The 57,671-nt window shown below is 65.6% G+C and carries 50 protein-coding genes, 1 tRNA gene and 1 other RNA gene (2 of these 52 cut by a window edge); 11 read left to right on the top strand and 41 right to left on the bottom strand.

All coding sequences use genetic code 11. The annotated features are described in order from the left end of the window. From nuoE to hrcA, 19 genes are all read right to left on the bottom strand, one after another. Positions 1-63, bottom strand: partial view of an NADH-quinone oxidoreductase subunit NuoE gene (nuoE, locus tag AAF184_01540; GenBank protein ID MEO0420987.1) — the 5' end (the start) only. Its footprint begins 444 nt before the window's first position; the window shows 63 of its 507 coding nt (coding positions 1-63); it begins with the start codon at positions 61-63; its stop codon lies beyond the left edge, outside the window. Further along, positions 60-1,310: an NADH-quinone oxidoreductase subunit D gene (locus AAF184_01535; protein MEO0420986.1), complete on the bottom strand. Its 1,251-nt coding sequence runs from the start codon at positions 1,308-1,310 to the stop codon at positions 60-62. Before AAF184_01535 ends, nuoE begins: the two co-directional genes overlap by 4 nt. A 3-nt stretch (positions 1,311-1,313) precedes the next feature. Then, a complete protein-coding gene (locus AAF184_01530; protein MEO0420985.1) occupies positions 1,314-2,039 on the bottom strand; it encodes an NADH-quinone oxidoreductase subunit C in 726 nt (241 codons plus the stop codon). Positions 2,040-2,045: 6 nt separating this feature from the next. Then, positions 2,046-2,543 carry an NADH-quinone oxidoreductase subunit B family protein gene (locus AAF184_01525; GenBank protein ID MEO0420984.1) on the bottom strand — a complete coding sequence of 166 codons (498 nt, stop codon included), beginning with the start codon at positions 2,541-2,543 and terminating at the stop codon, positions 2,046-2,048. A gap of 14 nt (positions 2,544-2,557) precedes the next feature. Then, the gene (locus tag AAF184_01520) at positions 2,558-2,914 is read right to left on the bottom strand and encodes an NADH-quinone oxidoreductase subunit A (protein MEO0420983.1); all 357 of its coding nucleotides are present in this window, start codon (positions 2,912-2,914) and stop codon (positions 2,558-2,560) included. A 124-nt stretch (positions 2,915-3,038) separates the two neighbouring features. Next, a tRNA-Leu gene (locus tag AAF184_01515) sits at positions 3,039-3,123 on the bottom strand. Positions 3,124-3,165: 42 nt separating this feature from the next. Then, complete coding sequence (gene secG, locus AAF184_01510) at positions 3,166-3,543, bottom strand: preprotein translocase subunit SecG (GenBank protein MEO0420982.1); 378 nt, start codon at positions 3,541-3,543, stop codon at positions 3,166-3,168. A gap of 30 nt (positions 3,544-3,573) precedes the next feature. Next, complete coding sequence (gene tpiA / locus AAF184_01505) at positions 3,574-4,338, bottom strand: triose-phosphate isomerase (GenBank protein ID MEO0420981.1); 765 nt, start codon at positions 4,336-4,338, stop codon at positions 3,574-3,576. 58 nt (positions 4,339-4,396) lie between these two features. Continuing rightward, positions 4,397-5,746 carry a phosphoglucosamine mutase gene (gene glmM / locus AAF184_01500; GenBank protein MEO0420980.1) on the bottom strand — a complete coding sequence of 450 codons (1,350 nt, stop codon included), beginning with the start codon at positions 5,744-5,746 and terminating at the stop codon, positions 4,397-4,399. Positions 5,747-5,904: 158 nt separating this feature from the next. Further along, entirely contained in the window at positions 5,905-7,842 is a 1,938-nt protein-coding gene (gene ftsH / locus AAF184_01495) for an ATP-dependent zinc metalloprotease FtsH (GenBank protein ID MEO0420979.1), read from the bottom strand. Positions 7,843-7,945: 103 nt separating this feature from the next. After that, on the bottom strand, positions 7,946-8,539 hold the full coding sequence (rlmE, locus tag AAF184_01490) for a 23S rRNA (uridine(2552)-2'-O)-methyltransferase RlmE (GenBank protein ID MEO0420978.1): 594 nt from the start codon (positions 8,537-8,539) through the stop codon (positions 7,946-7,948). Positions 8,540-8,660: 121 nt separating this feature from the next. Next, positions 8,661-9,140: a transcription elongation factor GreA gene (greA, locus tag AAF184_01485; protein MEO0420977.1), complete on the bottom strand. Its 480-nt coding sequence runs from the start codon at positions 9,138-9,140 to the stop codon at positions 8,661-8,663. After that, positions 9,137-12,364, bottom strand: coding sequence for a carbamoyl-phosphate synthase large subunit (gene carB / locus AAF184_01480; GenBank protein ID MEO0420976.1), 3,228 nt, complete (start codon positions 12,362-12,364; stop codon positions 9,137-9,139). Before carB ends, greA begins: the two co-directional genes overlap by 4 nt. Continuing rightward, positions 12,348-13,496 carry a glutamine-hydrolyzing carbamoyl-phosphate synthase small subunit gene (carA, locus tag AAF184_01475; protein MEO0420975.1) on the bottom strand — a complete coding sequence of 383 codons (1,149 nt, stop codon included), beginning with the start codon at positions 13,494-13,496 and terminating at the stop codon, positions 12,348-12,350. Before carA ends, carB begins: the two co-directional genes overlap by 17 nt. Before the next feature lie 223 nt (positions 13,497-13,719). After that, positions 13,720-14,562: a 4-hydroxy-tetrahydrodipicolinate reductase gene (gene dapB / locus AAF184_01470; GenBank protein ID MEO0420974.1), complete on the bottom strand. Its 843-nt coding sequence runs from the start codon at positions 14,560-14,562 to the stop codon at positions 13,720-13,722. Next, positions 14,546-15,688, bottom strand: a complete 1,143-nt coding sequence (dnaJ, locus tag AAF184_01465) for a molecular chaperone DnaJ (protein MEO0420973.1) — start codon at positions 15,686-15,688, stop codon at positions 14,546-14,548. The genes dapB and dnaJ overlap by 17 nt, the downstream gene beginning before the upstream one ends. Positions 15,689-15,713: 25 nt before the next feature. Then, entirely contained in the window at positions 15,714-17,645 is a 1,932-nt protein-coding gene (gene dnaK / locus AAF184_01460; protein MEO0420972.1) for a molecular chaperone DnaK, read from the bottom strand. A gap of 81 nt (positions 17,646-17,726) precedes the next feature. Then, positions 17,727-18,344 (bottom strand): nucleotide exchange factor GrpE, encoded by a 618-nt coding sequence (locus AAF184_01455; protein ID MEO0420971.1) that lies wholly within the window; start codon positions 18,342-18,344, stop codon positions 17,727-17,729. A gap of 87 nt (positions 18,345-18,431) precedes the next feature. Continuing rightward, the gene (gene hrcA, locus AAF184_01450; protein ID MEO0420970.1) at positions 18,432-19,496 is read right to left on the bottom strand and encodes a heat-inducible transcriptional repressor HrcA; all 1,065 of its coding nucleotides are present in this window, start codon (positions 19,494-19,496) and stop codon (positions 18,432-18,434) included. Between the two features lie 217 nt (positions 19,497-19,713). Between hrcA and AAF184_01445 the strand changes: the two genes are divergently transcribed. The 3 genes from AAF184_01445 (at position 19,714) to bamE (ending at position 22,972) form a co-directional block, all read left to right on the top strand. After that, positions 19,714-20,601, top strand: coding sequence for an NAD(+)/NADH kinase (locus AAF184_01445; protein MEO0420969.1), 888 nt, complete (start codon positions 19,714-19,716; stop codon positions 20,599-20,601). A gap of 15 nt (positions 20,602-20,616) precedes the next feature. Continuing rightward, positions 20,617-22,299 carry a DNA repair protein RecN gene (gene recN / locus AAF184_01440; GenBank protein ID MEO0420968.1) on the top strand — a complete coding sequence of 561 codons (1,683 nt, stop codon included), beginning with the start codon at positions 20,617-20,619 and terminating at the stop codon, positions 22,297-22,299. A gap of 298 nt (positions 22,300-22,597) precedes the next feature. Continuing rightward, the gene (gene bamE / locus AAF184_01435) at positions 22,598-22,972 is read left to right on the top strand and encodes an outer membrane protein assembly factor BamE (GenBank protein ID MEO0420967.1); all 375 of its coding nucleotides are present in this window, start codon (positions 22,598-22,600) and stop codon (positions 22,970-22,972) included. 6 nt (positions 22,973-22,978) lie between these two features. Here bamE and AAF184_01430 read toward each other — a convergent pair whose 3' ends face one another. Both AAF184_01430 and AAF184_01425 read right to left on the bottom strand, forming a co-directional pair. Further along, positions 22,979-23,308 (bottom strand): RnfH family protein, encoded by a 330-nt coding sequence (locus AAF184_01430; protein MEO0420966.1) that lies wholly within the window; start codon positions 23,306-23,308, stop codon positions 22,979-22,981. A gap of 9 nt (positions 23,309-23,317) precedes the next feature. After that, positions 23,318-24,694, bottom strand: a complete 1,377-nt coding sequence (locus AAF184_01425; protein MEO0420965.1) for a sodium-dependent transporter — start codon at positions 24,692-24,694, stop codon at positions 23,318-23,320. A gap of 106 nt (positions 24,695-24,800) precedes the next feature. On the opposite strand from AAF184_01425, the gene smpB reads away from it, so the two are divergent. Continuing rightward, on the top strand, positions 24,801-25,286 hold the full coding sequence (gene smpB, locus AAF184_01420) for an SsrA-binding protein SmpB (GenBank protein MEO0420964.1): 486 nt from the start codon (positions 24,801-24,803) through the stop codon (positions 25,284-25,286). Between the two features lie 183 nt (positions 25,287-25,469). Continuing rightward, positions 25,470-25,832, top strand: a transfer-messenger RNA (tmRNA) gene (gene ssrA / locus AAF184_01415). A 62-nt stretch (positions 25,833-25,894) separates the two neighbouring features. Here ssrA and AAF184_01410 read toward each other — a convergent pair. From AAF184_01410 to AAF184_01365, 10 genes are all read right to left on the bottom strand, one after another. Beyond that, positions 25,895-27,724 (bottom strand): ABC transporter ATP-binding protein, encoded by a 1,830-nt coding sequence (locus tag AAF184_01410; GenBank protein ID MEO0420963.1) that lies wholly within the window; start codon positions 27,722-27,724, stop codon positions 25,895-25,897. Further along, on the bottom strand, positions 27,724-28,287 hold the full coding sequence (locus AAF184_01405; protein ID MEO0420962.1) for a redoxin domain-containing protein: 564 nt from the start codon (positions 28,285-28,287) through the stop codon (positions 27,724-27,726). The genes AAF184_01410 and AAF184_01405 overlap by 1 nt, the downstream gene beginning before the upstream one ends. Next, positions 28,280-28,825, bottom strand: a complete 546-nt coding sequence (locus AAF184_01400) for a MauE/DoxX family redox-associated membrane protein (GenBank protein ID MEO0420961.1) — start codon at positions 28,823-28,825, stop codon at positions 28,280-28,282. The genes AAF184_01405 and AAF184_01400 overlap by 8 nt, the downstream gene beginning before the upstream one ends. Beyond that, positions 28,822-29,682 carry a hypothetical protein gene (locus AAF184_01395; GenBank protein ID MEO0420960.1) on the bottom strand — a complete coding sequence of 287 codons (861 nt, stop codon included), beginning with the start codon at positions 29,680-29,682 and terminating at the stop codon, positions 28,822-28,824. The genes AAF184_01400 and AAF184_01395 overlap by 4 nt, the downstream gene beginning before the upstream one ends. A gap of 6 nt (positions 29,683-29,688) precedes the next feature. Next, positions 29,689-30,681 (bottom strand): MvdC/MvdD family ATP grasp protein, encoded by a 993-nt coding sequence (locus AAF184_01390; GenBank protein MEO0420959.1) that lies wholly within the window; start codon positions 30,679-30,681, stop codon positions 29,689-29,691. A gap of 122 nt (positions 30,682-30,803) precedes the next feature. Beyond that, on the bottom strand, positions 30,804-30,995 hold the full coding sequence (locus tag AAF184_01385; protein ID MEO0420958.1) for a hypothetical protein: 192 nt from the start codon (positions 30,993-30,995) through the stop codon (positions 30,804-30,806). Positions 30,996-31,405: 410 nt separating this feature from the next. Continuing rightward, positions 31,406-31,954 (bottom strand): pyridoxamine 5'-phosphate oxidase family protein, encoded by a 549-nt coding sequence (locus tag AAF184_01380; GenBank protein MEO0420957.1) that lies wholly within the window; start codon positions 31,952-31,954, stop codon positions 31,406-31,408. Between the two features lie 95 nt (positions 31,955-32,049). After that, positions 32,050-32,982: a sugar kinase gene (locus AAF184_01375; protein ID MEO0420956.1), complete on the bottom strand. Its 933-nt coding sequence runs from the start codon at positions 32,980-32,982 to the stop codon at positions 32,050-32,052. A gap of 20 nt (positions 32,983-33,002) precedes the next feature. Further along, complete coding sequence (locus tag AAF184_01370) at positions 33,003-33,758, bottom strand: glucose 1-dehydrogenase (GenBank protein MEO0420955.1); 756 nt, start codon at positions 33,756-33,758, stop codon at positions 33,003-33,005. Positions 33,759-33,763: 5 nt separating this feature from the next. After that, a complete protein-coding gene (locus tag AAF184_01365) occupies positions 33,764-36,055 on the bottom strand; it encodes an alginate lyase family protein (protein MEO0420954.1) in 2,292 nt (763 codons plus the stop codon). A 215-nt stretch (positions 36,056-36,270) separates the two neighbouring features. On the opposite strand from AAF184_01365, the gene AAF184_01360 reads away from it, so the two are divergent. Together AAF184_01360 and AAF184_01355 are read left to right on the top strand one after the other, a co-directional pair. Next, entirely contained in the window at positions 36,271-37,035 is a 765-nt protein-coding gene (locus AAF184_01360) for a FadR/GntR family transcriptional regulator (GenBank protein MEO0420953.1), read from the top strand. Between the two features lie 5 nt (positions 37,036-37,040). After that, positions 37,041-39,293, top strand: coding sequence for a polysaccharide lyase 6 family protein (locus AAF184_01355; protein MEO0420952.1), 2,253 nt, complete (start codon positions 37,041-37,043; stop codon positions 39,291-39,293). An 18-nt stretch (positions 39,294-39,311) separates the two neighbouring features. On the opposite strand, the gene AAF184_01350 is transcribed toward AAF184_01355, so the two are convergent. From AAF184_01350 to AAF184_01320, 7 genes are all read right to left on the bottom strand, one after another. Next, entirely contained in the window at positions 39,312-40,592 is a 1,281-nt protein-coding gene (locus AAF184_01350; GenBank protein ID MEO0420951.1) for a TRAP transporter large permease, read from the bottom strand. Next, positions 40,583-41,080 carry a TRAP transporter small permease gene (locus AAF184_01345; GenBank protein ID MEO0420950.1) on the bottom strand — a complete coding sequence of 166 codons (498 nt, stop codon included), beginning with the start codon at positions 41,078-41,080 and terminating at the stop codon, positions 40,583-40,585. Before AAF184_01345 ends, AAF184_01350 begins: the two co-directional genes overlap by 10 nt. Beyond that, entirely contained in the window at positions 41,073-42,071 is a 999-nt protein-coding gene (locus tag AAF184_01340) for a TRAP transporter substrate-binding protein (protein ID MEO0420949.1), read from the bottom strand. Before AAF184_01340 ends, AAF184_01345 begins: the two co-directional genes overlap by 8 nt. Then, positions 42,068-42,829 carry a 2-dehydro-3-deoxy-D-gluconate 5-dehydrogenase KduD gene (gene kduD, locus AAF184_01335; protein ID MEO0420948.1) on the bottom strand — a complete coding sequence of 254 codons (762 nt, stop codon included), beginning with the start codon at positions 42,827-42,829 and terminating at the stop codon, positions 42,068-42,070. Before kduD ends, AAF184_01340 begins: the two co-directional genes overlap by 4 nt. Positions 42,830-42,875: 46 nt before the next feature. Then, a complete protein-coding gene (locus AAF184_01330) occupies positions 42,876-43,940 on the bottom strand; it encodes a LacI family DNA-binding transcriptional regulator (protein ID MEO0420947.1) in 1,065 nt (354 codons plus the stop codon). Positions 43,941-43,979: 39 nt separating this feature from the next. Then, on the bottom strand, positions 43,980-44,840 hold the full coding sequence (locus tag AAF184_01325) for a 2-keto-4-pentenoate hydratase (GenBank protein ID MEO0420946.1): 861 nt from the start codon (positions 44,838-44,840) through the stop codon (positions 43,980-43,982). 410 nt (positions 44,841-45,250) lie between these two features. Beyond that, complete coding sequence (locus AAF184_01320; GenBank protein MEO0420945.1) at positions 45,251-48,163, bottom strand: TonB-dependent receptor; 2,913 nt, start codon at positions 48,161-48,163, stop codon at positions 45,251-45,253. A 320-nt stretch (positions 48,164-48,483) separates the two neighbouring features. Between AAF184_01320 and AAF184_01315 the strand changes: the two genes are divergently transcribed. Continuing rightward, a complete protein-coding gene (locus tag AAF184_01315) occupies positions 48,484-50,094 on the top strand; it encodes a glycosyl hydrolase family 28-related protein (protein MEO0420944.1) in 1,611 nt (536 codons plus the stop codon). Here AAF184_01315 and AAF184_01310 read toward each other — a convergent pair. Then, the gene (locus AAF184_01310) at positions 50,084-52,312 is read right to left on the bottom strand and encodes a PQQ-binding-like beta-propeller repeat protein (protein ID MEO0420943.1); all 2,229 of its coding nucleotides are present in this window, start codon (positions 52,310-52,312) and stop codon (positions 50,084-50,086) included. The two genes, AAF184_01315 and AAF184_01310, sit on opposite strands and share 11 nt — an antisense overlap. A gap of 285 nt (positions 52,313-52,597) precedes the next feature. Here AAF184_01310 and AAF184_01305 point away from each other — a divergent pair, with 285 nt between their 5' ends. Then, positions 52,598-53,245 carry a lipocalin family protein gene (locus AAF184_01305; protein MEO0420942.1) on the top strand — a complete coding sequence of 216 codons (648 nt, stop codon included), beginning with the start codon at positions 52,598-52,600 and terminating at the stop codon, positions 53,243-53,245. Positions 53,246-53,251: 6 nt separating this feature from the next. Here the strand turns inward: AAF184_01305 and AAF184_01300 are convergent, their stop codons facing one another. After that, positions 53,252-54,037, bottom strand: coding sequence for a DUF4197 domain-containing protein (locus AAF184_01300; protein ID MEO0420941.1), 786 nt, complete (start codon positions 54,035-54,037; stop codon positions 53,252-53,254). Positions 54,038-54,084: 47 nt separating this feature from the next. Here AAF184_01300 and AAF184_01295 point away from each other — a divergent pair, with 47 nt between their 5' ends. After that, positions 54,085-54,447 carry a hypothetical protein gene (locus AAF184_01295; GenBank protein MEO0420940.1) on the top strand — a complete coding sequence of 121 codons (363 nt, stop codon included), beginning with the start codon at positions 54,085-54,087 and terminating at the stop codon, positions 54,445-54,447. A 179-nt stretch (positions 54,448-54,626) separates the two neighbouring features. Next, on the top strand, positions 54,627-56,570 hold the full coding sequence (locus tag AAF184_01290; GenBank protein MEO0420939.1) for a CRTAC1 family protein: 1,944 nt from the start codon (positions 54,627-54,629) through the stop codon (positions 56,568-56,570). Positions 56,571-56,586: 16 nt separating this feature from the next. On the opposite strand, the gene AAF184_01285 is transcribed toward AAF184_01290, so the two are convergent. Next, positions 56,587-57,671, bottom strand: partial view of a DUF6777 domain-containing protein gene (locus tag AAF184_01285; GenBank protein ID MEO0420938.1) — the 3' portion only. 79 nt of this gene lie beyond the right edge of the window; only the last 1,085 of its 1,164 coding nucleotides appear in the window; the start codon falls outside the window, past its right edge; its stop codon occupies positions 56,587-56,589.

Genomic DNA, 57,671 nt, shown 5'->3' with positions numbered 1-57,671 from the left:
GTCGATTTCCTCGCGCGTGTGGGCTGACAGTTCACCGGCGCCCACTTGCGGTTCCGCACTCATCGGTCGATCTCTCCGAATACGATGTCCTGGGTGCCGATCACGGCCACCACGTCAGACAGCATGTGGCCGGTCACCATCTCGCTCATGGCGGCGATGTGCGGGAAGCCCGCGGCACGCACCTTCACCCGGTAGGGCTTGTTGGCCCCGTCGGAGACGATGTACACGCCGAACTCGCCCTTCGGGTGTTCGACGGCGGCATAGGCCTCCCCTTCCGGCACGCAATAGCCTTCCGTGTACAGCTTGAAGTGGTGAATGAGCGATTCCATGTCGCCCTTCATCTCGCTGCGCTTCGGCGGGGAGATCTTGTGATCGTCCAGCATCACCGGGCCTGGGTTCGCGCGCAGCCACTCGACGCACTGCTTGATGATGCGGTTCGATTGGCGCATCTCCTCCACCCGCACGAGGTAACGGTCGTAGCAATCGCCGTTCACGCCGACGGGGATGTCGAAGTCGACCCGGTCGTACACCTCGTAGGGTTGCTTCTTGCGCAGATCCCACTCGATGCCTGAACCGCGCAACATCGGCCCGGAGAACCCGAGCTGCATGGCACGCTCGGGGGTGACCACGCCGATGTTCACGGTGCGCTGCTTCCAGATGCGGTTGTCCGTCAGCAGTGTTTCGTAGTCGTCGACGCAGCCCGGGAAGCGCGCCGTGAAGTCCTCGATGAAATCGAGCAGGGAGCCGCGGTTCTTGTTCAGCTTGTCCACGTCGGCCTGGCTGCGGTACTCGCTGGCACGGTACTCGGGCATCGTCTCAGGCAGATCGCGGTACACGCCGCCGGGGCGATAGTAGGTGGCGTGCATACGGGTGCCGGAGACGGCCTCGTAGCAATCCATCAGATCTTCGCGCTCGCGGAAGCAGTACAGGAACATCGACATGGCGCCGATGTCGAGGCCGTGGGCGCCTAGCCACATGAGGTGGTTCAGGATGCGCGTGATCTCATCGAACATCACGCGGATGTACTGGGCGCGAATCGGCGCTTCGATGCCGAGCAGCTTCTCGATGGCGAGCACGTAGCCATGTTCGTTGGCCATCATCGACACGTAGTCGAGACGATCCATGTAGCCGATGCTTTGGTTGAACGGCTTACTCTCGGCGAGCTTTTCCGTGCCGCGGTGGAGCAGGCCCACGTGGGGATCTGCCTGCTGCACCACTTCGCCATCCATCTCCAGCACCAGGCGCAGCACGCCGTGCGCGGCCGGGTGCTGGGGACCGAAGTTCATCGTGAGATTCTGGATCTCCGCCATGACCTAAGCGTTCTCCTGGGTGGTGGTCGGCGGGGCATCGCGGAAGGAACCTGCCTCCTGCAACGCGTCCTCGTAGCGGTGGTCGTCGCGAATCACCTTGGGCACCAGGGTGCGAGGCTCCACATCGACCGGCTCGTAGGCCACCCGACCGGCCGCCGGGTCGTATCGCACCTGCACGTGACCGCTCAGGGGGAAGTCCTTGCGGAACGGGTGGCCGATGAAGCCGTAATCCGTGAGCAAGCGCCGCAGGTCGGGATGACCGTCGAAGAGGATGCCAAAGAGATCGAAGGCCTCGCGCTCGTACCAGTCCGCGCTCGCCCACACCTCCACCAGCGAGGCCACCAGGGGCGCCTCGTCATGCTCACAATAGGTGCGCACGCGCATGCGTAGGTTGTGGGCGATCGACTGTAGGTGGGCAACCACCGCGAAGCGCTTTCGATCTGCGGGCACGGTGGCATGGCCCGCACCACGGCTGACGCCGCGGCTGAACCCGGACCCGGTGGCGCGCTGCCCCTTCCACTCGTCCACCCCGTAGGCGAGGTAGTCCACGCCGCACAAATCCATCAGCATCTCGAAGCCGCACTCATCACGTAACGAGGTGGAGACTTCGCGCCAATCCGCGGCAGCAACCTCGATCGTCAGCTCACCCACCTTCGAAGGCACCTGACGAACACGCTCACCAAAGCGTTCGGCCAGCTTGCTAGCGACCGTTTCCAGTGTCTCGCTCATGTGCTCCTACTGCCGCGCGATCGTGTGCGTGCGGCGAATCTTCTTCTGCAGCTGAATGATGCCGTACACCAACGCTTCCGCCGTAGGCGGACAACCCGGCACGTAGACATCCACGGGGACGATGCGATCGCAGCCCCGAACGACGGCGTACGAATAGTGGTAATAGCCGCCGCCGTTGGCGCACGAGCCCATGGAGATCACCCAACGGGGCTCGGGCATCTGGTCGTACACCTTACGCAGCGCTGGCGCCATCTTGTTCACCAGGGTGCCAGCCACGATCATCACGTCCGACTGGCGCGGACTGGGCCGGAAGACGACGCCGAAGCGGTCGAGGTCATAGCGAGCGGCGCCCGCGTGCATCATCTCGACGGCGCAGCAGGCAAGGCCGAAGGTCATCGGCCACATGGACCCTGTGCGGGCCCAGTTGAACAGGGTGTCGATCGAGGTGGTGGCCCACCCCTTGCCCTGGGCGACAGGCGCTAGCGCGCCCTCTTCCGCCGGCATCGCGTCCTCAGCGTTCAATCCCATTCCAGTGCCCCCTTACGCCACTCGTAGATGAACCCCACCACGAGAATGAACAGGAACACGGCCATGGACATCAGGCCGAAGCCGCCGATGCTGTCGAGGGACACGGCCCAGGGAAACAGGAAGGCGATCTCGAGATCGAAAATGATGAACAGGATGGCCACTAGGTAGTAGCGAACATCGAAGCGGTTTCGCGAATCCTCGAACGGCTCAAACCCGCACTCGTAGGCCGAGAGCTTCTCCCCATCCTTGCGCCCGCGACCGAACAGGAAGCCCATGCTGATCATGGCGATACCCATCCCCAGGGCCACCAACAGGAAGATAAGAATCGGGAGGTACCCGGCGACCATTGACTGCCTCACCCACAAACTTTGACGGGCGAGGATAATAGCAGCGAAGGGCCTTCAAGACGATGGGTTTTGCGCTCTTCTGACGACCCGTAGGCGGCCCCGCGAACGGGGGCCGCCAAGGATATGGTGCGGATGGCCGGACTCGAACCGGCACGGCTCGCGCCACTGCCCCCTCAAGACAGCGTGTCTACCAATTCCACCACATCCGCAAAGCTGATCATGGCGCCCCGCGAGGCGCGTAGGCGTGCGCCTTAGCGCGTGCCGTCCTCCTCTTGGGACGCCTCGGGGGCATCCGGGAGTTCGTCTTCCACCACCGCCGGCGCCACGTCCTCATCGAGGATAGAGCCCGACGCGACGTCCCCGGCGCCGATGACGCTGCCAGCCCCGGGGCGAATCGGCTGGTTGGCGAAGAACGCCAAGGCCAGGCTGGTGGCGAAGAACGCCGTTGCCAGCACCGACGTGGTGCGGGTCAGGAAAGAGGCGGAGCCGCGCGAGCCGAACACCGTGCCCGACGCGCCGGTACCGAAGGCAGCGCCAGCCTCCGCGCCCTTGCCGCGTTGGATCAGCACGAAGGCGATGATGCCAAGGGCGATCAGCACGTGCGCGACGAGCAAAAGCTTCTGAATCATGTTCCTCTCAACCTGTCCTGTCGGTGCTACTCAGCTGCCGGCTGCATCGCATATCGCCAGGAAATCCGTGGGCGATAGGGACGCGCCGCCGATGAGGCCGCCGTTGATGTCTCGCATGGCGAACAGCTCAGCCGCATTCGCTGCCTTGACGCTGCCGCCGTACAGGATCGGTAGCGCCGACGCGATCGCCGCATCGTGGCTCCCGATCAGGGCCCGAATCGCCTTGTGCACCGCCTGGGCCTGCTCCGGCGTGGCGCTCTGCCCTGTGCCGATCGCCCAGACGGGTTCGTAGGCCACCACGGCGCCTTCAAACCCTTTTACCGTCTCCGCCTCGAGCACCGCACCGATCTGCTCGGCGATGACGCTCTCGGTCTCTCCACTCGCGCGCTGTGCCTCGGTCTCGCCCACACACAGGATCGGCACGAGGCCATGTTCCCTGGCGGACGCGAACTTCGACGCGACCTCAGCGCTGCTCTCACCGTGATCCGCCCGGCGTTCCGAGTGGCCGACGATGCAGTAGCGGCAACCAAGGTCCGCAAGCATCGGCGCCGACACGTCGCCGGTGTGCGCGCCCGCCGCGGGCACTGCCACGTCTTGCGCGCCTACCGCCACGTCGTGACCGGCAGCCTTTTGCGCAACCGCATCGATGTGCACCGCCGGCGGACACACCGCCATCTGGCACCCGCTCGATGCTTCTGATCGGGCCGCAAGTATCTCTGAAATCAATCGGATAGCACCCGCTCGGGTGCCATGCATCTTCCAGTTACCGACGACGAGATATGCGGGCTTAGACACGTACGCTGCTCGATGAAAGCGCGCGATCGTAGCCCGGACGGCGCCGGAACGCAATGGCTTACGCCGAGGCCTCTCCACGGCCACGCGCTGCGGCCTGCACTGCGCTCGCCAGCTCCGCGGCCAGCCCCGCCACGAGGCTCTCATCCTCGCCCTCGACCATCACCCGAATCAGGGGCTCCGTGCCCGAGGCTCGCAGCAACACGCGGCCCCGCGCGCCCAGGCGTTCCTCCGCCCGCACCACCGCCGCGCCGACGCTGGCGTCCGCGGCGAAATCGAACGGCTCGTCGATACGCACGTTCACCAGGTGCTGCGGGAATTTGTAGAAGCCGGACAGCTGCTCCTTGAGGTCGCCACCGTTATCGCGCAAGGCAGCGACCACCTGCAGGGCGGTGATGATGCCGTCCCCGGTGGTGGTGCGATCCAGGCAAAGCACGTGGCCCGACCCCTCACCGCCGATCGTGCCGCGCACTTCGTGCAGGCGACTCAGCACGTGTCGGTCCCCGACCTTGGTGCGCTCGAAGCCGATGCCGTGTTCACGCAGGGCCAGTTCGAGGCCCAGGTTGCTCATCAGGGTGCCGACCACCGGCCCCTTCAGTTCGCCGCGACGCTGACGGTCCAGCGCCAGCAGGTACACCATGTCGTCGCCGTCGATCAGGCTGCCGTCCGGGCCGACCAGAAGCACTCGGTCACCGTCGCCGTCGAAGGCCACGCCGAGATCCGCGCCCACCGCGGTCACGGTGGTGCGCAGGCGGTCTGGGGCCGTCGAGCCGCACCCTTCATTGATGTTCCGGCCGTTGGGCGAACAGCCTATGGTCATGACATCCGCGCCCAAGTCAGAGAAGACCCGAGGCGCGACCTTGTAGGTGGCGCCGTTGGCGCAGTCGACGACCAGATTCAGGCCGCTGAAATCCGTGTCGCCGACGGACTGGCGACAGAAGGCGTGGTAGCGGTCCACCGCATCGTAGCGGCGCTCCGCCTTGCCCAGTGACGCCGGGTCGTTGGTGGTGACCGGCTCTTCCAGGGCGCGCTCGATTGCCGCCTCCGTATGGTCCGAGAGCTTGCTGCCTCGGTGATCGAAGAACTTGATGCCGTTGTCGAAGTACGGGTTGTGCGAGGCGCTGATGACGACGCCGAAATCGGCCCCGAGCGCCTTGGTCAGGAACGCGATCCCGGGCGTGGGCATCACCTGCAACAGCTTCACGTCGACGCCCGCCGCCACGAAGCCCGCCTCCAAGGCGGACTCGAACATGTACCCGGAGAGGCGCGGGTCCTTGCCGACCACAACGCGGCCCCCGCCCGGCGTGAGCACCCGCCCAGCGGCGCCCGCCAGGCGCACAGCGAAGTCCACCGTCATCGGCGCCTGGCCGACGCGCCCTCGTATTCCATCAGTGCCGAAGTATTTTCCCATAACCGTCGATCATAACGGAGTTCAACCCCTCGCCCCGGCATACGGTCACACTCGTTTGCTCAACGCGTAGGATTTCCGTTCGGTGTACAAAAAAGCCGCCAGCGCCGCGATCGGCACTGACGGCTCAAGCCGCCGCGGGCAAGGCCGCGGCGAGCCGGTTACGGCTGGTTACGCGTAGCCGTAGTCGTCGGGATCTCACCGGCCGGGGCGGCCGGTGGCGAAGGATCGCGACGCGGCGGCGGCGGGCTACCGCCACTCTCGTCCCAACCCTCGGGCGGCCGCGGATCACGGCCATCCATGATGTCCGCGATCTGATCCTCGCCAATGGTCTCGAACTTGATCAGCGCCTTGGCCATCGCCTCCAACTTGTCGAACCTGTCCGTGAGGATCTGCTTGGCCCGATCGTAGTTGCGGTCGATGATGTCTCGCACCTCGACGTCGATCGTGTGCGCCGTCACATCGGACACCTGCTTGTGCTGGGTGACCGAGCGACCGAGGAACACCTCACCATCGTCTTCGCTGTAGGTCAGTGGGCCGAGCTTGTCGGACAAGCCCCACTTGGTGACCATGTTGCGCGCGATGTCGGTGGCGCGTTCGATGTCGCTGGAAGCTCCGGTCGTCACCGCATCGGCACCGAAGACCATCTCCTCGGCGAGACGACCACCGAACAAGCTTGATATCTGGCTTTCGAGGCGCCGCTTGCTAGAGCTGTAGCGATCCTCCTCCGGCAGGAACATCGTCACGCCGAGGGCTCGACCGCGCGGGATGATGGTGACCTTGTACACGGGATCGTGATCGGGAACCGTCAACCCCACGATGGCGTGCCCTGCCTCGTGGTACGCCGTCAGCTCCTTTTCCTTCTCGCTCATCACCATCGAGCGCCGCTCGGCACCCATCATGATCTTGTCCTTGGCGCGATCGAACTCGTCCATGCCCACGATGCGGCGGTTGGCTCGCGCCGCGAACAGAGCGGCCTCGTTCACGAGGTTGGCGAGATCAGCGCCGGAGAAGCCGGGCGTACCGCGGGCGATGATGCCGGGCCGCACGTCGTCGCCGACGGGGACCTTGCGCATGTGCACGCGCAGAATCTGCTCACGCCCGCGTACATCGGGCAGGGGCACCACCACCTGGCGGTCGAAGCGACCGGGTCGCAGCAGCGCCGGGTCAAGGACGTCGGGACGGTTGGTGGCCGCGATGACGATGATGCCCTCGTTGCCTTCGAAGCCGTCCATCTCCACCAGCAGCTGGTTGAGGGTCTGCTCACGCTCGTCGTGGCCACCGCCGAGGCCTGCGCCACGGTGGCGACCCACGGCGTCGATCTCGTCGATGAAGATGATGCACGGCGCGTGCTTCTTCGCCTGATCGAACATGTCTCGCACGCGGGAGGCACCCACGCCGACGAACATCTCCACGAAGTCCGAGCCGGAGATGGTGAAGAACGGCACCTTGGCCTCACCCGCGATGGCGCGGGCCAGGAGCGTCTTACCAGTGCCCGGCGAGCCGACCATGAGCACACCGCGCGGGATCTTGCCGCCGAGGCGCTGGAACTTGGCGGGGTCCTTCAGGAAGTCAACGATTTCGCTAACTTCTTCCTTCGCCTCCTCGACGCCGGCCACATCGCCAAAGGTGACGTTGACCTGGTCCTCACCGAGCAGGCGCGCCTTGCTCTTGCCGAAGGCCATCGCTCCGCGGCCGCCGGCGCCGCCTTGCATCTGGCGCATGAAGTACACCCACACCGCGATCAGCAGCAGGATGGGGAAGGAGGAGATGAACAGCTGTTGGAGCACGTTCGTTCGCTGCGGCTCCGCGTGGCTGATCGCCACGTCGTTCTCCAACAGCTCACCGATCAACGCTTCGTTGTTGGTCTCGGGGCTGAAGGTGACGAACTGTCGGCTACCGCGCATGCGGCCCTGGATGGTGACGCCGTCGCTCTGGAACTCCACCTCTTGGACGTCACCGGATTCCACCCGGCGCACGAACTCCGAGTAGGAGATCTCCTGCGACGCGCGACTGGCGCTGCCGAAACTCGTAAAGACCGAGAACAGCACGACCGCGATCACTATCCAAAGGATGATGTTCTTGGTTAAGTCGTTCAAACGAAACTCCGTCGGGGGGTGCCCGAAAAATCGCCTATCTGGCTGTTTAGACAGTACTACACGCTCAGGTTCATCACCAGCGAAGCCCCTGCCGCGGCCGCCCTCACGCGCCCTTGAAATCGCGCGCCACGAGGTACATCTCCCGGCTGCGAGATCGCGACGCCGCGGGCTTGCGATTCTTCACCGAGCCGAACTGCTGACGCACCGTCCGCAGGTACTCATCGAAGCCCTCGCCCTGAAACAGTTTTACGATCAGGGCACCGCCCGGGGCCAGGGTCCGCTGCGCAAAATCGAGCGCCAGTTCCGCCAAATACATGGCGCGAGGCTGATCGACCGCCCGCTGTCCGCTGAGATTGGGGGCCATATCGCTCATTACAAGATTCGCCGGCTCGCCGCCGAGGGCTTCAAGCACCGCGTCGAGCACTTCCTGCTCGCGGAAATCCCCTTGCAAGAAGTGAACCCCGGCGATCGTCGGCATCTCGAGCAGGTCCACTGCCACCACGCGCCCGTTGCCGTCTAGCAGCTTGGCCACATGCTGGCTCCACCCGCCCGGCGCCGCACCCAGGTCCACCACGTTCATGCCGGGGCGAATCAAGCGCTGGTTGTCGAGCAGTTCGGAGAGCTTGTAGAGCGCCCGGGAGCGCGCGCCCTCGCGGTGGGCACGCTTGACGTAAGGGTCCGACAACTGCTCCTGCATCCAGGTGCCGCGCCCTCGCCTCACGCCGTTAGCCACTAGTGAATCCTCAGCACGTCCCTGGAGGAGAGTTTCGGCAGGGGCGAAACAGTAGATTCAGACAACATGAATAGCGCCGCGTGTGTCAGAGGTACTCGACGCGTTCAATCTCGAACACGCGGACGCCGCCGGGCGCCTGCACTTCGACCTCATCGTCCTGGTTCTTACCGATGAGCGCCCGCGCGATCGGGGAGCTCACGGAGATGAGCCCCTGCTTCACGTCGGCCTCGTCCTCGCCGACGATGCGGTAGACACGCTTCTCGTCCTCGTCCGGGTCGTACAGGTGCACGGTGGCGCCGAAGACCACCCGACCGTTGTTGGTCATCTTGGTGACGTCGATGATGTCGGCCAGCGAGAGGGTGCTCTCGATCTCGGCGATGCGGCCCTCCATGAAGCTCTGCTGCTCACGGGCCGCGTGGTACTCGGCGTTCTCCTTCAGGTCACCGTGCTCACGGGCCTCGGCGATCGCCTCGATCACCCGCGGGCGATCCTCGTACTTGAGCTTGCGCAATTCCTCGCGCAGCAGCTCGGCGCCACGCGCCGTCAGGGGAACCTTCTTGGTCATTTCACCATCTCCCGGTGCAGATCCTGCAGGCGATTGACCGCCGCGTCGTCGAGGTGATCGATCGCCAGGCAGGTCGCACGCGCCGCGGACAATGTTGTGTAGTAGGTGACCTTGCGCAGCACCGCTTCGCGGCGGATCGACTGCGACTCGCGAATCGCCTGCTTGCCCTCGGTCGTATTGACGATCAGGCTGATGTCACCGTTCTTGATCGCGTCCACGATGTGTGGACGACCTTCCATTACCTTATTGATCCGTTTGCATGGAAAACCGGCATCACTCAGGGCTTTGGCCGTGCCGGCCGTCGCCACCAGCTCGAAGCCCCGTTCGAGTAACAGACGGGCCAGGGCGATTGCGGCGGGCTTGTCGCGGTTGCGCACGCTGAGCAACGCTGCCCCGCCCCGCGGCAGCACCACACCGGAGGCGAGCTGCGCCTTGGCGTAGGCCTCGCCGAAGGACCCACCGGTGCCCATCACCTCTCCGGTCGACTTCATCTCGGGACCCAGGATCGGGTCCGCTCCGGGGACCTTCGCGAAGGGGAAGACAGACTCCTTCACCGAATAGTGCCGCGGCGAGTAGCGCAGGGGTACCCCCTGCTCCTTCAAGGACTGACCGGCCATCACGCGCGCGGCCACCTTGGCCAACGGCTCACCGATCGCCTTGGAGACGAACGGCACCGTACGCGAGGCCCGAGGATTCACCTCGAGCACAAAGATGTCTTCGCCCTGGATCGCAAACTGGGTGTTCATCAAGCCACGTACGTTGAGCGCTTTGGCCAGCATGGTCACCTGCGCCTCCAACTGTTCGCACACCGCCTCGCTAAGGGTGGCGGAAGGCAGGGAGCAGCCCGAGTCGCCCGAATGCACCCCCGCTTGCTCGATGTGTTCCATGATGCCGCCGATGAGCACGTCCTCACCGTCGTAGACCGCATCGACGTCCACCTCGACGGCCATGTCGAGGAAGCTGTCGAGGAGCACGGGGCTGTCGTTCGACACCCGCACCGCCCACTGCATGTATTCGGCCAGCTCCTCGTCGCTGAAGACGATCTCCATGGCACGCCCGCCAAGCACGTAGGACGGACGCACGACGAGCGGGTATCTGACCTCAGCAGCCGCTGCCAACGCCTCGTCGACCGTGCGCGCTGTGCGGTTGCGCGGTTGACGCAACCCCAGCTCGTCGATCACCTGCTGGAAGCGATCGCGATCTTCGGCGCGGTCGATGGCGTCAGGCGAAGTACCGATGATCGGCACACCTGCTCGCTCCAGGGCGCGCGCCAGCTTCAGCGGGGTCTGCCCGCCGTACTGCACGATCACCCCCTCGGGCTTCTCGACACGCACGATCTCCAGCACATCCTCGAGCGTCAGGGGCTCGAAGTAGAGGCGATCCGAGGTGTCGAAGTCCGTGGAGACGGTCTCCGGGTTGCAGTTGACCATGATGGCCTCGAAGCCGTCTTCGCGCAGGGCCATGGCGGCGTGTACGCAGCAGTAGTCGAATTCGATCCCCTGGCCGATGCGATTGGGGCCGCCGCCGAGGATCATGATCTTGCGCTCGTCCGTCGGCTCCGCCTCGCAGGCCTGCTCATAGGTGGAGTACAGGTAGGCCGTGGGCGATGCGAACTCTGCGGCACAGCTGTCCACGCGCTTGTACACCGGGTGCACGCCGAGCGCGTGGCGCCGCACACGAACCGCGTCCTCGTCGGTGCCTAGCAGGCGCGCCAGGCGAGCGTCGGAGAATCCATTGCGCTTCAGTTGCCGCATCGCCGGGGCATCGAGGCTATCCAGGGACTGGCTGCGCACGAAGCGCTCATCGTCGATCAGCTCCGCCAGCTGCTCGAGGAACCAAGGGTCGATCTGACTGAGGGCCTGCACCTCATCGAAGCTGATCCCCACGCGCAGGGCCTCGGCGACGAACCACAGGCGCTCCGGACGAGCGATGCGCAGCTCGTAGCGGATGCGGCGCAGGGCGTCCTCGTCTACTTCGCCGCCATCGAGCATGTCATCGAAGCCGGCCGCACCCGTCTCCAGGCCGCGTAGGGCCTTCTGCACGGACTCCTTGAAGGTGCGGCCGATGGCCATGACCTCACCGACCGACTTCATCTGCGTGGTCAGGCTGGAGTTGGCGCCGGGGAACTTCTCGAAGGCGAAGCGCGGCACTTTGGTCACCACGTAGTCGATGGTCGGCTCGAAGGACGCCGGAATCGCATCGCCCGTGATCTCGTTGCGTAGCTCATCGAGGGTGTAGCCCACGGCCAGCTTGGCGGCGACCCGAGCGATCGGGAATCCCGTGGCCTTCGACGCCAGCGCCGAGGAGCGCGAGACGCGCGGGTTCATCTCGATCACCAGCATGCGCCCGTCGGCGGGGTTGAGGGCGAACTGCACGTTCGAGCCGCCGGTCTCCACGCCCACCTTGCGCAGCACCGCCAGCGAGGCGTCCCGCATGCGCTGGTATTCCTTGTCAGTGAGGGTCTGCGCCGGCGCCACGGTGATCGAGTCCCCCGTGTGCACGCCCATCGGGTCGAGGTTCTCGATGGCGCAGACGATGATGCAGTTGTCGTTCTTATCCCGCACCACCTCCATCTCGTACTCTTTCCAGCCGAGCACGGACTCCTCGATCAGCACCTCGGTGGTCGGCGAGAGGTCGAGGCCGCGCTCGACGATCTCGACAAACTCCTCGCGGTTGAACGCCACCCCGCCACCGCTACCCCCGAGCGTGAAGCAGGGACGGATCACCGTGGGGTAGCCGATGCTGGTCTGCGTCTCGAGCGCCTGCTCCAGGTTGTAGGCCATGTGCGAGTGCGGGGACTCGAGGCCGATCTCCGACATGGCGCGACGGAAGAGGTCCCGGTCCTCGGCCATGTCGATCGCTTCGGAGGACGCGGCGATCATCTCCACCCCGTAACGCTCCAGCACGCCTTCGCGCGCGAGGTCCAGGGCACAGTTGAGGGCGGTCTGCCCGCCCATGGTGGGCAGGAGCGCGTCCGGTTGTTCCTTGGCGATGACCCGCGCCAGGGCCGTCCAGTGCAGGGGCTCGATGTAGACCGCGTCGGCGGTTTCCGGATCGGTCATGATCGTGGCCGGGTTGGAGTTGACCAGGATGACCCGGTAGCCCTCCTCGCGTAGCGCGCGGCACGCCTGGGTGCCCGAGTAGTCGAACTCGCAGGCCTGGCCGATCACGATCGGCCCCGCACCGATGATCAGGATGCTCTCGATATCAGTGCGACGCGGCATCGGTGCCCTCCTCCATGGCCTTGGCGAAACGCTCGAACAGGGGCCTGATGTCATGCGGCCCCGGGCTCGCCTCCGGATGCCCTTGAAAGCCGAAGGCCGGCAGGTCCGTGAACTCGATGCCTTGCAGAGACTCATCGAAGAGCGACCGGTGACTAACGCGAACGTTGGCCGGCAGGCTGTCTTCGTCCACCACGAAGCCGTGGTTCTGGCTGGTGATGTAGACCCGACAGCTCGCGGCCTCCAGTACCGGGTGGTTGGCGCCGTGGTGACCGAACTTCATCTTCTGCGTGCGCGCGCCGGCGGCCAGACCCAACAGCTGATGGCCAAGGCAGATGCCGAAGGTCGGCACGCCGCGGGCGAGCACGTCACGGATGGCGCGGATCGCGTAGTCGCAGGGCTCCGGATCGCCCGGTCCGTTGGAGAGGAAGACGCCGTCCGGCCGCAGATCGAAGACCTCCTGGGCGGTGGTTTGCGCCGGCACCACCGTCACCTCGCAGCCCGCGTCGTGGAGCAGGCGCAGGATGTTGCGCTTCACGCCAAAGTCGAAGGCGACCACACGGTGACGTTTGCCGTGCGATGGGGCCTCGCCGTCCTGGGCGTGGCGCCAGGCGCCCTCACCCCAATGGTAGGCCTCCTGGGTGCTCACCACCTTGGCCAGGTCCATGCCCGACAAGCCAGCGAACTCGCGCGCCGCCACCAGGGCGCGTGCGGTGGCCTCCTCACCCTCGCCGTCGACGATGCACCCCGCCTGGGCGCCGTGCTCGCGGATGTGTCTGGTCAGCGCACGCGTATCAACGTCGCTGATAGCAGTGACTTGCTGCTCGACCAGGAATTCCTGCAGGGAACTCGTAGCCCGCCAGTTCGAATGGCGCTTAGGGATATCTCGCACGATGAGGCCGGCGGCTTGCACCTGAGCACTCTCCATATCCTCGGGCGTGGCCCCCGTGTTGCCGATGTGCGGCTGAGTCAGCGTGACCAGCTGGCGCGCGTAGGAGGGATCGCTCAAGATCTCCTGGTACCCCGTACACGCGGTGTTGAACACCACCTCACCGACGGCCTCTCCGGCCACCCCGCCGAGTCGACCGGTAAACACGGTGCCATCCGCCAAAGCCAGCGTCGCAGGCTGATTCAAAACACTCTCCTCCGTGGATGGGGATGGGCAGCACCGGCGGCGCTCAGGCGTTTCGCACCGGCCCCTGAATGAGCCGCACATACGAAAAGCGGGAGAACCCCGGATGGAGCCCTCCCGCACTGATTCGCTCAGGTACGTCGCGCGGCGACATCCTGAGGAGTGGATGATACGGGAGCGTCGGCGACGGCGCCAGAGAAGTCCGCGCCGAAGGGGTTCCTCAGCGCTAGCGCTCCAGGCTCAGCACGTCGCTCATCTGGTAGCGCCCCGGGGCCCGGTCGACCAACCAGCGGGCCGCGAGCACAGCGCCGCGCGCAAACCCCTCGCGCCCACCCGCGCGGTGGGTGAACTCCAGGCGCTCGCCGTCGCCAGCGAAGGTGACCGTATGCTCGCCGGCGACGTCGCCACCACGATTCACCGCCACGCCGATCGTGCCCACCTCGCGCAGGCCTGCGCGGTCGGGCTGCATCGCCAGCTCATCGCCGCGCGTCGCCGCGATCGCCTCGCCCAGCATCAAGGCGGTGCCTGAGGGTGCGTCGCGCTTGCCGCGATGGTGCCACTCGTGGATCTCGGCGTCGTAGGCCGCCGCGGGCAAGTGCGCCGCTACCGTGCGCAAGGCCAGGGCCAGGAGGTTGACGCCGAGGCTCATGTTGCGACCGTGCAGCACCGGAATCTCCTCGGCGGCGCTCTCGAGCGCGGCTTCGGCGGCCGCGTCCAAACCCGTCACCCCGCTCACCAGGGCACAGCGGGCTCGGGCACACGCGGTCGCGTAGGCCGGGGTGGCCGCGGGCAGACTGAAATCGATGGCGACGTCCGCGTCGGCGAGGGCGTCGGCAGGTTCGTTCACCGTGACCACTTGGCCGCCCGCCTCGCTCGGCAACGCGAACAGCTCACCGAGGGATTTTCCTAGCGCGTGGCTCTCACGCGAAACGCAGGCCCCGGTGAGGCGCACGGCGCCACCCTGCTCGGCGATGGTGCGCGCCACCGCGCCTCCCATACGACCAGACGCGCCGAACAGTGCGATGCGAAGTGGTGTGCTCGCCCCGCTCCGATCAGGAGCGGAGGTCATCGAAGAACTCTTTGACGCCGTCTAGCCAGCCGCGCGAGCGCGGACTGTGGCGCCCCGTATCCTCTTGCAGGGATTCCTCGAACTTGCGCAGCAGGTCCTTCTGGTGGCCCGTGAGATTGACCGGCGTCTCCACGGTGACTCGGCAGTAGAGGTCGCCGGTGGCACCCCCGCGAACGGGCCGTACGCCCTTGCCACTCATGCGGAATACACGCCCGGCCTGAGTACCCACGGGCACCTTGAGCGAGACGGGACCGGACAAGGTCGGCGCTTCGACCTGGCCGCCGAGAACGGCGGTAGCGTAGGAGACCGGAATCTCGCAGTGCAGGTCGCGACCGTCGCGGGTGAAGAGCGGATGCTCCTTGGTCCGGATCTCGACGTACAGATCCCCTGGCGGCCCGCCGTTGCGACCGGTCTCCCCTTCGCCGGAGAGGCGGATCCGATCGCCATCATCGACGCCCGCCGGCACCTTCACGGACAGCCGACGCGACTCCTCGACCCGGCCTTGCCCGTCACAGGTACGGCAGGGGTCGGTGATGCGCACGCCACGCCCGCCACACCGCGGGCAGGGTTGCTGCAGGGAGAAGAACCCCTGCTGGACGCGGACCTGACCGCGTCCGCCGCAAGTCTCACAGGTTTCGGGCTCGCTGCCGGGTTCGGCGCCGCTGCCGTCACAGGTGCCACATTGGGCCGTGTTCGGCACCTCGATCTCGACCGTGGTACCGAACACCGCCTCCTCGAGCTCCAGCTCCAGGTCGTAGGCGATGTCCGCGCCACGCATTACGCGCGAGCGACGGCCGCCGCCACCGCGACGGGCGCCACCGCCGAAGACGTCGCCGAAGATCTCGTTGAACACGTCGTTGAGATCTTCGAAGCCGCCGCCGCCACCGCCGGGACCGCCCATGCCACCGTTCAAGGCGGCATCACCAAATCGATCGTAGGCGGCCCGCTTCTCGGCGTCGCTAAGAACGTCGTAAGCCTGCTTGACCTCCTTGAAGCGGTTTTCCGCTTCCGGGTCATCCGGATTGCGATCCGGATGGTGCTTCATGGCGAGGCGCTTGAAGGCCTTGCGGATCTCATCCGCGGTGGCGGTGCGCGAGACACCGAGCGTTTGGTAGAGATCTGCCATCTAGTCTGTCGCCTCGCCTGTCGGCTTACTTACGCTCTTCGGTCTTGAGTTCTTCGAACTCCGCGTCGACCACATCTTCCGCATCGGCCTTGGCGCCGCTTTCGCCAGCCCCTTCCGCCGCCGCCTCACCGTCACCTTCGGTGGCGGCGTAAGCACGCTGGGCGATGTCGCCGGACGCTGCTGCCAGCGCCTGGGTCTTCTCCTCGATGGCGTCCTTGTCGTCGCCCTCGATGGCGGACTTCAGCTCCGCGATCGCAGCGTCCACCTTGCCCTTCTCCTCCTCGCTGACCTTGTCGTCACCGAGTTCCTTGATGGCCTTCTCGACGCCGTTGATCATCGACTCGGCCTGGTTGCGGGCGTCGACGAGCTCGCGGAACTTGCGATCCTCATCGGCGTGCAGCTCAGCGTCCTTGACCATCTGCTCGATCTCTTCATCGGAGAGACCGCTGGAGGCCTTGATGACGATGTTCTGTTCCTTGCCCGTGGCCTTGTCCTTGGCCGATACGTTGAGGATACCGTTCGCATCCAGGTCGAAGCTCACTTCAATCTGAGGAATGCCGCGTGGAGCCGGCGGAATATCCGACAGGTCGAACTTGCCGAGGGACTTGTTGTCGTCGGCACGCTCGCGCTCACCCTGCAGCACGTGGATGGTCACGGCCGTCTGGTTGTCGTCGGCGGTGGAGAACACCTGCTGCGCCTTGGTCGGGATCGTGGTGTTCTTCTCGATCAGCTTGGTCATGATGCGACCCTGCGTCTCGATGCCGAGCGAGAGCGGCGTCACGTCGAGGAGCAGCACGTCCTTCACGTCACCGGCAAGCACGCCGGCCTGGATCGCGGCGCCCACGGCCACGGCCTCGTCCGGGTTCACGTCCTTGCGCGGCTCACGGCCGAAGAAGTCCTGCACGGCCTCCTGCACCTTGGGCATGCGGATCTGACCGCCGACCAGGATCACATCGTCCACGTCCTTCACGCTGAGGCCAGCGTCCTTCAGGGCGACCTTGCACGGCGCGATGGTGCGGGTGATCAGGTCGTCCACCAAGGACTCCAGCTTGGCACGGCTCAACTTGATGTTGAGGTGCTTCGGCCCCGAGGCGTCGGCGGTGATGTACGGCAGGTTGACTTCCGTCTGCTGCGAGGAAGACAGGGCGATCTTGGCCTGCTCCGCGGCGTCCTTCAGACGCTGCATGGCCAGGGGATCTTTGCGGATGTCGATGCCCTGGTCGCTGTGGAAGCTGTCCGCCAGGTAATCGATGATGCGCTTGTCGAAGTCCTCACCGCCGAGGAAGGTGTCACCGTTGGTGGCCAGCACTTCGAACTGGTGCTCGCCGTCCACTTCGGCGATCTCGATGATGGACACGTCGAAGGTGCCGCCGCCGAGGTCGTAGACCGCGATCTTCGAGTCGCCGCGCTTTTTGTCCATGCCGTAGGCAAGGGCCGCTGCGGTGGGCTCGTTGATGATGCGCTTGATCTCGAGGCCGGCGATCTTGCCGGCATCCTTGGTGGCCTGGCGCTGGGAGTCGTTGAAGTAGGCAGGCACGGTGACGACCGCCTCGGTGATCTTCTCACCCAGGTAGTCCTCGGCCGTCTGCTTCATCTTCATCAGCACGCGCGCCGAGACTTCCGGCGCGGCCATCTTCTTGCCCTGGGCCTCGACCCAGGCATCGCCGTTGTCCGCCTTCACGATCTTGTAGGGCACCAGGTCGATGTCCTTCTGCACCACGTCGTCTTCGAAGCGACGACCGATGAGGCGCTTGATGGCGAACAGGGTGTTCTCAGGGTTGGTGATGGCCTGGCGCTTTGCCAGCTGGCCGACCAGCACCTCGTCGTCCTTGAAGGCGACGATGGAAGGCGTCGTGCGATCGCCCTCACTGTTTTCGATGACCTTGGCCTGGCCGCCTTCCATGACGGCGACGCAGGAGTTGGTGGTACCAAGGTCGATACCGATGATCTTGCCCATGTAAGTTGCTCCGCTCTATGCGATTGGGATCGAAGTTAGCCTGATAGATAGGGGCGCCGGCGCCGGCTTCAAGCCGTGCCGTCAGCCCTCGGCGTCGGGGGTTGGCGCGTCGCTGGCCGGCGCGGGGGCAGGCTTGCCCACCATCACCCGCGCGGGGCGCAGCACACGGTCGTGCAGCAGGTAGCCCTTCTGGATCACTGCCAGCACCTTCTCTTCGGTGAGGCCCGGCACTTCCTGCATCGCCATCGCCTCGTGCTGGCGAGGATCGAAGGGCTCGTCGGAGGGATCGATGACCGTGAGGTTCGCCTTCTCGAAGGCCTGCTCCAGCTGGCGCAGGGTGGCCTCCATCCCTTCCTGAAGGGAATCGACGGTGGGCTCGGAGGCGGCGGCCGTCAGGCCCATCTCCAGGCTGTCCTTCACGTTCAGCAGATCGCTCGCGAAGCGGTCGACGGCGAACTTGCGCGCCTTCTCCTCGCGTTCGACGGCGCGCTTGCGAAGGTTCTGCAGCTCGGCGGCCTCACGCAGGAAACGGTCGTGGTTCTGCTGGGCCTCCTCGCGGGCGCCGTCGCGCTCCTGGCGCAGCAGCTCGAGCTCGTCGGCGCTCCCGGGTGCTGGTGCACCACCTGCGGTGGCCTCCTCGACTCCTGCCGCCTCGGCGGACTCGGGCGTGGCCCCGCCCGGGGTGGACTGGTTTGTCATCCCTCACTCCAAAAATACGACGCAAATCTGCCCGTCGCCCGGTCCCTTCGAGACCAGCCGAGCAGCCGGTGGAAGCGAGGTGGTGACTCAGCCGCCGGATTTCAAGGCGGCGCCAAACAATCGTGCCGTCACGTCCACGATCGGAATGACGCGCTGGTAGGCCATGCGGGTGGGTCCGATCACGCCGAGCACGCCGATGACCTCGCCATCGAGGGTGTAGGGAGCGCTCACGACGCTGCAGCCATCGAGGAAATTGTGCTCGGATTCCTGACCGATGAAGATCTGCACACCGTCGGCGGTGAGGCTTTGATCGAGCAGGTGCAGCACGTCCTGCTTGCGGGTAAAGGCCTCGAACAGCTCGCGCAGGCGCTCGGTGCTCGAGAGCTCCTGAAAGCCCATGAGATTGGTCTGCCCCGCCAGCACGTAGTCGCCGCCGGCGCCCTGCTGCTCGCCGCCGTCGAGGGCGCGGTGGGCGATCTGGATGGCATCGAGCATGGCCGCGTTCATGGAATCTCGGGCCGTTTGCAGCTCCTCGATCAGGGCCTGGCGCACCTGCATGAGGTCCTTCCCCGCAAACTGCTCATTGAGGTAGTTCGCGGCGCGGCGCAGCTCCGACTCGGAGTACTCGCGATCGAGCTGCAGGATGCGGTTCTGCACCTCCTCCGAGTTGACCACCAGGATTGCCAGGATGCGGCTGCCCGAGAGCGGCAGGAACTCGATCTGCCGCAGGGAGGCGTGGCGCGTCACCGGCAGCGACACGATGCCTGCCAGGTGCGTGATATCCGAGAGCAGGCTCGACGCCGAGTCGGCCAGCTGATCGCGGGAGGCGCGGCCCGGGTCGAGGGCGCGCTGGAGGCGATCGAGTTCGACCTGGCCCGGTGGACTCACCGTGACCAGCGTATCCACGAACAACCGGTAGGCCTTGGCCGTGGGTACGCGCCCGGCAGAGGTGTGGGGCGAATCGACGTAGCCCATCTCTTCGAGATCGACCATCACGTTGCGCACCGTGGCCGCGCTCAAGGACAGGCCGGAGTTGCGCGACAGCGTGCGCGAGCCAATCGGCTGCCCCTCACGAATGTGCGACTCGACCAGCGTCTTCAGCAGCTGGCGAGCGCGCTCACTCAATTCAGGGTTGTCGCTAGAGTCGGTCATGTCGCTCCGTGCTGGTCAGGCTCTGCTGCCTCGTTGGCCCCGGGTCCCTGGGGACGCTGCCGTGCGAATCGCACGGAAGTTATGCGCGTCCCGGGAGCGCGTCAAGCAACTGTTGAGCATAAGTCATGGTCCTTAACACCTGCGCGCAAACGGTGCGAGCGGTGGTGTTGCCGCCGCGTAGCGCCTAGACTGCGCCCATCCACGATTCCCGGTGCTTATGGTCAACCGATTCAATCAAATAGCGCTGCTCGGTCGCTACGAGGACGAGCGCGTGGGCGCCCCCATGGAAGCCCTCGCCCGCCACCTCAAGGGCCGCGGCGTAACGGTCCGCGCCGAGGACAGCATCGCCCACCACATCGGCGCCGTGGCGAGCGGTAGCGCCGAACGCACTGTGGCCGAAGCGGACCTTGCCATCGCCATCGGCGGCGACGGCACCATGCTCTACGCCGCCCCCCTGGTAGCGCGTCACAACGTGCCCATCCTCGGCGTCAACCGCGGCCGCCTGGGGTTCCTGGCAGACCTGGGACCGGAGGAGATGGTCGAGGGCGTGAACGACGTGCTGGCGGGCCGCTACACGGTGGTCACGCGCCTGATGCTGAACGCCTACCTGCCAGGCAGTGCCAAGCCCGCGGGCATCGCCCTGAACGACGTGGTCCTGCAAAAGGTGGACGTCGGCCGCATGCTCGAGTTCGAGACCTGGATCGACGGCGGCTTCGTGAATACGCACGGCGGCGACGGCTTGATCGTCGCCTCCCCCACGGGCTCCACCGCCTACGCCCTGTCCTGCGGGGGCCCCATCCTGGCCCCGCAGCTCGATGCGATGGTGCTGGTGCCCGTGTGCCCCCACACGCTCAGCGATCGACCGATCGTGATCCCGAGCGGGCAGACCGTGGAGCTGCGCCTCGGGCATCGGCGCGAGGGCGACGCCCAGGTCACCACCGATGGGCATCTCCTTGGCCGCCTGGGGCCCGGCGAGTCCCTGCGCATCGGGGCGGCGGAACAGCGCGTCACCCTCATCCACCCGCCGCGCCACGACTACTACCAGATGCTGCGCCAGAAGCTGCGCTGGGGCCGCGGTCGCCACGCACGCCCCGGCGACGTCTAGCCCCGGGACGCGCGCGTGCTCGTAGAGCTGCACATCCGTCACTTCGCGATCATCGACGAGCTCCAACTGGAACTCGGGCCCGGCCTCACCGTGATGACCGGCGAGACCGGGGCGGGCAAGTCCATCCTGGTCGACGCCTTGGGGCTGATCGCGGGCGGGCGGGCGGACGCGGGGATGGTCCGCCACGGCGCCCAGCGGGCGGAGATCACCGCCAGCTTTGCGATCCAGGCGGACAGCGCCGTCGCCGCTTGGCTCGAGGACCACGACATCACCGTCGAAGACGGCGAGTGCGTGGCCCGCCGCGTGATCACCGCTGCGGGCCGGTCCCAAGCGTATCTGGGCGCGAGCCGCGTCCCCGCCGCGACCCTGGCGGAGTTCTGCCAGCAGCTCCTCAACATCCACGGCCAGCAGGCCAACCAGGGCTTACTGCAGCGAGCCACCCAACGGCGCGCCCTGGACACACTTGGCAAGCTCGGAAAGCCGGCCGCCGAGGTGCGCACTCGCTGGGACACCTGGCGTCAGGCCCAAAGCACCCTCGACGACCTCCTCGCCCAGCAGCACACGCTGAGCGAAGGCGAGCTGGAACTCCTGCGCCACCAGGTCAACGAACTCGAGGCCCTGGCCCTGCAGGACGGCGAAGTGGAAGGCCTCGAGTCCGAGTTGCGCCTGCTCGGATCCGCCGGCGAAGTCATCCGCAACGCCGAACAAGCGCTCGCAGCGCTCACGAGCGAGCCTTCCGGCGCCAGCCAAGGGCTCGCGCAGGCAAGTCGCGAACTCGCCGCGGCCGCTAACGTCGACCCCCGCCTGGGCGACATCGGCCAGGTGCTCGACGAAGCCCAGATTCAGCTAACGGAAGCGATCGGCTCCCTCGAGCGTTACCTGAACGACATCGACGCAGACCCCGAGCGCCTGGCAGCGGTGGAGCAGCGCCTGGGAACGATCGACGACGTGGCCCGAAAGCACCGCGTCCGCAGCCGTGAGCTCGGTGACGTCCTCGACCGCCTCAGCGCTCGCCTCGCGGCCAGCCAGGACATGGAGGGCACCTTGCGCGACGCGCAGGCTCGCCTCGATGAGGCCGATCGTGCCTACCGCAAGGCCGCCCGAACCCTGCACGAGGCCAGACGCAAAGCCAGCAAGAAGGTGCAGCGCACGGCCGAGGAGATCATCCGCTCCCTGGGCCTTGCCAACGCGGCCTTTCAGATCGGTCTGCGCCTCCAGGAAGATGGCACGCCTGCCTCTCACGGCCTGGACGAGGTGGGCTTCGAGATCAGCACCAACCCCGGACAACCGCCAGGCCCCCTGGACAAGGTCGCGTCCGGGGGCGAACTCTCGCGCATTGCCCTGGCCCTCGAGGTGGTCGCCGCGGAGAGCTCCCTCGTGCCCTGCCTGGTCTTCGATGAGGTGGACACGGGGGTGGGCGGTGGCGTCGCCGAGATCGTCGGGCGCTGCCTGCGCCAACTCGGCGGCTCCCATCAGGTGCTGTGCGTGACTCACCTGCCGCAGGTGGCCAGCCAAGCCCATCATCACCTGCGCGTCACCAAGCGGGTGAAGGGCGGCCAGACCAGCACCCGCCTCGAAACCCTGGCACACGACGAAGCCGTTGATGAGCTAGCGCGAATGCTAGGCGGCGTGGAGATCACCGCCACCACCCGCGCCCACGCGCGGGAGATGCGCGAGCAAGCCCAGGAGAGCACCTAGCGCTCGGAGACGGGCCGCGCGCTCCCATCCGAGACCCCACCCAGGCCGGGACGCGCGCGACGCGCCGCCGACTGCCTTCCCCCGCACTGGCCCCCTCGCATCGTGCAACTGGCAGCACGCCCCCACCGGCCACGAGTACGGCGGGCGCCGGGCGGGAACAGCGCGGAGGGCCACATGCTGGAGCCGCCCGTGGCTGACTTCGGCGATGGCAGCGCGGATCTATTTCCTCGACCGCCGTGAACAAAGCTCGCCCGCCAGGGTCCCAGGCCAGAGCGAGGTACGGTATATTCCCCCGCCTATGAGCCACCTACTCCCCATTTTCCAGCGTCGCCAGCCCAATTCTCAGGGCCTCCCGCGCGCCATGTTGCTCGCCCTCGGCGCCGCGCTGATGCTGTGCCTGCTACAGGGTTGCGCCTACCGCATCACCATCCAGCAGGGCAATTTCCTGGATGAGGAGCTGATCAACCAGGTCGAGATGCAGATGTCGCGCAAGCAGGTGCAGTTCCTGCTCGGCACCCCGATGATCGAAGACCCCTTCCACGCCGAGCGCTGGGACTACCTGTATTACGTCATCAGCGGCCGCCGGCGACGGGTGGAGCAAGGGCACTTCGTGGTGTACTTCGAGGACGATCGGGTGAGCAGCGTCGAGCGCTTCGCCGACCCGAAGGGCTGAGACGTTCTAGCGACGCCGCTCGCGCGCGCGCCCCCCTGCCATCGTCTCCCCGGACGCCACCCGCTGGCGCCGGTTGGTCTTCGGGTCCACCTGCAGCGGGCGGTAGATCTCCACGCGATCGCCATCGGCCAACACCAGCGCCCCATCGACCTGATGCCCGTAGACGCCTAGCGGCGCACGCTCGATCGCATACTCCGGCAGTGCCTCCACCAAGCCTGAGCGAGTCACCGCCTCGCGCGCCGTGCTGCCCTCGGGCAGCTGCAGAGCCACGCGATGTTGCACATCCGGGAGGGCGAACACTACCTCCACGGCGATCGTCGCGTCGTGCTCAGCCATCGGTGATGCTCAGCTGATCCCCGGCGCGCTCACCGCGTTCAAGAACACGATGGCCACCCCCGCCGGCGCCACGAAGCGCGCCAGGAACCGCCACACGGTGTAGGCGAGCGGTGAGACGTCGTCGTCCAGCTCTTCCGCGCTCGAGTTGCCGCACATCACCCAACTCGCAAACCACGTGATCGCGAGCCCCACCAGTGGCAGGAGGATGTTCACCGTCACATGCTCGAGGTTGTTGTAGAGCGTGCCCTGCCAGAAGCGCACGTCGGCGAGCATGTTGAAGGAGAAGATCGTGAGTAGCCCTAAGGACCACACGACGGCACCTAAGCCGATCGTTGCCCAGACCCGGGGCATCTTCGTAGTCTCCGTCAGCCAGGCCACGGCCGGCTCCAGCAGCCCGATCGCCGAGGTGAGCGCTGCCGTGGCCAACACCACAAAGAAAAAGGCACCGAACATGGAGCCGAGCTCCATACGCCCGAAGGCAAGCGGCAAGGTCTCGAACACCAGGCCCGGCCCCGCTGCCGGATCCAGGCCGAAGGCAAAGACGAGGGGGAACACGACGAGGGTGGCGAGCAGGGCGACCAGCGTATCCACCAGCACCACGGCCACCGAGGTGGCGGTGATCGACGCATCTTTGGGCAGGTAGGCGCCGTAGGCCATCACCGCCCCCATGCCGAGGCTCAGGGTGAAGAAGGCATGGCCGAGCGCCACCAGGGCGCCCTCGGCGCTGAACTGCTTGAAGTCGGGCTTGAACAGGAAGCGCGTGGCCTCACCGAGTTCCCCGGTGCTCGCCGCGAAGCTGACAAGAATCAAGAGCAGCAGTAGCAGCAGCGGCATCAAGATGCGCACCGCGCGTTCGAGCCCGTCGCGCACGCCGTTGGCCACGATCAGCACGGTGATGCTCATGAATACCGTGTGCCAGAGGATCAGTCGCGGCCAGTCATGGGTCAGGGCCTGGAAGCTCGCTGCCACCACGCGCGGTTCGCTGTCGGTGAAGCTGCCGCGCGCCGTCTGCACCACGTACTCCAGAGACCAACCGGCCACCACGGAATAGAAGGACAAGATGACAAAGCCGGAGATCACCCCGGCCAGGCCCACCAGGCGCCACCAGTGGTTGCTCGCCTCCTCCTCGCCGAGCAGGCGCATGGTGGCGATGGGATTGCGCCGGCCGCGTCGCCCCAGCATGACCTCGGACACCATCATGGGCAGCCCGATGGCGAAGACGCAGAGCAGGTAGAAGAAGACGAAGGCGCCACCACCGTACTCGCCGGCGATGTAGGGAAACTTCCAGAGATTGCCGAGGCCCACCGCTGACCCCGACACCGCCAGAACGAAGGCGGTGCGTGAAGACCAGAGCCCTTGGAGGGACGTGCGGGAGTTTGCAGACATGACGCCTGACGGCAGTGTCGTGGGTGTCGGCCGGGGCCAAGTGACGGCGGATTCTGCGCCTTTTGCTGCGGAGTAACAACCGGCCGCCCGGCGTATACTTCCGCCCATGGCTGGAAAGAAAAAGAAGGGCGGCGCGAAGGCGCCGTCGCGGATCATCGCGCGCAACAAGCGGGCCACCCACGACTACCACGTGGAGCGCCGCTTCGAGGCGGGCCTGTCCTTGCTCGGCTGGGAAGTGAAGAGCCTGCGCGAGGGTCGCGTGCAGATCACGGAGAGCTACGTGCTGCTCAAGAACGGCGAAGCCTGGTTGTTCGGGGCCCGCATCTCCCCGCTGTTGTCTGCCTCGAGTCACGTGATACCAGATCCAGGAAGATCTCGTAAGCTACTGATGCATAGGCAGGAATTGAATTCACTGATCGGCTCGGTCGAGCGCAAGGGCTACACCCTGGTGCCCCTGCAGCTCCACTGGAGCAACGGAAAAGTGAAGTTGGAACTGGGACTTGCGATCGGTAAGAAGAAGCACGACAAGCGCGCCGCTGAGAAGGATCGAGATTGGCAGCGTGATAAGGAGCGACTGAAACTCGCTAGATAACAGTTAGTTGCAGAACTTACCTCAGGTAAGATTTAGATCCCCTATGGTCGGCGATGGCGACTGTCTGCGCCGCTCGTGAGCTGGACAGTGGCCTCAGCGTCGCCCTTCCGTCCCCATCACCTTGCGTACCCTCTCGAAATCACTTGAAAAGTCCGCCCAGCGGCCTAACCTATTGAGTTCTTGGGGGGCGACCTGGCTTCGACGTGGGTCGCGAAACTCCGGGTGCATGCCGAGGTGCAGAGTGCCTCGTTAAATACGCTGCAAATCGATTAGTTGCCAACGACGACAACTACGCACTCGCTGCCTAAAAAACAGTAGATTGCCTTTCGCCCGTCGCGTGCCTGTGCGTGGCGGAACCGAGAGTCATATTTCACAGGATCGCGCCAACGTTTGTTCAGGGCGGAACGCGCTAAAACCCTACTGGACTGGCTAGTGGTCTTCCCTGCTCATCGGGTAGCTGCTAGCGAGACTCAAAGGTGAGATAAGCATGTAGAGCTCGGAGCAGAGGGCTTGCGGACGCGGGTTCGATTCCCGCCGCCTCCACCATCTTTACCTGACAAGGCCGTCCCGAGGACGGTCTTTTCAGTTGTGCCCTTGCCAAGGGACACTCAGGCACATCGGGTCGGGGGCATCTCCGTCTCCAACGTCACCTCCGCCGCCAACCGCTGCCTACGCAACAGCTGTGCGTACAGACCCGATGCCTGCGCCGACAGCTGCTGGTGCGTGCCAACCTGCTCGATCCGCCCCTTGTTCATCACCACCAGACGATCGACGTGCGCCACCGTGGAGAGGCGATGGGCGATGATGACGGTGGTGCGGCCGACCATCAGCCGCGCCAACGCTGCCTGCACCAGTCCTTCGCTCTGCGAGTCGAGGGCGCTCGTGGCCTCATCGAGGATCAGAATGCTCGGGTCTCGTAGCAACGCGCGCGCGATCGCGACGCGCTGCTTCTGGCCACCGGAGAGTTGCAGCCCACGGTGCCCTACTTCGGTCTCGTAACCACCCGGGAGTTCGGCGACGAAGCTGTGGACGCTGGCGTCGACCGCCGCCGCCATGAAACGCGCCTCGTCGATCGCGGCCGCCGCGTCACACCCGTACACCATGTTCTCCCGTATCGTGCCGGTGAACAGCACAGGCTCCTGTTCGACCACCGCGATGTGGGCGCGCAGGGCAAGGCGATCCATTTCGCGCACGTCCATGTCGCCGACGCACAGGCGCCCCTCGCTGGGCGGATAGAAGCCGAGGAGCAGGTTGACCAGCGTGGTCTTGCCGGATCCCGAGGGGCCGATCAACGCCAATTTCTCACCGGGGGCGACGGTCAGGGAGATGCCCTCCAGCGCGCGATGCCCCGCACGGGTCGGATAGGCAAAGGACACCGCCTCGAATTCGATGCAGCCGCTCGCTGCCGCTTGCCGCGATCGCGCCTCACGTTCACCTCCAGCCCCACGGCCAGGCTCGGGTGCGTGTTGCAGCAGCTCGAAGGCTCGCTCGGTGGCGCCCACCGATTGCATCCATTCGCCCCAGAGCGTGCTCAACGTGCCGACGGCCCCCGCGGCCATGTTCGCGTACAGGACGAAGCCGGCGAGATCGCCGACGCTGATCGTGCCGGCGGCCACCAGGCGGCCACCCCACCACAGGGTGACCAGCAAGGCGCCCCCCTGAACCATGGCGTTCACCCCCTGCACCCCGGCGAACATGCGGTTGCAGGCGAGCGAGTGGTCGAGCGCGTCCTGCGTGGCGCGGCCGTAGCGTGCGGTTTCATTCGCCTCCTGGGCGAAGGCGTGCACGACGCGCACGTTGGATAGCGTCTCCTGCGCGTGTTGCGCACAGGCCGCGAGGCGATCTTGGCGGGCCATCGAGTGGGTCTTGATCAACCCGCCGATCCAGCGCGCGGACACCACCATCGCCGGCGCGATCAGCAACGCCACCCCGGCCAGCGTCGGCGACAAGACCAGCAGCATGCTGATACTGCCCAGCGCCATCAGCAGGGTCTGCATGAAGAGCGCCGTCTCCACGGTCAGGGTGGATTGGATCTTCTCGACGTCGGCTGCGAGGCGGTTGGTGAGATCCCCCACGTTCTGGCGATCGAAAAACGCGATCTCCCGCCGCAGCATGGCAGCGTAGAGGCGATGCCGGAGCCTCGCCACGATCTTCGATCCGGTCGAGGCGAAGAGGTAATACTGACCGCTGGCTGCCGCGGCCTGCAGGACCAGCACCAGCGCGCCGATGAGCAGCGCGGCGCCGAGCCACGCGAGGTCTTGCTCGACCACGATATGGTCGATGAACCAGGAGAACACCAGGGGGTACGCCAACTGCGAGCCCGATGCGATGACCAGCAATCCCAAGCCGCCGAGCAGCGGCCAACGAAATTCCTGCAGCAGCCCGAGGCGGCTGAGCCCCTCCGCCTGCCTGCGCCAGCGCCCCGCCGACCGCGACATCAGCTCGCCTCCCGCATGGAGGGCGCGGCGAGGATCTGGTCCACGAAGGCCCGCCAGTTCTCATCGCCGATGAAGTCGCCGGCCCTGACCACCTGTTGGTCGTCAACGAACAGGTACAGCGGTGCTGCGTAGCGCGGATTCAAACGCTGGTACGCACGCCGATCGAGGCGAACGACGCGCGCTCGCAACGCATCCCGCTGGATGAACCTGCGCAGCCGCGCCGGCGGCTCCTGGGAGAGCAACCAAAGCTGAACGCCGTGCCGCTCCATCGGCTCCAGTAACTCCTCGAGCACCGGCAGCTTGCGCCGGCAGTCACCGCACGCGGTGGACAGGAACACCAACACGTTGGCTTGCCCTGCGAGGGCGGCGTCTGCGACGGGCGTACCGTCAACCAGGCGCCTCCCGGAGAACTCGGGGACGGTCGCGTCGATCGCACAGGTGAGCGCGGGCTCGGCGGTCATCGCGTGGCGGAGGCGCGAGGACAGCCGCTGCGTGAGCCACAGGTTCAGCGCGACGGCGGGGACGAGCACGATCAGCAACGCCGTGACGAGTGGGTCAGCCAAGGGGGGCCTCCTCGGTGGGCGTCGCCAGCAGCTGGACCACCGTTCCCAGATGCGCGCTCATGAGGAAGCCTACGAGGCCAGCCGCCGCTACTGACAACCAGGTGCCGAGCGCCAGCGGCGCCTCACCCGCGCCCCAGCGCATGGCCAGCACACAAGCCCCCACCAGCGTGATGTTGCGAAGCAAGTCGGCGGCGCCGAGCGGTTGCGTCGCCTGACCGAAGCAATAGCAGTACACGGGTTGGCGTCGCAGCAGCACCGAGGCGATCAGCAGCCCGAAGAGCGCGAACAGCACCAGGGCGGCGCGCACCCCTAGGTCCACCGTCTGCGCCACGGGCATGAGCAACGCAGCCGCCACCGTCGCCTCGAGCGCGATGAGTCCCCAGGCCACGAACGGCCCCAGGGCATCGGGCACACGGAATTGATCGGTGAGACTGACGATGAAAGACCTTGTGGCCAAGCACTTGCCGAGCACGGCGACCACCAGGGTGATGGCCACGAACAGCCGTGCGATCTCCGCCAGGTACACCGGCGTGGTCATCCGTTCCCCTCCCACGTGAAGCCCATGCCCTGGTGGCTGACCCGTCGCCACCGAACGCGGGCGCGCGTCGCGACCACCGTGTCCGTCCAGTCTTCGTCGTCGCGCGTGCGCGTGCCTGCGCCCAGTCGCGTGCCGAGCCTGCGTGCGACCGCCCAGCTCGCGGGTTCGATCGTCTCGTCTGAGGCGACGGACAAGCCGAGCAGCTTCAACTCCTGGGCGGTGACCGCGTAGTTGTGCGAGTGGTGCTCGAACAGCAGGCGATCGACGATCTCGCCACGCGCCTGCGAGGAGCGCTCGCACCGATGCAGGGCGAGCAGCTCGTGGGCGATGGTCTTCACCTCCAACGTGGTCCGGTAGAAGGCCGTCAGGGTGGTGGGGAACATCGCTTCGGCCATGGTGCTCAGGGCGTTGGAGCGCACCTCATCGTCGCTCAGGTGGAACCACGCCTTCGCCATCTCACCGAATAAGCGCACGTCTTGGCTCGACACGGCCGCGGGCCCGCTACCCTCCCCCGTGCCGGATAGCTGTGGGTCGATGGGCGAGAAGATCGACGCTGGGCTCGCCACGATGTGGTCCCCGCTCAACACCGTCAGCGTGCCGGCCGACTCGCAATAATGGGGGGCGATGAACGTGATGTGCTCGAAGCGCTCGCGCAGCAACAGGGCGATACGCCGGGCCGCGTTGACGATGCCACCGCGAGTGTAGATCAGCACGCCCAGGCGCTCGTGACCGTCGATCGTGTGCAGCGCCTCGTACAGCTCGGCGACCAGGTCGAGCTCCAGGTTCACCGCACCGAGCACAAGAACGGGATGGCCGAGGTGGGTCTCGAGTGTGTTCAGTTCAGGAAAGCTCAGCACGGCGCCCTACCTCGCGCCCCGCAGCAGGCAGGTTGCCACCGCCTCGGTCATGCGCAGCTCCGGGACCAGCTCCTCGACGTAGAGGTACTGGCCACCGGGGTTGTTCTCCAGGAAAACGTACTCATCGTCCTCGGTCACGATGATGTCGAGGGCTCCGTAGGTAAGGTCGTAGCTGTGCACGAACGCGCGACAGCGATCGAGCAACGCGGTAGGCAGCTGCGCCGTTTCGTAGCGAATCTCTGCCGCGTAGTTGCGTACGTCCACCGCCGTACGCGGATCGTCCTGCGAGTGGATCCGAGCCGCGAACACGTCGTTGCCGATCACAGTCACCCGCAGTTCATGCTTCTTGCGAACGTGCCGTTGGAAGAACGATGGCATCACCGCGACGGACTCCACGAGATCCAACTCATCTTCCCCAACGGGCGTGGTGGGAATACCGTCGACCATGCGATCCCGATCGCTCACCTGCTCCGCCGCGAGCAATGGCGAGGACAGGGACTTGAACACGATGCCAGGCTGTGCCCGATGGAACTCCCGCACCGCCGACGGCTGGTTGGTGATGAGCGACGGCGGCACCTGGAAGCCCATACTTGCGGCCCGCAACAGCTGCTCGCCCTTCCACCCCGCTGCGCGCAAGGCCCGCGGGTGGCTCATCCAAAAGCAGTCGAGGCTGTAGAGGAGCCCCATCAGGATATGCTCGACCTCACCGCTCGCGTAGGCGCGCTCCTGAGCGCTGAGCGCATCGCTTGCGAAGGTGAACTCTCCTCGCTTGCGCATCCACACGGCGCCGACCTCATCGATCGACAGCGGCGCCTGACCCCCGCCCTGCAACTGCCCGTGCCAGCGCCCCCGGGAGAACGCCAACTCGAGCGCGTAGTCGCGAGGAAATCTGTCTAAATTCAGGTGGAAGGCGGGCGGTGCGGCATCCGCGATACGCCGCGCAACGCGCTCCGCGTGAAGGTCGCCCGTGTGCGTGACGATCAGAATACGCTTACTCACACTGCCCTACCCCTGGCGTCGAGGCGCACTGGAACACCACGCGCACCCGTTGGTCTCGGTGAGATGGGCATGCCGGTGACGGTATGCGGCATGCCCAACTCGTACGCTAGCTCGCTAGTGACCTAGCAGAAGTTACCGCCGTCGCCCCAGGACGGGCAGAGCACATGACCGCGAAGGTTGACGGTGCAACCAGCCGCGGATACGCCGTCGCGGGTCTGCCACTGCGTACGCTTCTGCGACTGGTGCTCCGACTTCTTCGTTGCTAGCTTGAACGCAAACAGCTCGCCAGACGTTTTCGAGGTGGGTTTGGTCATCGATCGCTCCTTGGATGAAATTGAAGTCCGCTTTATGTCAAACGGCATCTCCAGGAGTAGCACGAACTTCTTGGGAAATGAAACGGCTTTTTGCAAGAGGTCGTCGTTTTTTCAACAATACAGCAAATGGATTCGCGAGTTGCCCACGACCTGCACTTTGCACCTTTCGCCCCTATCGACCGCCTAACGGAATAGTCTTGACTGCCAGGTCACGACTGACCTAGGCGACAGAGCACTGCCTATGAAATTACTTCGCCGTTAGTTGATTCAGCAAGCGTGCAACACTTACTTTCGACGAGCAGCAGCAGCTTACGGCTGTCGAACTCATAAACACGACAGGACGCGGCGCCGACCCTAGGGCAAGGAACAGTGTCGCTAGGGGAGGTCTATTCGGCGGGCGCCGAAGGAAACTAGTCGTCCGACCCCATCCCGGTAGGCTTGCCATCGAGGCTCTTGGTATTTTTGGCCTGCCAGTAGTCCTCGATACCCGCGCGCCCCTTGTTGTCCGCCCATTTGGCCAGCGTCGGCCGCTCGCCCTTGGCCTCGAAGTACGGCACGGCGTACCCGCACGAGGTTTGCACCAAGGTGAGCTCCAACTCGAATAACTGCCTGGCGCCCGTGAACGAGGGGAACAATCCGATTCGCTCCGACCACGCCGGGTCGTCGGCGTGAATCACCGTGGCGTTGCCGTAGAGGCGCAGGATGAGCGGTTGGCGGTCGAAGGAGCAGAACATCAGCGTCATGCGCTGATTCTCGAGCACGTGGGCTGCGGTCTCGTTACCACTGCCCGTCAGGTTCAGCCAGATGACCTTCTGCTCATCCAGCACCCGCAGCGTATCCATGCCCTTCGGGGAGACGTTGACGTAACCCTCGGCACCGGCGGTGGCCACGAAGAACAGGTGCTGCTGCTGGATGAAGTCGATGTGCTTGTCCAGGAGCGCGGGGAACTGATCGGCCATAGCGGTCATCCAGGTCGGGTGTGACCTAGAGTGCCATAGGCGCAAGGACGGCTTCGAATGTGAAGCCACCCTGCCCCTGCAGGCCTCGCCGGCGCCTACGCCAAGCTCGGCATCTCACTGGGTGGGATGAGAGCGCCGCGGTGCTGGATGACCCGCGCCGCTAGTCGGTTCCCCATCGCCGCCGCCTCCGTGGGCGAGCGGCCGCCGAGCGTAGCCGCGAGAAACGCGGCGTTGAAGCTATCACCGGCACCGGTGGTATCGACGGGCTGGATCACTTGCTCGACGGCGACGTGGGTGGGGTCCACCACCCCCTCCCTCACCACGTAGGCGCCGTTGGGACCGTTCTTGACCACCACGAGCCCAGCGCCGAAGGATCGCCATCGGTGTGCGTGCTCAACCGGCGTGGACGGGCCGAACAGCTGGTCATCATCCTCGCTGGTCGGCAGCACGATGCTGGCCGTTTGGCCTACCTCCGTGAGGCAACCGCGAGCCTGGTCCGTGGACTGCCAACCGTAAGGACGGTAGTTGCCGTCGAAGGCGACCTCCACCCCTCGCCGGCGACAGGCTCGTGCCACTTCCAGCAGCTGATTGCGCTGCTGGGGCTGTAGGATCGCGAGGGAAATGCCACTGAAGTAGAACAGGTCACTCTCCCACGCGCTGCCGATGGCGGCGGGCGCCTGCGCCAGGGCGAAGAAGTCCCGCGCTGCCGACTGATCGCGCCAGTAGGTGAAGAAGCGCTCGCCCGCTTCGTCCGTGCGAATGGCGTAGAGGCCCGGCACCCGCGTGGGGTGGCGTACGATGCGGTCCGTGCTCACGCCCTCGCCGTTCAGGCGCTCGACGATCGCTTGCGAGTACGTGTCTTCCCCCAAGGCCGTCACGTAGCTCACCTCATGGCCAAGGCGCGCGAGGTACACCGATGTGTTGAGGGTATCGCCGGCGATACCCAACTGCGCAGCGCCCAGGACGCTCCCGGAGGCGGTGGAGGCGAGCTCCAGGAGGGGCTCACCGAAGACGGTGATACGGGCCATCGCTCGGCACTCGCTGACGCTTAGGAGAAGAAGAGGCCGCCGTTGATATCCACGTTCGCGCCGGTGACGAAGCTCGATTGAGGCGAGGCCAGGTACCATACCAGGTCCGCCACCTCCGAGGCCTTGCCCTCACGGCGCAGCGGGGTCGCCCCGGCCACGTTCTTGCGGATCTCGTCCTTGGTGAACGTGTCGTGGAAGGTGGTGCTGATCATCCCCGGGCACACGCAGTTGACGCGGATACCCGAGGGGCCGAGTTCCTTGGCCATCGCTCTGGAGAAGGTCATCACTGCGCCCTTGGAGGTCGCGTACGCGGAAGCGCCACCGCCACCGCCGTCGCGGCCTGCCTGGGAAGCGAAGTTGACGATCGTCGCCCCTTCGCTCATGTAGGGCACCACGGCGTGCGTGGCGAGGAACGTGCTGGTCACGTTCAAGCGCATCAGCCGGTCGAAGAACTCATCGTCCATCTCCGCAAGCGCCTTGCGCGCGACCAGGCCGCCGACCACGTTGACCAACACATCGATCGAATCACCGTAGGCCTCACGGGCCTTGGCCACGAGGTTGTCCACGTCCTGCTTCTTGGTCATGTCCCCGGCGACGGCGATGGCCGTCCCCCCTGCCTGCTCGATGCTCGCCACGGTTTGCGCACCGGAGTCTGGGTTGCTGCAGTAGTTGACGACGACCCGGGCCCCCTCGGCGGCGAGCTTCTCGGACACGGCGCGGCCGATGTCACGGGCACCCCCGGTAACGATGGCGACCTTTCCTTCGAGCGTTTTCATAATCGTTATCCTTCGCTGTGATCTGCTTCTGTGAGTGAGTGTTCTTGGTAGAGGTAGGGTCCGCGCCAGCGGTAGACCTGATCCTTCATGGTCAAGGCGTGGGTGGTCTCGGGCGCGGGATCGCCGTTGGCAACGATGAAGACGCGCTCTCGCCCGTCACGGGCGATGAGCAACACGGCGGTGTAATCCCCGTCATCTCTCAGCACCTCGATGTCGGCGATCTGGCCTACGGGGCCATCCGTGAGCTCGGTCACCGGGCTGTAGTGGCCATGCGGCTCGATGACGCTCGCGAACAGGGTGTCGCCGTCGGCTTGTCGGCGGATGATCAGGCCTGCGTCCCGACGCAGGTTGAAGTTCGGGTCGTTGGCGCCAAGGCGAGCGAACACCCATTCGTCGCCGGCCGCGACAGCGCTGGTCAGGGTGTAGAAGCGACCGCCGGCCAGCCATTGGAAGCGAGCACGAGCACTCTCCCCACCCGGTCGGCCGTGCGCCTCCACCCACAGGTGTTGATAGCCGTGGCTCGCGCCCAGCGCCGCCTTGGCCTTCGGCGGCGTCACCGTGAAGTCAGCGCCCAGGTGTTGGCCCATGTACCAGAAGGGCAGGTCGTAGCGATGAACGCCATCGCTCGCCACGCGGAGGAGGTCGATCACCACGGGCTCGCCCGCGACCTGCACCATCGCCATCGTGCGACGCAGGGTGGTGTCCGGATAGGCGGCCGCAGCAGTGGCGCTCACCACGTGCGCCCCAGCCTGGCTTGCGTCGAAGAACGCCAGGTCGGCGTGGTGCTGACTGGCGATCTCGTAGCGACCTTCGAAGTGGGAGCGCTCGTCCCGCACCAACGTGTTGTGCGCGATTGTCTGTTTCGCCCAACTCGTGTTCTCCGGGAGGTAGTTGCCGCCCCCTTTCTGGCCGATGTTGACGAAGCGCGCCATGCCGTAGTCCTGCAGCACTTCCTGCCCTTCGGCATAGAGGGAGAACGCGAGCTTGTCGTAGTGGCCGTGACTCAGCCCCTGCGCGGAGTACTTGAATACCAGGGTCAGCGGTGTGGTCGGCGAGCGCAGCACCGCGAGGCCACCCTCGCTGCCCTGTGCACCGTCAGCGTAGTTCACCGAGTGGCGGACCAGAGGTTCGCGGAGCCCTTGGTGGAGATCACGAGCGACGGCGAAGCCGGCGTCGTCCAGAGTCACGCGCCCTTGGGCATGCGCGATGTCGAGCAACTGCGGGTCGTGGTCGCCCGCGTGATAGGCGATATCCACCGCTGTGACTACGGACTCGGTGAGCCAGGACATACCCTTCTGGGCATCATTGAGCGGGAAGAACTCACCGTCGGCATCCGTCAGGTTCAGCAGCGCCTTGATCGCCTTCAGCAACACGCCGTCCTTGTAGCCCATGATCTGCAGTTCGGGGCGCGCGTTCTGCAGGCTCTGGCCGAAGATCAGAAACGGGTACATCGCGTAGCGCTGGTAGTACGGTCCCTCCGTGTAGTAACCGTCGGGGGAGAACGGCTCATCGAGGTTGGCGAGAAAGCCCGCCACCTGGCCGCGCTCGCGGATGAAGCCGCCGTCGTCGTCACGGGCGCTGAAATCGGCGTCTTCGATCTGCAACCCGTAGAGCGCCCGCTGCACCAGCTCCTCGTCCTGCATGACGAGACCGATCATGCCGACGGCCGCAGTGCCCCAGGTGCTGTGGTTGTGGATGCGATTGAAGAACTGAGGATTGCCGACGGACAGAAAGTCGGCGAACGGGCGAAATAGGTTCGTCTCCAAACGCTCACGCTGCTCCACGCTCAGGTATTCGTAGATGGCGTCGTAGCCCTGACTCGCGTAGAGCAACCAGTTCGCATCGTTCAGGCACTGCCAGAACAACTTGCCCCGCGCGTAGGACCGCTCCTGGGGATGCAGGGGCAACTCTGCGTACATGCCCTCGTACTGCAGCAGCATGTCCCGCAGGTAGACGGCGTACTTCTCATCCTCGAGGAGTTGATACAAGGCACCGGCCTTCGGCATCAGCAGGAAATTGCGTTTGTGGCGCTCGTGGCTATACCCGCCGGAGAAATCGCGCGGAGGTGGCGTGTGAATGCCGGTGGCGATCTCCGCGTCCACTTCGGCCGTCACCCGCGCCAGGGTGGCGTCGAACAGCGGCGTGCGACCGAGCCCCGCGCGAATCCGTTGCACGCCCTCCTCGGTCATGACCAGCTTCGGGTGCTCCGCGAACGCGGGACGAACGAGTGCAGCCCCGATGGCGAGCACCAACACTCCCCACACCAGCCACCCGGGGCTACCCGAAGCGCGCAGCAAGCACCCAGCGCGTTGTCCTGGGGGTGCTGGCCGGGAATATTGGTCTAAGCGCATATCGATACTGTACAGATCAATCACTCAAAACTGAACAGGCCAAATGACCCTGAATCAGCTCGATTCCCTATACCACTGAGTGCATCCACTAGCGATTCGTGCTACACAAATATCCGCAGAATGCCCCATAATTGGACTGACCAATCTAGGAGAGCAGTCCCTTGAGTGATCACCGCCTCTACCAAACCGTGGCCGAACGGCTGAAAAAGCGCATCGCCGACGGCGTGTACAAACCAGGCGATCGGCTACCGGGAGAGCGGGAGTTGGCCGACGAACTCGGGGTGAGCCGCGTCACGGTGCGGGAAGCGGAGATCGCGCTACAGGCGATGGGGTTTATCGCCGTCAAGCCTGGCTCCGGTGCCTACGTCATCGACCGCATCGCCACCGATCATCCCGGTGACGTGCCCGCGGTCACCGCGTTGGAGCTGACCCAGGCGCGCCTGCTGTTCGAATCGGAAGCCGCCGCGTTAGCCGCCCGCGCGATCTCCGACGAGACCCTCGTCCACCTGACCGCACTCGTCTCGGTGATGTCCGAGCCCGACCCGAGTGGCGCCGACACCTCCCTGGATGCAGATCGGCAGTTCCACCTGACCATCGCGGCGGCCTCGGGCAACGCAGCGGTGCAAGACACGATCGAGCGGCTCTGGCGCATGCGCACGGAACTGCCCGCCGTACAGCAAGCCCACGCCGCGGTCTGCTGCGACGACATGGCGAAGGAACGGGGCAAGGAACACGAACGCATCCTCGACGCCCTCAAGCAGCACGACCCGGCGGCAGCCCGAAGCGCCATGCAGGATCACTTCTCGCGCCTGCTGGCGTCGATCATCGACGCCTCGGAGGCGCAAGCCGTCGCCGCCCTGCGCGTCGAGGCGGCGGCGCGCAGGCAACGGTTCCTGCAGAACCTGCCCCAGTCGGACGCCGGGTGACAGCGATGATCCAGTACACCCCCACAAGACTCCCCCTGGCCTGCCTGCTAGGTACCCTCCTGGCCTCGTCGACCTGCGCGGCTGTCGCAGCACAGAGCACGCGAGTGACCTCTTTGGCGGAGTTTCAGGCGGCCACCGCCAGCCTCAGCCCCGGCGATACCGTCGTCCTCAGCAACGGACGCTGGCGCGACGTGGAGCTGGTACTGAAGGGCGTCGGGCGGGAGGACGCGCCCATCACCCTGCGCGCCGAGACGCCGGGCGAAGTGCTCATCACGGGCGAGTCCAACCTCTCGCTGTCCGGTGAACACATCGTCGTCTCCGGACTCGTCTTCAGGGACGGCTTCACCCCGACCAGCGAGGTGATCTCCTACCGCACGGCGAAGGACCAGCTGGCCAATCACACGCGCGTCACCAACGTGGTCATCGACAGCTTCAGCAACCCCGAGCGCCACTCCGCGGACACCTGGGTGGCGATCTACGGCAAGCACAATCGCTTCGATCACAACACCCTCCTGAACAAGGGCAACCGAGGCGTCACCCTCGCCGTGCGCATGAACACGGAGGCGAGCCGGGAGAACGGCCACATCATCGAGCGCAACTACTTCGGCCCCCGGCAGACGCTCGGTTCCAACGGCGGTGAAACCCTGCGCATCGGCACCAGCCATTACTCGCGCGAATTCGCCAACACGATCGTGCGCGAGAACTACTTCGACCGCACCAGTGGTGAACTCGAGATCATCTCCAGCAAGTCTTGTGGTAACCAGATCCGCGACAACGTGTTCTTCGAGAGCCAGGGCACGCTCACCATGCGCCACGGTCACTACACCACCGTGGAGAACAACTACTTTCTCGGCAACCGCAAGCCCAACACGGGTGGCATCCGTATCATCAACGAGCACCAGACGGTGCGCCACAACTACCTCTACGGGCTTACCGGCCATCGCTTCCGCGGCGCCCTGGTGATCATGAACGGCGTGCCCAACGGCCCCATCAACCGCTACGACCCCGTGATCGACTCGGTCCTCGACCGCAACGTGGTCATCGACAGCGACCACATCCAGCTCTGCGCGGGGGCCGACGAGGAACGCTCAGCACCGCCCACGGGCACGACGATGCACGACAACATCATCCTGTCGCAGACCACTCCCGCGCCCTTCACGGTGTACGACGACATCTCCGGTATCAGCTTCGATGGCAACATCCTGAGCGACGGCGCCAGCGCCCCCCTCGAGCAGGGCTTCGAGCATGTGCCCTACGCCGTGCGGACCACCGATGAGGGCTTGCGCGTGCCCGAGGACTCCCTGCTCGAGCGTATCGGCTTCGACGACGTGCGCTTGCCGGTGACCAAGCGCGACACCGGCGCCGCCTACTACCCCAAGCAAGAGATCGCCATGGCGTTTCGCAGCGGGCGCGAAATCCCCGTCGCACCGGGCACCAACACGATCCTGGAGGCCATGCGCGAGAGCCAGCCGGGCGACGTGCTCGTGCTGGAGAACGCCGGCGAATACCTGCTCACCAAGTACGCGCCGACCTCGCACACCCTCACGATCCTGGCGCGCGCCGGGGAGAAGCCGGTCATCCGCTCCGAGAAATCCAGCTTCTTCATCATCGACAACGGCGGCTCCCTCGAGCTCGACAACCTCAGCATCGATGGCGCCGAGTCCCCTGACCTCGCTGGCAACAACGTGATCAGCACCAGCCGCTACTCGATGAATCAGAACTACTCGCTGGTGGTTCGCAACAGCCGCGTGACCAACCTCGACGTCAACCACAGCTACGATTTCCTCAAGGTGTATCGCAGCACCTTCGCGGACCGCATAGAGATCCTCGACACGGCGATGATCAACATCACCGGCTCGATCCTGGCGTTGGATAAGGAGACCGACGACCTCGGCATCTACAACGTCGAGAACCTACGGGTGGAGCGCAGCACCTTCGAGGACGTACAAGGAGCCGTGGCTAACCTCTACCGGGGAGGCACGGACGAGAGCACCTTCGGTCCGATCGTGACCATCGCGGACAACACGCTGACCAATGTGGGCCTGGGCAAGCGCAACAAGTCGGGCGCCTCGATGCTGTTCCATGGTGTGCAGAAGCTGCACATCAGCGACTCGAACTGGGACGGCAGTGCCCCCTTGACCCTCTTCCTCACCAACGGTGAGCCCATCACGCAGATTCGCGATGTGGTCATGAAGAACACGCAGCCCATTCGGGCCAACCACGCGGGTTACGAGGCGGAGAACGTCACCTACCAGTAGCGGCCGCTTCTCGACCGCCTAGCCCAGCAAGCTCGGCAGCCACAGGGACAGGGCCGGCACGTAGATCACGGCGATCAAGGCCAGTATCAGCGCCCCGTAGAAGGGCCATATCGTGCGCACGGTTTGCTCGATCGGTATCTTGCCGATCGCGCAGCCCACGAACAGCACTGCCCCCACCGGCGGGGTGACCAGGCCGATCCCCAGGTTGAGCAGCAGCATGATGCCGAACTGCACCGGATCCATCCCCAGCTCCGAGGCCATCGGCAGGAAGATCGGCGTGGTGATGATGATCAGCGGCGCCATGTCCATGAAGGTGCCTAGCAACAGCAACACGACGTTGATCAGCAGGAGCAGCAGCAGCGGGTTCTCGGTGATACCGCGCAGGAGCGCCGCCAGCTGCGTCGGCGCCTCCAGCAGGGCGAGGAGCCAGCCGAAGGCGCCCGCGGCCCCGATCACGATCATCACCATGGCCGTGGTGCGCACGGAGGCCGTGGTCGCGGCTAGGAAGCCCTCCCAGGTCAACGAGCGATACACCAGCACCGCCACCAGGATGGTGTAGACGACGGCGATCGCGGCCGACTCGGTGGGGGTGAACACACCCGATAGCACGCCGACGACGATGATCGCTGCCGCGAGCAGACCGGGTATGGCGGCCGCGAACGCGGCGACGAACGCGCGCCAACCGGGAAACGCCCCTTGGGGGTAGTTGCGTTTCGCGGCCACCGCGTACGCGGCCACCATAAGCAGGAGTCCGGTGAGGATGCCGGGGATAACCCCCGCGAGAAACAGGTCGGCCAGGGAGATGCTCACGCCGGCCGCGGCTGCATAGATGATCATGTTGTGCGACGGCGGGATCAGCAATCCGGTGATCGCCGAGGTGGCGGAGACGTTGACCACGTAGTCCTTGTCGTAGCCTTTCTCCTCCATCATCGGACCGAGGGTCGAGCCGATGGCCGACACGCTGGCGATGGCGGAGCCGGAGACGGCGCCGAACAACATGGACGCCCCCACATCGACCTGGCCCAGGCCGCCGCGCGTACGCCCCAACGCGGCATCCGCCACGCGAATCAAACGCTCGGCGATGCCGGCCCGGTGCATCAAGTCACCGGCGAACACGAAGAACGGAATCGCCATCAGGGCGAAGATGTTCATGCTCGCGGCCATGCGCTGAAAGGCGACGACCAGCGGGATGTCGAGCATGGCGAAGGTGACCAGGGACGCTAGCCCTAGGGCGAACGCCACCGGCACGCCGATGAGCAGCAGCGCGATCAACACGCCGATGAGTACCGTCAGTTCCATGCCTGGGGCACCTCCGTGTTGCGCAGTTCCGCGACGAGCTGTTCCAGCGAGAACCCGGCGATCAGCCCTCCCGACAGGGCGATGGGGACGTAGGCGAATCCGCGCGCAATCCCGAGCGTCGGTATCACGTGTTGCCAGGTGGCCCGCGCCAGCTCGATACCGAACACCACCATCGCCACCCCGAAAGCCACCACGATCAGGTGCGCGATCACGCGGACGGGCCGGCGCAGCGCGGATGGCAGGTTATCGGCGAAGACGGCGATGCGGATGTGAAAGCCTTCGCGCACCCCTGCCGCCGCGGCGATGAACACGTACCAGATCATAAGCAGGAGCGCCGCCTGTTCGGCCCAGGCCGGACTGGCGTTGAGGACGTAGCGAGCGAACACCTGCAGGCCGATGATGGCCGTCATGACCAGCAGGCCGAGGGCGGCAAACCACTTCGCCAACACGCTGATCTGGCGGCTGCCCGCCCATGAAGACCTATCCATTCTCATCGCCTAGTTGTGCACCGAGATTCACGATGTCGTCCACCACTCCACGCATCTGCCGCGTGGTCACGAAGCGATCCCAGACCGGCAGCATCTGTTCGGAGAAGGCGGCGTGATCGACCGCCTCGACCACCTGGACGCCGGCGTCGGCCACCCGTTGCCGGGAGATACCCACCCGCTCATCCCACAGGGCTCGCATCACGGGGACGGAGTCGGCGGCGGCGGCCTGCAGATAGGCCTGTTCCTCCCCGGACATTCGGTCCCAGCTACGGCGTGAGCCCACCACCAGTTCCGGCGCCATCACATGGCGGGTCAGGCTGAAGTGCTGGGCGGCTTCGAAGTGACGCGAGCTCTCGTAGGACGGGTAGTTGTTCTCCGCCCCGTCCACCACCCCCTGCACCAGGGACTGGTACACCTCGCCGTAGGGGATGGGCGTCGGGTTGGCGCCGAGGGCCTGGATCATCGCCACGTAGATATCCGACTTAGGCACGCGGATCTTCATGCCCGCGATGTCCTTGGGCGAGACGATCGGCCGCTTGGTGTTGTAGAAGCAGCGCGCCCCCGAGTCGTAGTAGCACATGCCGCGCAGGCCGAAGGGCATCATGGCGTCGAGGATCTGGCGACCGATGGCGCCGTCGAAGGTGGCCCGCGAGTGGGCGATCGAGCGGAATAGAAACGGCAAGGCCAGCACGATGGAAGCGGGGACGATCGAGTTCACCGGGGCGAGGTTGACCCGGGTCAAATCGAGCCCGCCGAACACGGCGATCTCGAGCGTATCCTTCTCCGCACCTAACTGGCCCCCGGGGTAGACCCGCACCCGCATCTCACCGTTGGTGCGCTCGTCGAGCAAGCGATCGATCGCGTGCAAGCCCTGGGTGGTGGGGTAGTCGTCCGGCTGCGAGTCCGCGGCGAACAGGGGCCGCGCGCCGCGACGCCTGGCGCAGCCGGTCAGCAGCAACGGCGCTAGCAGCAGGGTCCGCCGAGTAATCATCGGCCCAACCATCCGCCATCCACTGGCAGCAGCGTGCCGTGGATGTAGTCCGCGGCGGACGAGGCCAGGAACACGGCTGCGCCACCGAGATCGGCAGGGTCACCCCAGCGCGCGGCGGGGATGCGCTCGAGGATCTGTCGGTTGCGCACCTCGTCGGCGCGCAAGGCGGCCGTGTTGTTGGTGGCGAAGTACCCTGGGACGATCGCATTCACGTTGATCCCGGCGCCCGCCCATTCGTTGGCGAGCAAGCGGGTCAGGCCTGCGAGTCCGCTCTTGCTGGCCGTGTACGACGCCACCCGGATACCGCCCTGCAACGACAGCAACGAGGCGACATTGATGATCTTGCCGCGACGCTGATCGCGGATCATGGACTTGGCCGCCGCCTGCGCCAGGAAGAACGGCACCTTGAGGTTGGTGCCCAGCACATCGTCCCAATCGTCCTCGCTGAAGCTCAGGGCGTCTTCGCGCCGGATAATGCCAGCGTTGTTGACCAGGATGTCGACGGGACCCAGCGCCTGCTCACATTGCTCGATCACCTCCGGCGCGACGGCAGCCGTGCTGAGGTCGGCCATGACCACAGCACTCTCCCCCCCTAACTCTTGGATGAGGCGCTCCGTCTCCTTCGGCTCCGAGCGCCCGACCAGCGCTACGCGGGCACCAGCGCCGGCAAGAGCCACCGCCATCGCTTGCCCCAGGCCTGTATTGGCGCCCGTGACCACGGCGACCCTACCCGTCAGGCTGAATAGCGGTGTGCTCATGCTGGCCTACCCTGTGTGTCGATGTTGATGGGCGCGCCTCGGGGCATCACGATCTCGGGCGCCGGGTGGAGTCTCTCTCGATCAAACGGGGGGTGGTCTCGTTAGGCCCCGTCGCCTTGCTGTCGTCGCTCTCGAACTCGAACAGTCGCTCGGCCGCCAACCTACCGATCTTGCGAGCCGGCGTACGCGCCGTCGTGAGTCGCGGCCACACGCGAGTGGCCGTCTCGAAGTCGTCGAAGCCCACCACCGACAGTGCGTCCGGTGGCGTCTGGCCGGCCACGTGCAAGGCCTGCAACACACCTGCGGCCATCTCGTCGTTGGAGGCGAACACCGCGGTCGGCGGCGGATCGAGATCGAGAATCTCCGCCCCGAGCGCCAGACCCGACTCGAAGGTGTAGTCACCTTGCAGCACGTACTCGGGGGGCAGCGATATGCCGAACTCGGCCAGCCCTTCCTCGAAGCCTGCCCGGCGCTCGTGCGACGAGCGAAAGCTGCGACGCCCCACGAGTACCGCCAAGCGCTTGTGCCCAAGGTGCGCCAGGTGCCGAGCGGCCTCTCGCCCGCCCACCCGATCGTTGGTCACGATCATGCGCCGCTCCATGTCGAGGGCGATGGAGGCGATGCGAATGTACGCGCAACCCAGCTCGCGCAGCACTTCGGCCAGGCGTTCGTCTTCGGACACCGACGGCGTCAGGATCACGCCGTAGAGCTTCTGCACCTCCACGAAGCGGCGGGCGTCTTCGACGAAGGTCTCGCTCTTTCGATCGCACGGGTGCACCACGAGTTCGTAGCCGGTCTGGCGCAACACGTCGAGGATCCCGTGCTGGATGTTGACCACGTACTGCGGGGTGGGGTTATCGGTGATCAGGCCCACCAGATAGGAACGGCGCGACGCGAGCCCGCGCGCCTGTGGATCAGGGCGATAACCGATTTCGCGGATCAGCCCCTTGATGCCCTTGCGCGTGGCCTCGTTCACGGTGGGTGAATCGTTGATCACGCGCGAGACGGTTTTCTTTGAGACGCCCGCCAACTCCGCCACGTCGCGGATGGTCGGCTTACGGCCCTCTTTGTTGCTCTCGACCCACCGTCGCGCCGCGGCTGCGTAATCGATGGCTGATTTTCGACTGGTTCGTCCCACCTGAGCGATCCTCTAGTGCTCCGCTGAGGCCGCACTGTCCGGCATCGGCTGCCTGGCTTCGAACGTCACATCGAACGCGCCAACGCCACCGAACTGGACCTTGGCATGCGAGTCCACCGTCACCTCGTGGATACCGGTCAAGGCTCCACACGAGACGAAAGTGCCCGCCTCCAAGGTCAGGCCACGGGCGGTACACAGGGCGAGGAGGAAGCGAAGCGGCGCCAGCAGGCCGCCCTCGACGTCCGTCACCGTAGCCGCGCCAGCGAGCACACCGTCGACGTGCACCCTAGCGCTGAGCTCCTCCTCCGCGAGCGTGTGCCACTGGGGAATCGCCGGCCCCACGAGCAACCCTCCGTTGTTGCCGAAGTCGCACACCACGCACACGGGGCCGATACGGTTGATGTCCGCCATCGGGCTGCTGGCGATCTCCGCACCCACGTGCAACGTGATGCGTTCGATCAAGTCGTCGTCACCGTAGACTCGACCGTCCGGCGGGAACGCCTCATCGAGGCAAAAGATGAACTCCGCCTCCACCGCCGCAAAGCCGCCCTCGAAGATCGCCATAGTGTGCTGCTCGCCCACGGCGGTGTGCGCGAGCGATGCTCGATAGATCGGCCCCGAGAGGCGCGCCGCGCCGAGCACCTCACGCAGATCAGTGGGCACGCCGCCCACCTTCCAGCCAGCCACCCTGTCCGGCCAACGCGCCATCGATGCGCTCTGCACGGAATAGGCGTCCTCGAGGCTGGCCGGGAGTTGACCCGGGAAGCTATCGAGGGCCCGTGCGCCCAAGCGGGCACTCACCAGGCGCTGCGACACCTCTTCGAGCGCTGGGGAAAGCGGTCGCGGCTCGGCGGGATCGTTCTCCAATGGCATTCAGGTCATCCTTCGCGAGAAGATCTACCGAACAAACTCACTCGGTGAGACGGCATACACTGAACCGCCAATGGCTCGAAGCATTCGAGACTTATTGTCACCGGTGTCAAGAATAACGCCTCGTTTCGCGCTTTTCTAGCGGCTGTGGGCAATGTCCTGGCGGCCAATCACGAAGGCGAGCACCTCCCCGGCAGGGTACCAGCGAGCCTCAGCTCGCCAATCTTCAGGAGAACGGCAAGCAGTCGATCCATGCCACCGTGCCCCTCCCCACCTATGATCACGTGCACTGGCGCGCCGGACATGGGGGATGTCTCAGCAGACAATCCCCACCCGACCGCCCGGAAAGCCCCCGGCAAGCTGCCGGGGCTTTCTGGCTGTAGCGTCAGTGTGGGCCGCTTGGAAACGGCCTATCAGAAGCGATAGCTCGCACCGAGCGCGAGGCGTCGGTCCGGGAAGCCGACGAAGCACAGGGGCCCGGTCTCCGCCACGCAGTGCTGATCGATACGCTCCTCCGTGATGTTCACGGCCTGGAACTCGACCGCGAAGTTATCGGTGAAGGCGTAGTTGATGCTGGCGTTGAGCTGACCGCGGTCCAGCGTGTTGACGGGGAAGCTGAAGGTGCTGCTACCGCTGGTGTTCGCACCACCACCGAAATCCTGCGTGCGGAAGCCCTCGCGCCAGGTGTAGCGCACGCGGGCGGAGAGACCGAACTTCTCGTAGAAGAGCGTGACGTTGTAGGCGTTCTTCGAGAAGTCGAGCAGCCCGCGGGGGATGGAGACATCCCCCAGCACATCCAGGCCACGACCGGAGGTGGTGTCGATGACCGAACCGCCGCTGAAGTCCTGGTAGGTGTAGTTGGCGAGGATGCCAAAGCCGGACGCCCACCCGAGGGTATCTTCGAAGGCGGACAGGTTGTACTGGAAGGCGAGTTCGATGCCCTGCTGCGTGGTGGTCTCCGGATCGTTGGTCGGGGTGGTGCGATCCACGCATAGCCCCATGGTATCCGGGTCTCCCAGGACATTGGGGATGACGTTGGGGTTGAAGATACCGCCCCCGGGGCAGTTCGGATCCGTCTCACGGGCGAGACCGCTGGTGGTGGTCGGATCGTCGACCAGCAAAGCGCCGTCGAAGTCGACCCCAATGATGTTGGTGCGTTCCTTGCGGAAGTACCCGATGCTGGCGATGGCCGCTGGCGCGAAGTACCACTCCACGGAGAGGTCGTAGGAATCCACCTCCTCGGGCTGCAGGTTCGGATTACCAAGGGCGATGACCGAGTTCTCCTGATCGTCCGCCGCGAAGGCCGTGTTCACATCACTGAAGTTCGGGCGACGAATGTCAGACCCGAAACCAAGGCGCACGAGCAGATCGTCGCGCGGCTGGATCACGAGGTTGGCGCGAGGCAGGAAGAAGTCCGCGTTGCCCTTAGTGGACTCGAGGGCACGTACCCCGTTCTGGTCGGCGAAGCCGAAGGCCACGGAGTCCGTCTCCGTGTCGACGTAGCGCAGGCCGACGTTACCGCGCACGATGCCGGCCTCGAAGTTGGCCTGGGCGTAGAAGGCGATGGTGTCCTCGGTGACATCGTAGAACTGGTTCTCGTCCGAGGCCAACATCAGGATGTCGGGGCTGTCCGGATCGTGCTCGATCACCGCGTCCTGGAGGATCTGAACCGTGCCATCAGGATCGGAAAAGGCCCGGTTGGGATCGACCAGGAGGAAGTTGGAGATGAACAGATCCCGGCCGTCGGCATCGCCGTAGTTGTCTGGCCCCGGGACCAGCAACTCCTCGAACAGCAGGCCGCTCGGGCTATCTACCAGCTGGCTGAAGCCACCGATACGATCCTCGATGTCATCGAAGCGGCTGGACGCCTGGTTGTAGCGTGCGCCGAAGTCGATCGACGTGAAGGCCTTCCACTGGAGATCGACGTTGAAGTCGAGGCGGAACGCCATGTCTTCGTTCTCGGTGGTGTTACGACCGACGATCACCTGATCGAGCACGACGTTGGCGGGGTCCGTCAGGTCTGCGACGGTCGGCGCGAAGGGCGAGTTGAAGTTGATGCCCCAGGCCAGTGACCCGTCGGAGAGGTCGTAGATGAAGGGCACGCAGTTGTCGTTGCTGGTGCCGTCCTGCGGACAGTTGGGATTGAGGAAATTGAGCGTGGTGCTCAGGTTCGGGTTCTCCGTGTCCGAGGTGGTCGAGGCGATCTCGCCCCGGACGGTCCAGCGATCACCGGTCCACTCCGTCGCGAAGGCAAACACCTGGCTGTCGGTCACTCGCGAGCCCGTGTCGCTCGAGAAGCGCAGGTTCGGGTCGTCGTCGTCGTTGGCCAGGTCAGGCTCGAGCTCACCGCGCAGGGCCGCTGGGAATTCACCGGGTCCCACGCCGAAGTCGACGATCTCGAAGGCCGTGGGAATGCTGATGTTTCGTAGCGTGCTGACGCCGGAGGCCTGCAGACGGTAGCTATCCTGGCTGCGTTCCTGCTCGTTGATGATGGCGTCGAAGCTGAACTTCAGCTGGTCGCTCGGTGCCCACTCCAGGGTCGTCGCGATGTTGGTGGTTTCGTAATCGAAGTTCTCCTGCTCCTGCACCAGGAACTGGATGCCGAGGAACTCGGCAGGGTCTGCGCCGGGCGGCGAGGCGATGTTGTCGCGGTCCGTACGTGGGCGGAAGGACACGGACTCCTGCTCCGTGTAGCTGCCGCTGACGACGAACCCGATCGACCCGATGCCCGTGTCCCAGGAATTACCGAAGGCGCCTGACAGGCGGGGCTGGCGGCCGTCAGTCGTGAGACTGCTATCCTCCACCTGGATCCGCGCCGACGCCAGGATCTCCGAGAGCTCCAACGGGCGGATCGTGCGCAGGTTGATGGTGCCGCCGACCGAGCCCTCGATGGTCTTGGCTTCGGGGGACTTGATCACCTCCACGGCGGAGATGATCGCGGGGTTGACGTCTTCGAAGTCGATACCGGTGCGGCTCGACCCGGAGGCGACGGTGGACACACCGTTGAACTCGACGCGATTCGCGTTGGTGCCGCGAATCTGCACGCCCGTGCCGACGCCCGCCGTACGCGTGATCTGGATGCCCGTGACGTTCTCGAGCACTTCAGCGAGGTTCTGATCCGGCAGCTTACCGATGTCCTCGGCAACGATGACCTCGACGAGGTTGTCGGAATCGCGCTTCTGGTCGATCGCGCTCGCCAGGGATCCGCGGATGCCCTGAACGACGACTTCGTCGATAGGCCCTTCCTGCTGCGCGTTAACGGTGGCTGGTGCCGCCATGGCGGCGGCATAGACGGCAAGCGCAGACGCGCTGAGACGATGTTTCACTGGTTTGACCCCCCCGGATCCGGAAACTGCGTTAGCGGAAACCCCATTGGCTCCCTCAGCGTCAAGCATACGCAAAATGTCACCGGTGTCTACACCGATTGCATATCGCGTCCTAAGCCTCCAGGAGTCGCGCTGCAGTTGCCGGTTGCCAGAGCGTGGGCTACGGTCTTGGTCAGGAAATGCGACGCGAGCTCCGACCGTTGAAAGGACAATAGCTCATGCAAATTAACTACTTATCGCGAATGGCGATGAGCCTGCTGGCAATGTGGTCGGCAGCGGCACTCGCCGTGGGGACTTCGGCGCAGCGGCTCCCTGACATATTGTCCCTAGAGACAATAAGCGCGAGCCACTACCTTCCGGACTTCTCCTATGCGGGGTATCGGAACGGCCTCGATGCGCTACCGGTAGCGAGCGGGCGTGTATTCCTGGTCGACGACTTCGGCGCCAAACCCGATGACGAGATCGACGATACGAAGGCCATCCAGCAAGCCATCGCTGCAGCCACGGCGGCAGTAGGCCCGGTCATCGTTCGCTTCTCGCCGGGGCGCTACCGGGTGTCGGCGGTGTTGCGCATCACCCGATCCAATTTCGTCCTGCAGGGCGCAGGGTCAGGTCCCGGCGGCACGGTGCTGAGCTTCCCGAGGCCGCTCAACCAAGTCGATCAGAGCGACTCCCTCGACGAGTTGCGCAAGTATCTGGTCAAGCTCGACAAGCGCCAGGTGGAGCCTGCAAAGAACCTCAATGACCTGTTCTCTGAGTATTCCTGGAGCGGCGGTTTTGTCTGGATCCAGAAACCGGGGGTGCGCACGGCGCCCTACCTCGAGGAGTACGACCCGAAGATCCACGTGCTCGCCCAAATCGCCTCGGGCACCCGCGGTGACCGGGAACTCCAACTCGCCTCCACTGCCGCCTCCCTGGAGGCCGGCGACATCGTTCAACTGCAGTGGATCAATAGCGCTGGCCCGGGCGCGGGCATCATCAAGTCCCTCTACGGCGATGATCACGAGCGCGCCGGCTCCCATCACTGGACCTTTCCCAAGCGCCCCCTCGTCCGCCAGACCTCGCGGGTGCAAGCGGTGGACGGGCGCACCCTGCGCCTCGCCGATCCGCTACTGCACGACGTCGGGGAGTCGATTCCCGCTCAGGTGGCCACCTGGGATGGGTTGGAGCAGGTGGGCGTAGAAGACCTGCACCTCGAATTCCCGGACTCCCCCTTCTTCGGCCATCACATGGAGCGCGGCTACAACGGCATCTACTTCACTACCGCCTTCGACTCCTGGGCACGCAATATCCGCATCACCAACGCGGACAGCGGCATCCTGAGCTACGCGAGCGCCAACGTGACCTATCGCGACATCCTCTCCGACGGCACCCGCCGCGCCCACTACGCCGTGCACATGGGCAACGTACACAACGTCCTCGCAGAGAACGTGCGGGTGATGAACCCCGTGCTCCACTCACTCACCTTCAACACCCAATCCACCAAGTGCGTCTACAAGCACGCGGAGGTGTTCACCACCCCGACGCTGGATCAACACGCCGGCGCCAACCATCAGAACCTCTACGACGACGTCACGATCCACAAGCGAGCCCTGCGCACCGATGACGGCCCCGTCACCCCCGTCTTCGATGGCAGCGGCGCGCCCTACTGGCAACCCGGCCACGGTGGCTTCAACACCGCCTGGAACCTACGGGTATTGATCACCGGCGGCGCCCACCCCGATGAGATCGTCACCGTGCAGGGGTTGGACGAGGGACCGATGGCGCGGATCGTCGGCCTGCACGGCAACCGCTCCTTCACGTTGGACTATCGCCCTGCACCCTACGTGGAGATGCTGAACGAGGCCGTGCAGGCGGCCCCCTCCTTGTACGACTATCAGCTCGCCGAGCGGATCCTATCGCGCACCTCGGCCACCGACCCTAGTCGCTGACCACGAGCATCTGCACCTCGGCGAAGTCACCAGACGAGGTGGCCAGCCCGAGCGCGGTGCAATCCCAGGTCCTGGTGCCCGGCGCCACGGTGGTGGACAGGGTTTGCCCCGTCGTGATGTTGCGGCACGTGTAGGACGTCAGGGTCACCGCATTGTCGACGCGCCCGGCGAAATGCGGGCTGATGTTCGGCCCCAGGAAGTCGCCCCACGCGCGGGTCAGGTTGCCGATCTGTACGCTCGGCCCCGCCAAGCCTGTGAGTGGGGTGAACAGCTGGAAACCCCCGTCGCCCTCCCCGGCCACGTAGAGCAATTGCGTGCCGGCGTCCTGCGCAATACCACGGGGCTCGAGCGGCGCGGCGGCCGTGCCCACGACGGAGAATGTGGTGGTCTCGACGTAGGTGAGTGCGCCGCTATCGTCGGTGATGTAGAGCAGGTTGCCATCGGCGGACTCGAGGACGCTGCGACCATCGTCCGCCAGGTCGATGTTGGCGATAGGCAGGCCCAAGGCGAGGTCGTACACCACGACGGACGAGCCCGGATCCGCGACCACGTACAAGCGCGTGCCGGACTGACTCACCTCCAAGGACGATATCGGGAAGCCCAGGCGGATGGTGCCGCGCAGGGCGAGGTTTGCCACGTCGATGACGTTCACCGACTCCGTGGAGAAGAAATTGATCGCCACGTACGCGGTGGCGCCGTCCGGGGAGAAGGCGAGCTCACTAGGCAGGCCCGTGGTGCGGATGGCGGCGATCATGCTTCGCGTGGCCAGATCGATCACGTTCACCTCGCTCGGGCTGTCGATGCTCGCCCACAGCTGGGTCGCATCGGGCGACAGCGCGAGGCGCTCAGGATTCCCGTTCACCGGGATCCGCGCCAGCACCTCGTGGCTCACCCCATCCAGCACCCACACCTCTTCCTCATCTTCGCTTGCGACGTACACCTCGCTACCGTCCGGGCTCACCGCGACGGCGTTCGAGTTACCGCCAACCGGGACGCGATCGACCAGCTGATTGCCGTTCAAGGCCACCACGTACAGTTGGTCATCGAAAGCACTAGGTAAGTATGCGTGACGGTAGTTCGACACTACCCCACGCAGCAGCACCTGTACCGGCGTCCCCGGATCCACCGCCAGCGAGTCCAAGGGGCAGAACCAGTTCTGGGCGGAGAAGCTGAAGGAGAACCCGAAGAAGTTGTCCGTGTTGGTGCATTGGCCGATGCGTGCGCGCATGCCGCGCATGAGGCCACTCAGGTTTCGAGGCACCTGCCCGACGAGCAGCTTGTCCACCGCACCATTGATGGGCGTACGTGAGAGGATCGTATTGCTCGTCGTATCGGCCACCGCAAGCTCACTGTTGTCGACCAGGTAGAGCTGTGACCCATCACGGCTCAGGGCCAACGCCGACGAGAATTGCCCGAGTTGCGCGACCGCTGCCTCTGCGCCCGTATCGATCACCCGGACGCCGTTGAACTCCGTCTGCACGTAGGCCGTCCCGCCATCCGCCGAGAGCGCCAGGTCGAGGCTCGGTTGCGCACCGAGGGAGATCGTGGTGACGGCGTTGCTCGCCAGATCCACCACCATCAGGGTGGACAAGGTGGAGCTGGTCACCGCCAACGTGGTCGAGTCGGGGGAGACGGCGATCCTGCTCGTCGAGGAGGACGGGAGGACGATGCGGTCGATCTCCTCCAAACTGACCGGGTCCACCACGTGCACCGTCTCATCACTGCAGCAGCGGGCGGTCCAGAAGACCCGACGCCCGCTTGGATCGACGGAGAGCTGGGCGCCGCGCTGCGCCGGTTCCGCCGCGGTCTGTTGCCCCGTCGCGATGTCGTAGGCCAGGAGCTGGCCGTCGCGCGTGAGTACGTACAGCATCGCACCGTCCGGACTGAGGGCGATCTGCGGCTCCGGGCCTGCCACGGCTATCGTCTGCAGCACCTCGCCCTGGCGGATGTCGATCGCCCGCACCGCGCCCTCTTCCGCGAACCAAATCACCTCACTGCCGGGCAGATGCTCCAGATCGAACAGGCGCTCCGCGACCGCGCTCAGTGGTTGGTCCAGGCGGCGATCTCGAACGTCGAAGACGCCGATGTCATCAGCGTTGGTATTGCCGCCGGTACCGACGAAGTTCAGGAAGTAGACGAACTCCCGGTCCTGTGCGAGGGCGGGCAGCGAGAGGCTGGCAAGCAGCAGCCAGGCGAGGTGTCGAGTGAGGCGAGTCATCCATGAGTCTCCCGAGTTCTTCTGTGCACTGGACGTACGGACCTTGATTGCCTGTTGCGACACCCCCGAAACGACACGTACGGGTGCGTAGCCGGGGATAGCCAGCCTTCGGTTACAAGGGCCCGGGAGAACAGGAGTCCGGGGCGAAGGCGTTTGCCCCGGTAGCCACCCGCCCGACCCGCCCGGACGCTGCTCGAGTGGCTCGGGGCACCATGGTGTAAGCGCAACGGGGGACGCCAGGACTTAGTACAATTCGCCTGGACGCATACTCAGGAGAACCTGTCCATGAGGCAGAGAAGCGACGCGATCGAGGGCGTGCCCACGGTGCACGGCAGCCGGCGGCATGCCGCCACGATACTGATCACCCTGTGCACCCTCTGGCTAACGGGATGTGTGGGTGTGCCGGACGGCGTGCAAGCGGTCGACGACTTCGAACTCGAGCGTTACCTCGGCCGCTGGTACGAGATCGCTCGCCTGGATCATCGCTTCGAACGCGGCCTCACCCACGTTCGCGCCGAGTACACGCTGCGCGAAGACGGCAGCGTCGGCGTCGTGAACAGCGGCTACTCCACCAAGCGTCAGGAATGGAAGTCGGTCGAGGGCAGGGCCTTGTTCGTGGGCGAGCGGGACGTGGCCGAGATCAAGGTGTCCTTCTTCGGGCCCTTCTTCGGCGGCTACAACGTGATCGCTCTCGATCGCGAAGCGTACGCGTACGCCCTGGTCTGCGGTCCCAACCGCGACTACCTGTGGATCCTGGCCCGTGATCCCGAGCTGCCAGCGTCGGTCAAGGACGCCCTGGTCGCCAAAGCGCGCGAGCTGGAATTCGACGTAGAGACGCTGATCTGGGTGCAACAGGACAACCCACCGGCGCTAGGCGAGAGCGCACTCCCGACAGCGCCAGCGGCGGGTGCCTACGCTCAGGTCTCGCCCTGAGGTGCCCTAATCGTTACCCCCCGCGGCCGCGGAGAACACAGTGCGCAGGAGATCCGTCGTTCGTGCGGCCGGATCCGCTCGGATGGCTGCCTCTTCCTCAGCGAGGTAGTGGAAGATGCCGTCAATCCCGAGGTTGACCACGTGGGAGGTGAGGTCCGACTCGATCGGTGGCACGAGCGGCAGGGAGTTGTAGCGGCCCACGGTCTGCTCGTAGAGGCGCGCCGCGCCCACCTGGTCGAGGCTCTCGGAGACCACAGGCGTCATGCGCTCGGACAGCTCGACGCCCATCGTGTTGCGAAAGTAACGCGTGGCCGCATCGTCCGGGCCCTGGAGAATGTCGCGCACATCTTGCAGGGTCATCTGCGAGATCGCATCGACGAAGAGCTCCCCCGCATTGGACGTGGCTACCTCCGCCGCCCGGTTCAGCTGCACTTCGAGATCGGTCAGGGATGCCTCCAGCCCAACCCGAGCGAGCACCGAACGGGCCTGGTCCAGCTGGTCCGGTAAGGGGATGTGCACGGTGGGATCGAGGTTGAAGCCATCCTGGGCGCCGAGCTGCCCCACCACGTTGCCAGCGCCGACGCGCAGGGCTTCGCGCAGGGCATTGGTGATCTGATCCGTGCCCAGGGAGGCGACGCCACCTTCGGCGGTCTCGCTCGTCTCCTCGTCCCCCGTGAAGACCCCCTTCAGGCGGTCCAACCAACCCGCGTGGGCGCTCTGCAGCGTCACACTCAGGCACAGGACGGTGAGCAAGAGGGTCTGGCCGGCTCCTCGGTACAGGGGGGTTCGCAAGGCTCTTCTCCATGATGTCGCGCGCGAGAGGGATCACTGTAGGCACAATGGCGACCCAGCTCCAGCCGACGACGCGCGCCGACACAAGCTGCGACAATCCCCGCATGCCCCGTAAGCGCCATCATCGCCGCCGACGCCTGCCCGAGGCCGCAGATCCCGATCGGCGGTTCCTCACCACCGAGCAGCTGGTGGACGCCTCCGGCTTGACCCGCGAGCAGCTTTGGCGCGGGCGGTCTGCCAGTGCAGGGCTGGCCAGCGGCGTGCACTACGTGCGGGTTGGGCGCCGGCTCCTATGGCATCGGGAGAACGTGCGCGATTGGCTTCGTCGACTCGGCCTCTCCACCCCCTGGGCCCGGGACGCGGCAGAGGCGTTGGAACGCCAGCGCCTCACCGACACGGACCCTCCCTAGGCCTTGCTGCATCGCAGCTACTAACGCAGCCGTTTGCTACCCACCACCTCGCCAAACGGGCCGAGCGCGTGTGCTACGATCGAACTCGCCGGGACCGGGCGCGCTCTGCCCGCTCCGTGCCACGATAACTAAAACGACACGCCCCAGAACCACCTGCAAGGACGCTCGAGGTATCTACCGTGACCCACGACCACGCTTCCTTCGGCACCGCCTACGCCACCGCCGCCCTAATCCTGTTATTCGGTAGCTCGATGCCCGCCCAGGGCGCCACTCCGGCGTTCTCGGAGCAAACCAGCGCGGCCGGACTCGATTTCGTCCATAGCCCGATCGCCGATATCGAGGTGGGCGGTGAGATGCACGGCGGCGCCACGATCGCTGACTTCAACGGCGACGGCTGGCCGGACATCTTCGCCGTGGGCGGCGGCGGCACGGCGGACGTGCTCTACCTCAACAACGGCGACGGCACCTTCACCGATCGAGCCGCCGAGTGGGGCCTTACGGATCTCTACCGGGGTAACGGCGCGGCGGCCGGCGACTACGACAAGGACGGCGACATCGACCTCTTCGTCACCAGTCATGGGGATGCCGGTGAGGTGCCTACCCCCGGCGTGCACCGCCTCTACCGCAATACCGGCACCGGCTTCGAGGAGGTGGCCCAGCAGGCTGGCGTCAAGGCCCTGGGCGATCAGCCTGACGGTTTCGGCCCCGCCTTCGGTGACTACGACCTCGATGGAGATCTCGATCTGTGGGTCTCCGGCTGGTGGTTCGACGCGGAACAGCAACTACCGCGCTCGCGCCTCTACCGCAACGACGGCGACGGCACCTTCACCGACGTCACCCAGACCGCGGGCGTGGTACACAGCAATCGCAACCGAACGGGTGCCTTCGGTGCGATCTTCGCGGACATGAACGGCGACCGCTATCCGGAGCTGATGATCGCCAACGACGGTGGGGGCACCCAGTACTACGCCAACGACCGCGACGGCACCTTCACCCAGGTCGATATCTTCGGTGAGAACAAGGTGTGGCACGGCATGGGAGCCACCATCGCCGACTTCGACCGCAACGGTCACTACGACTGGTTCGTGACAGCGGCCTACCCCTCCATGCAGTTTCTGGGCCCCCCGGGCAATCGCCTCTACCTCGGCGAGGGCAACCATCAATTCACGGAGCTGCCCGAGAGCGGCGGCGTCAACGACGGCGGCTTCGGCTGGGGCACCGCGCCCCTGGACCTGGACCACGACGGCTGGGAAGACATCGTCATGACCAACGGCTGGCCCCACGTCGATCCGGTACACGGGGAGGACTGGCGCAACGAGCCCACCTACCTGTTCCGCAACAACGCCGATCTCACCTTCACCGAGATGGGCCAGGCGATCGGCCTCGATCACACGGGCGAGGGCCGGAGCCTCGGCCTCCTGGACTACGACCATGACGGTGACATGGACCTGGTGATCTCCACCCACGGCGGCGCCCTGCGCCTCTACCGCAACGACATCGCCGGTGAGGACGCCAACTGGCTGGAAGTGCTCGTCGACACGAGCGCCCATCCCGACGTCGCCCCGGATGGTCAAGGCTACGAGATCCGCCTCTCCGCCAACGGTGAGACCCTTCAGCGCATGATCGCCGGCGGTGCCAGCTACCTCGGCGGCCACGAACTACTCGCCCACTTCGGGATGGGAGCGCACACCCTGGCCCAGCAGGTCACGGCGATCGGCCCCGACGGGTTTCTCACGAGCCTGCGTGGCGTGAGCACCAACCAACGGCTGACGATTACAGTGTTGCCGCCGCTGAGCGCTTCCCCTCTGGTGGCCGCGCAGACGGCGGAGCTACGCCTCGACGGCATCGCCCCGGGGCAACGGGCGCACTTCTTCACCTCGGTGCAAGGTGTGGGGAGCGGGCCATGCTATCCCGTCTTCGGCGGCGCTTGCCTGGAACTGCAGGGCGGGAGCTACCGCGGCAGCGCGGTGGCGGACGCCACCGGCGAAGCCGCGCTCGAGATCACCGTGGGCGCGAACCCGCAGCTAAAGGAGCTGTTCGCTCAAGCGGTGGTTCGCCGGGGCGCACAGGGGTCGGATTCGATCGTGAGCAACGTGCTAGCGGCGCCCGTCGAGCAGCCTTGACCGGACGCCGGGCCGACTAGGCGGCCAGGGAATCCTCGCGCCGGCGGCGCGTTCGAGAGACGCTCAGCCACGCCAAGGCGCCGGCGAACAGCCAACCCGCCGCGGGCACCGGGGCGCTGGTAGGAGGCGGCAGGGTCACCTCATCCTCGGGCGGCATCTCACCACCGCCGCCACCGAGGCCTCCGCCCACCTCATCGGCCTCGTCACCCACCACATCGTCACCGAGTTCGTCGGCGATGGGCAGCAGAGCCACCACCACGACGCTCAGCGGGAGGGGCAGCTCCTCCTCTGGGAACTCACCGATCATCCCGCCCGTCGGCACCGGGGGTGCGCGCAGATCAGCGAGGGGATCATCGGGGCCCAGCGGCTCCTCTTGGGCCACCTGGATCGGATCGGGCTCGTCTTCGCTCAGGATGTCCTCGAGCACCTCTGCGGGATCGGCTTCCTCCGGCGGGGCCTGCTCCTCCTGGTCCACCACCACGGGGGCTGACCGCTCGGGATCCACCTCAGGCGTCGTACCGACCGGATCGTTGCCACCCTCATCCGTCTGCGATTGGTTCAGTGGCGTCTCATCGATGTCGCCGAGCTTCGGTGCTTCGGTCAGCTGTCCCCCATCGGCCAGCTGTGCGGGCAACGGGGGTTCGTCTTGCGGGGGAAGGGACAGCAGCGGATTGCCGCAGGCGCAACGCACCACGGGGATGCCGCGATTGTCGATCAGCACCGCCGTACCTTCTGCGAGCCTTCTCGGGCTACCGAAGGCCTCCCCATTGCTGAATCCGTGGTTGATCACGTCGAGGTGCGACTGCAGGTAGCCCCCCCGCAGCGCACCCAAGCGCCCCACCACTTCGTTGCGGGGCCAGCCCAGGATGGCGGCGAATGCGTCCCGTCGCGAGGCATCCCTCGTCAAGCCGGCTTGCAAACCGGCGAGGTCGCAAGCTTGCGGGTCGAGGCGTATGTACCACTCGCGGTCACCGTAGCGGGCCCAAAGGCCCCCGAGGGTGATGAGCTCCGGATCGAAGGCGCCACTGCCACGTTCGGGCACATCGATGTAAGGCTCACCGACCGGGAGCACGAAGAAGGAGGCGGCGCCACGACTGTCAG

This window comes from Pseudomonadota bacterium (genome assembly GCA_039815145.1).
Taxonomy (GTDB): domain Bacteria; phylum Pseudomonadota; class Gammaproteobacteria; order Steroidobacterales; family JBCBZW01; genus JBCBZW01.
Note: the sequence above shows the minus strand (reverse complement) of the source record. Positions and strands in the feature narration are given on the sequence as shown.

Excerpts from the sequence above, each read along its gene's own strand:
- kduD (MEO0420948.1), bottom strand. The coding sequence starts at position 42,829 with ATGAGCACACCGCTATTCAGCCTGACGGGTAGGGTCGCCGTGGTCACG.
- AAF184_01305 (MEO0420942.1), top strand. The coding sequence starts at position 52,598 with ATGAGGCAGAGAAGCGACGCGATCGAGGGCGTGCCCACGGTGCACGGC.
- glmM (MEO0420980.1), bottom strand. The coding sequence starts at position 5,746 with ATGGGAAAATACTTCGGCACTGATGGAATACGAGGGCGCGTCGGCCAG.
- AAF184_01445 (MEO0420969.1), top strand. The coding sequence starts at position 19,714 with ATGGTCAACCGATTCAATCAAATAGCGCTGCTCGGTCGCTACGAGGAC.
- bamE (MEO0420967.1), top strand. The coding sequence starts at position 22,598 with ATGAGCCACCTACTCCCCATTTTCCAGCGTCGCCAGCCCAATTCTCAG.
- AAF184_01375 (MEO0420956.1), bottom strand. The coding sequence starts at position 32,982 with ATGGCCCGTATCACCGTCTTCGGTGAGCCCCTCCTGGAGCTCGCCTCC.
- AAF184_01340 (MEO0420949.1), bottom strand. The coding sequence starts at position 42,071 with ATGATTACTCGGCGGACCCTGCTGCTAGCGCCGTTGCTGCTGACCGGC.
- secG (MEO0420982.1), bottom strand. The coding sequence starts at position 3,543 with ATGATTCAGAAGCTTTTGCTCGTCGCGCACGTGCTGATCGCCCTTGGC.
- AAF184_01310 (MEO0420943.1), bottom strand. The coding sequence starts at position 52,312 with ATGACTCGCCTCACTCGACACCTCGCCTGGCTGCTGCTTGCCAGCCTC.
- smpB (MEO0420964.1), top strand. The coding sequence starts at position 24,801 with ATGGCTGGAAAGAAAAAGAAGGGCGGCGCGAAGGCGCCGTCGCGGATC.
- rlmE (MEO0420978.1), bottom strand. The coding sequence starts at position 8,539 with ATGCAGGAGCAGTTGTCGGACCCTTACGTCAAGCGTGCCCACCGCGAG.
- AAF184_01400 (MEO0420961.1), bottom strand. The coding sequence starts at position 28,825 with ATGACCACGCCGGTGTACCTGGCGGAGATCGCACGGCTGTTCGTGGCC.
- dnaJ (MEO0420973.1), bottom strand. The coding sequence starts at position 15,688 with ATGGCAGATCTCTACCAAACGCTCGGTGTCTCGCGCACCGCCACCGCG.
- AAF184_01345 (MEO0420950.1), bottom strand. The coding sequence starts at position 41,080 with ATGGATAGGTCTTCATGGGCGGGCAGCCGCCAGATCAGCGTGTTGGCG.
- AAF184_01385 (MEO0420958.1), bottom strand. The coding sequence starts at position 30,995 with ATGACCAAACCCACCTCGAAAACGTCTGGCGAGCTGTTTGCGTTCAAG.
- dnaK (MEO0420972.1), bottom strand. The coding sequence starts at position 17,645 with ATGGGCAAGATCATCGGTATCGACCTTGGTACCACCAACTCCTGCGTC.
- dapB (MEO0420974.1), bottom strand. The coding sequence starts at position 14,562 with ATGACCTCCGCTCCTGATCGGAGCGGGGCGAGCACACCACTTCGCATC.
- AAF184_01325 (MEO0420946.1), bottom strand. The coding sequence starts at position 44,840 with ATGCCATTGGAGAACGATCCCGCCGAGCCGCGACCGCTTTCCCCAGCG.
- greA (MEO0420977.1), bottom strand. The coding sequence starts at position 9,140 with ATGACCAAGAAGGTTCCCCTGACGGCGCGTGGCGCCGAGCTGCTGCGC.
- AAF184_01355 (MEO0420952.1), top strand. The coding sequence starts at position 37,041 with ATGATCCAGTACACCCCCACAAGACTCCCCCTGGCCTGCCTGCTAGGT.
- AAF184_01455 (MEO0420971.1), bottom strand. The coding sequence starts at position 18,344 with ATGACAAACCAGTCCACCCCGGGCGGGGCCACGCCCGAGTCCGCCGAG.
- AAF184_01425 (MEO0420965.1), bottom strand. The coding sequence starts at position 24,694 with ATGTCTGCAAACTCCCGCACGTCCCTCCAAGGGCTCTGGTCTTCACGC.
- AAF184_01295 (MEO0420940.1), top strand. The coding sequence starts at position 54,085 with ATGGCGACCCAGCTCCAGCCGACGACGCGCGCCGACACAAGCTGCGAC.
- carB (MEO0420976.1), bottom strand. The coding sequence starts at position 12,364 with ATGCCGCGTCGCACTGATATCGAGAGCATCCTGATCATCGGTGCGGGG.
- AAF184_01430 (MEO0420966.1), bottom strand. The coding sequence starts at position 23,308 with ATGGCTGAGCACGACGCGACGATCGCCGTGGAGGTAGTGTTCGCCCTC.
- AAF184_01350 (MEO0420951.1), bottom strand. The coding sequence starts at position 40,592 with ATGGAACTGACGGTACTCATCGGCGTGTTGATCGCGCTGCTGCTCATC.
- AAF184_01520 (MEO0420983.1), bottom strand. The coding sequence starts at position 2,914 with ATGGTCGCCGGGTACCTCCCGATTCTTATCTTCCTGTTGGTGGCCCTG.
- hrcA (MEO0420970.1), bottom strand. The coding sequence starts at position 19,496 with ATGACCGACTCTAGCGACAACCCTGAATTGAGTGAGCGCGCTCGCCAG.
- AAF184_01530 (MEO0420985.1), bottom strand. The coding sequence starts at position 2,039 with ATGAGCGAGACACTGGAAACGGTCGCTAGCAAGCTGGCCGAACGCTTT.
- AAF184_01380 (MEO0420957.1), bottom strand. The coding sequence starts at position 31,954 with ATGGCCGATCAGTTCCCCGCGCTCCTGGACAAGCACATCGACTTCATC.
- AAF184_01370 (MEO0420955.1), bottom strand. The coding sequence starts at position 33,758 with ATGAAAACGCTCGAAGGAAAGGTCGCCATCGTTACCGGGGGTGCCCGT.
- AAF184_01525 (MEO0420984.1), bottom strand. The coding sequence starts at position 2,543 with ATGCCGGCGGAAGAGGGCGCGCTAGCGCCTGTCGCCCAGGGCAAGGGG.
- AAF184_01535 (MEO0420986.1), bottom strand. The coding sequence starts at position 1,310 with ATGGCGGAGATCCAGAATCTCACGATGAACTTCGGTCCCCAGCACCCG.
- AAF184_01410 (MEO0420963.1), bottom strand. The coding sequence starts at position 27,724 with ATGTCGCGGTCGGCGGGGCGCTGGCGCAGGCAGGCGGAGGGGCTCAGC.